Here is a 54,363-nt window from a genome sequence, read left to right as displayed (position 1 = left end):
GCGCATCGCCCAGCATGGCGACGAGGGCGCCAGCCACGCCGTGACCTACTATGCGGTGGTCGAGACCGCCGGCAACAAGCTGACCTGGGTGTCGCTGAAGCCGGTGACAGGCCGCACCCACCAGCTTCGCGCCCACATGGCCCATATCGGCCATCCCATCGTCGGCGATCCCAAATATTTCAACATCGAGAACTGGCAGCTGCCGGGCGGCCTGCAAAACCGCCTGCATCTGCTCGCGCGCCGCATCGTGATCCCGCATCCCCGCGGCGGCGTCATCGACGCCACCGCGCCATTGCCGCCGCACATGCAGCAGTCGTGGAATTTGCTCGGGCTCGATGCCAGCCGGTTCGACCCGATCGAGAACGCACCGGAGGAGTAGGTGTTGGGTGTCGTCCCGGCGAAGGCCGGGACCCATACCGCGGAATCTATCGGTAGCGGGCAGTGCTTGTACCGGCGAGCGGATTGGGACTACCGGTCTTCGCCAAAGCCCTGCTGCGGAGTATGGGTCCCGGCCTTCGCCGGGACGACACCGAGGATTGGGCTGGCGATTGCAGCCCTAGTCAATTCCGAAACTGCTCCAGGAACATCCGCAAGCTGTCATGCGGGCTCTCGACATCCATGATCAGCCAGCCCTCGGGGCCGTTGACGAGGATGAAGTTCAGCGCGACCTTGCGGCCGTGATTGTCGAAATTCGCCGCGACATAGGTCTTGTCGTATTGCTTGCGGGTGATCGCGATCGTCACAGGGCCGAGCTTCCAGTTCGGGCTCTGCACCAGGAAGTCATAGGGCTCGCTGCGCGGCGCGGACCATGCCTTGCGCAATGAGGGGTCGAAGAATTGCCGAGTCGTGGCATTGTCCCGCGGCAGGCCTCTCGACAGCTCCGGCGCGCCGTTGCCGTAATGGGCATAGACGTTGCGGATCAGCGATTCCGGGGTCCGAAAGCCGGCCCCGGCCGCGACCGGCCAAAGCCCGGCGAACAGGGCCACAATGCCCGCAAGTTCCCTCATGCCCGCCGCTCGCTTTATCAGCCACAGGTCTTACTTTAGAAGCCTAAAGCATGATCCGGGAAAGTGCGAAGCGGTTTTCCGAAAAGATCATGCTCAAACAATAACCTAAAGCGCGATGACGTTCATCCTGATCTCATCGCGCTTTAGCACCCAGCGACCGGGACCGAAAACTCACATGCGCGAATTGTTCGAAGAAGCAGCCAGCCAGCCCCCGCCGGACCCACGGGAATCGGCACGCGCCTCCGCGCGGACGCCGCTGCGCAAGCGCTTCTACAAGGAGGTCGGCGTCACCGAGACCGAGGGCGGCTTTGCCATCACGCTCGATGGCAGGCCGATCCGCACGCCGTCCGGCCGCCAGGTGGTGATCCCGGCGCGGGCGCTGGCCGATGCCGTGGCCGCGGAATGGGCCGCCCAGGGTGAGGCGATCGACCCCGTGACCATGCCGCTGACGCGGATCGCCAACAGCGTGGTCGAGGGCGTGATCGACCGCGTCGAGCTCGTCAGGGACGATCTCGCCAAATACTTCGAGACCGACCTGCTGTTCTATCGCGCCGGCCATCCCGAGGGGCTGGTCGCCCGAGAGGCCGCGCATTGGGACGGCGTGCTGTTCTGGGCCGCAGAGGCGCTGGGAGCGCATTTCATCCTCTCCGAGGGCATCATGCATGTGAGGCAGCCCGATGAGGCGCTCCGGGCTGCCCGTGCGGCGCTGCCTGGCGATCCCTGGTCCTTGGCTGCGCTCCACATGGTGACGACCCTGACCGGCTCGGCGCTGCTGGCGCTGGCGCTGGCCCATGGCGTGCGCGACGCCGACCAGGTCTGGGCCGCGGCCCATGTCGATGAGGACTGGAACATCGACCAATGGGGCGTGGATGAGGAGGCGGCCGCCCGCCGGGCCACCCGCCTCAGGGATTTCGAGTCCGCCGTCGCGGTGCTGGCGGCGGTGAACCCGCCTAGGACCTAAGGTCCTTAACGAGAGGTTTACGCCGGGGCCCTAGGGTGGGATTCGCATTCCCCGGGCCTCTGAAATGCCGACGCCGATAAGCTCGATCCTTCCGGTCAGTGCCGCCAGCCCCGTGGCTGATGCGGCAACGCCCGACCTCGTGCTCCAGGCCGGCACCGTCGTCGATGCCAGGGTCGTCAGCTTGCTCGCCGACAATTTGGTGCGGATCGCGATCGCCAACCTCTCGATGGACGTGATGTCCGAGGTGTCGCTGACCCCGGGGCAAAATCTCCAGCTCGCGGTCTCGCAGAACGACGGCACGATCAGGCTCGCCGTGGTCAACGGGGCAGGCGAGGCCAGCGCCGATCAGGTCACGCTGACGCCGACCGCAGCCTCGCTGGTCGAGAGCCCGCCGCTGGCGCCGTCGGTCAATGCGGCCCGCAACACGCTGACACCTTTGGAGCAGGTCGCCGTCACCGCTGCCTCGGCCGAGGCAGTCACAAAACAGGGCAGCCAGGCGCCGCTATTCGCCAATCTCGCATCGGTCGTATCAGGCAGCGATCTGCCGGCCGGACTGAAGCAGGCCGTGCTGGACGTGCTGGCACAGCAGACGCCACTCAACATGGCGTTGGATGGCGGCGATATCGAATCCGCGTTCCAGAAATCCGGCCTGTTTCTCGAGGCTTCGCTGGCCGCGGGCGCAACGCCGCAGCCAGGGGCCGTGCCGGACTTGAAGGCCGCGCTGCTCGTGCTGCGCCAGACACTGGCCGCGACGTCAGTCACGCCAGCGACTGCCGCGCCACAAGTCGCAGCACAGAACACAGCACCTGCGCCTGGCACGCCGGTTGTTCTGCAGACTGCAGTCTCAGCGTTGCCGGTGGCAGGCGCAACAACACAGGCGGTGCTTGCGTCGCCTGCTGCGGCGATTGCTCAATCTGCACAATTGCCGCGCGAGGCTGCGCAGCCCGCTGCCGTTCTGGCCGACATCGCCGGCGAAACGCCGCAGGCGGCTCTGCCTCGCACCACCATGTCGGCGGGTGTCGCCGCGAGCCTGCTGCAAGAGGTCACGCAAAGCCTGCCGCGCCTGACCGGCAACGTGCCGGGTGCGACCAAGGCCGTTCCTGACGGCCATATCTTCGAGGCAGCTACGCGCACGACGACGCCACCGCCGTTCCGCGGCGCGCTACCGGCGCAGCAACCCGTCGCTTCGCCGTCGCTCGCGCCCACCACACCGCTCGCTGCCACCGTGCATCGCCTGCTCGGCGACACCGATGCTGCGATCGCGCGGCAGACGCTGCTTCAGGTCGCTTCGCTGCCTGATCGCGCTGACGCCAGTGGCCATCGCAGCGACCCGACCGCGCCGCAGTGGAATTTCGAGATTCCGTTTGCGACCCCGCAAGGCACCGCGATGGCGCAGTTCGAGATCTCGCGCGACGGCGGCAACGAAACGCCCGATCCCGCCAAGCGCGCCTGGCGCGCGCGCTTCACCATCAATGTCGAGCCATCAGGACCCGTGCACGCGCTGATCACGCTCAACGGCGACAAGACCTTTGTGCGGATGTGGGCCGAACGGCCGGCGACCGCGCAGCAGCTCCGCGCCGGCATCGGCGAGCTCAATCAGGCGCTGACCAAGGCCGAGCTCAAGCCCGGCGACATCATCGTGCGCGACGGCACGCCGCCGCTGGCCGCGCCGGCGCGCGCCGGGCATTTCCTGGATCGCGCCACATGAGCGACGAATCCAAGCTCGCGATTGCGCTGCATTACGAGAAGGGTAGCGGCGCCCCCGTCGTGATTGCCAAGGGCAAGGGCACCATCGGCGCCAAGATCGTCGAGATCGCCAAGGCTCATGACATTCCGATCGAGGAGAACGAGATTTTGGCCGGGGCGCTCTCCAAGGTCGAGCTCGGCGACGAAATCCCGCCCGACCTCTACAAGGCCGTCGCCGAAGTTCTGGTGTTCGTGCTGCGGCTGTCGGGCCGCGCGCGCTAGCGCACAACGCCAGCGCGTCTCTCTCCACACGTCATTGCGAGCCAACGGGTCCGCGCAAAGCGCGGCCCGATGACAGGCTCCGCGAAGCAATCCAGAATCTTTCTGCGGAGGGGCTCTGGATTGCTTCGCTGCGCTCGCAATGACGGAGTGTGGGGTCGCTATCCCAGCTTGAACAGCGCCTGCAAAAACTCCACGACTGCTTTCTTCGACTCCGCGGCCGTTGTCGGATTGCCGCCGACATGCGGGTTGAGCTCGACACAAGCGTCCTTGTAGGTGAAGGGCGCGTTGGTATCGCCGTTCATCAGCACGCCGCCGTCGCCCTCCTTGATATGGCAGTTGCGCACGGTCTGGGCGTTGGCTGAAACCGTCACCGCATTGACGCCGAGCAATCCGCTGTCAAAGCCGTGCGCGCTGTCAGGATATTCGGTCAGCACCACGTTGCGGCCAGCAGCCTTGAGCCGTTCGACGAAGGCCTTGCAGCTCTTCACCGGGTTATAATCATCAGGCGTGCCGTGGAAGATGCGGATCGGGCGGGCCGCGACCTCGGTGTCGGTCTGATAGGTGGTCGAGCAGTCCGGATAGAACGGGATATAGCCCGCGAACTGGAGGCCAGACTTGTTCCAGAGTTTGTTGAAGCGGTCGAGGCTCGCATAGAGCGTCGCCTGCCCTCCGCGCGAAAAACCCATCAGCACGATGCGGTCAGGATCGACGCGCGGGTGCTTGGCCAGGATTTCCAGCGAGTGGTAGATGTCGATGATCAGGTTGAGCCGGCCGAGCAGGGCCTGGTTCGGCCCTGTCACCGTCAGCCCGCGGCCGGTGAAGCCGTCGATCACGAAGGTCGAGATGCCCATGGCGTTGAATTCGTGCACCCAGGCCTCCGTGGTGGCGCTGACACCGCCCGAGCCGTGCATCAGCACCACGACCGGCATCTTGCCGGTGCCCTGCGCCACGCGGAATTCGCCGGCGACGGTCACCGGCTTCCCGGCCGCTTCATCGCCGCTCAGAAATTGCTGGTCGGAGAGGGTGAGTGACGGGATCGGGAAGATCTCGGTGCGGGCGGGGGCTTCCTTGGGAAGCGATTGAGCGCTGGCGAGCCCTGATGAAACGCAGAGTGCGATGAGCGCCACAGCGACGCGGAATGCCGTCGGCATTGATCCTCCCCTAAAGTTTTGGGGAAGTAGATCAATGCCCATGCGCGCTGTCAATTTGCGCGCGGCAGTTTCACACCTTGTCGCCCGGCTTCTTCGCCGTCAGCGCCTGATCGATCGCAAAGCCTCCGATCTCGCTCATCGCCTGCGCGATCACGTCGCCCTTGCGCGCAAAGCCGCTGGAGAGATAGTCGAACTGGGTGCGCGCCAGCCGCAGCACCTCGATCGGCACGGTCACCGCGGTCTCGTTGAAAGCATCGACCGAGGCGCGCAACGTATCGAGCTCGGTGGTGAGCTTGCCGATATGGCTCTCCGCATCCTGCATCAGGCCGAGCAGCTTGCCGCGCTCGGTGTCGAACGCGGCACGCTCGCTGGCCGCGGCGGTCGTCACCTCGGCTAGCTGCGTCCGCAGCGCGGCGATCTGGCTGACCATCGCGTCGGATGCGAGTTCAGTGGCCTCGCGCAGCTCCCCCAGGCGCTTGTTCTCTTCCTGCTGCTCGTGAAACAGCCGTTCGGCCGACATGGCCCGCTGTTTGAGTGATTCAATCAGTGCGGCCGCGCGCAGCAGCATCTCGCCGTTCCGCCCCGACACCATGCTGGCCATGCGCCGCAGGAAGTCGGTGGTCTCGGACGCGCTGTTCGCAGGCAAGGGAACGACGGTGGCGGACATGAGGTGATGCTTGCAGCCGGACGTGATGACCGCCGCCGTACCGACTGAGCTCACGCAACATTCGGCGCCTGATCGCAAGCCTGGAGCAAGCCTGAATCGGCAGGCCCGGTCAACCGGCCAGCCGCGACAAAATCACGGTCATCCCGCCGCTCGCGCGGCAGCTCAGGCGCCGTTCTGCCGGCCGATCCGCCCCAGATGGGTGAAGCCGAACCCGGCGGAATATTTCAGGCCGTAGCCCAGCGCCCGGTCGATGCCGATATGAGCGAGCCAGATCAAGCCGATGGAGAAGGTGAGGGGCGCGGCGAGGCCAAAACCCAGCGTCAGCAGCGCCACCGGCGCCATGTAGCTGTGGGCGGCGTTGTAGACCAGCGCACCGAATTTGGCGTCCACGAGGTACGCCAGGAAACTCAGATCCGGCACCAGGAAGAGCAGGACATAGACCCACCAGGAGCCGCCCCAGGTCGCATAGAGCGCCGTCATGGCCGCGAACAGAGCGAGCCCCTCGAGCCGCAGCAGGGCCCTGACGCCGCCGGTCACGGCGCCCGTCTCGACAACTCCCTCGTCCATCGTGGCCTCCAGGGCAAAACTTTGTAATTCCTGCGCTTTCACGCTACGTCAAAGCAGCCCTGCGGCGCCGAAAGCCGCTTCCCGGCCTGCAAAATGCCGTGTTAGAACGCCCAGCACTTAAGGCTTAAGAACTGGCGGGAGCAAATGAAACATATCCTGGACGCCCTTGAAGATCGTCGCGCCGGCGCCAAGCTCGGCGGCGGGGAGAAGCGCATCGAGGCGCAGCACGCCCGCGGCAAGCTGACCGCGCGCGAGCGCATCGAGCTCCTGCTCGACAAGGGATCGTTCGAGGAGTTCGACATGTTCGTCGAGCACCGCTCCACCGAGTTCGGCATGGAGAAGACCAAGGTCCCGGGCGACGGCGTCGTCACCGGCTGGGGCACCGTCAACGGCCGCAAGACCTTCGTCTTCGCCAAGGATTTCACGGTGTTCGGCGGCTCGTTGTCCGAAACGCACGCGCTGAAAATTACAAAGCTCCAGGACATGGCGATGAAGGCGAGGGCGCCCATCATCGGCCTCTATGATGCGGGCGGCGCCCGCATCCAGGAGGGCGTCGCCGCGCTTGCCGGTTACTCCTACGTGTTCCGCCGCAACGTGCTGGCCTCGGGCGTGATCCCGCAGATCTCGGTCATCATGGGCCCCTGCGCCGGCGGCGACGTCTATTCGCCTGCGATGACCGACTTCATCTTCATGGTGAAGAACACCAGCTACATGTTCGTCACCGGGCCTGATGTCGTGAAGACCGTGACCAACGAGGTCGTCACCGCCGAAGAGCTCGGCGGCGCCTCGGTGCACGCCACGCGCTCGTCGATCGCCGACGGCGCCTTCGAGAACGACGTCGAGACGCTTTTGCAGATGCGTCGCCTGATCGACTTCCTGCCTGCTAACAACAGCGACGGCGTGCCGGAATGGCCGAGCTTCGACGACATCGGCCGCGTCGACATGTCCCTGGACACGCTGATTCCCGACAATCCGAACAAGCCCTACGACATGAAGGAGCTGATCCTGAAGGTCGTGGACGAGGGCGACTTCTTCGAGATCGCGGAAGCCTTCGCCAAGAACATCGTCACCGGCTTCGGCCGCATCGCCGGCCGCACCGTCGGCTTCGTCGCCAACCAGCCGATGGTGCTGGCCGGCGTGCTCGACTCTGACGCCTCACGCAAGGCCGCGCGCTTCGTGCGCTTCTGCGATGCCTTCAACATTCCGATCGTCACCTTCGTCGACGTGCCGGGCTTCCTGCCCGGCACCGCGCAGGAATATGGCGGCCTGATCAAGCACGGCGCCAAGCTCCTGTTCGCGTACTCGCAGTGCACGGTGCCGCTCGTCACCGTCATCACCCGCAAGGCCTATGGCGGCGCCTTTGACGTCATGGCGTCCAAGGAGATCGGCGCCGACATGAACTACGCCTGGCCGACCGCCCAGATCGCCGTGATGGGCGCCAAGGGCGCGGTCGAGATCATCTTCCGCAGTGACATCGGAGACCCCGACAAGATCGCCGCCCGCACCAAGGAATACGAAGACCGCTTCCTGTCGCCTTTCATCGCCGCCGAACGCGGCTACATCGATGACGTCATCATGCCGCATTCGACGCGGAAGCGCATCGCAAGGGCGCTGGCGATGCTGAAGGACAAAAAGACGGAGATGCCGGCGAAGAAGCACGACAATTTGCCGTTGTGAGAAATGAGTAGGGTGGGTTAGGCGAAGCCGTAACCCTCCCTACAGGTTCGATCAAAATCCCATGACCGAAGACGATCCGACCGACGAAATCGCCGACATCGAAGATCGCATCGAGCGGCTCGCCGAGATCGCCGAGCGGTGCCGGAAGTACATCCTGGCGTCCAAGATCGCGATTGGCAGCGGTGCGGTGCTGCTCCTGGCCACCATTCTCGGGCTATTTGGATTTGGTCAGACCGCTGCGCTCGGCTCGATCGCCTTGGTGCTCGGCGGCATCGTCTCGCTCGGCTCGAACATCAGCACGTTGCGGCAGACGGACGACGCGATCGGGGCTGCCGAGGCGCGCCGGTCGGCGCTGATCGGCAGCATCGATCTGCGCGTGGTGGCGGATACGCCGATGAAGCTGGTGTGACGCCCCGGGCAGGCCGTGCGCATCACGCGGCGGTCTTGAGGGTCAGCTCAGACAGTTCGGCGCGGCATTCGGCTGCGAAGGTTTGAAGCTGCTCCGCCGTCCGCCGGTCGAGGATGGCTTTCGCCAGCCGCTCGGCGCGGGCAATCTGTTCTCTGAGATATGCGATGCGGGACATGGGACACCTTTCTTTCTCTGAAATGGCTTCGCGGCAATTCGTTGTGGCTGTGATGACTGTAGAGCTACCGCGACGCCATGTGTGTGCGGTCGATCACATTGCCCGGGGCCTTATCGGCCGCCGCGACATGCGCCATGCGGTCTTCCGTCCGTGAGGTCGGCCATGGGCTGTCTCCGTGCTGTCTCAGCCCCAGGACGGATGGAGACGGCGCGCTCCGACGGGAGATGCGAATTTTTTGGCCGAGCGCAGGACGGATGGAGCTTCTTTCCATCGGGGCTCTCTGCAGTGAACCTGAACGGTCGATTCAGCGGCGGTTCATATCGGCGCCGCGACACTTGTTCTGCATCACTTGATCGATGAAGCAGAGGATTAAGTCATGGAGCGCCGGAACTTTTTGAAACTTGCATTCGGTGTCGCGGCGGGAGCTGCCGCGTTCACCGCCGCCGCGCAGGCCGCGCCGCTCGCGCCGCAAGTGCTGGGGAAAGACAGCCTGCCATCGGCGAATCCGGACGCTCATCCTGCCGTCACCACCAGCGAGGAAGCAGCCCAGCTCCAGCCGGAGCAGGTGCGTTGGGGTCACGGCCACTGGCATCACCGTCACTGGGGTTGGCATCACCGTCACTGGGGCTGGCGTCACCGCCACTGGGGCTGGCGTCACCGTCATTGGGGTTGGCGCCATCGCTGGCATCGTCGCCATTGGCGTCACTGGTAACGCCGCGTCCGGAATGAAAAAGGGGATCGCAATCGCGATCCCCTTTTTGCTGTTTCGCAATTGCGAGAGATCAGAACGGACGGCAGCGGCCGGCGTACCAGCGGAAGCCATAGGGGCACACGCGCGGACGCACCACGACAACAGGCGGAGCAACCACGACCGGCGCGGGAGCCACGACGACCCGCTCCATCGGACGGCAGCCGCCATAGGGGCCGCGGTACCAGCCCGGGCCGCAACCCCCGGCGGCGCTGGCGGACTCGCTGAAGCCGACGGCCGCGCTGGCGAGCATCGCGGCGGCGAAAAGATATTTCATCTGATTTTCCTTCTGGTCTCTGGAAGCAAGTTCTTGGAAGCAAGTTCTTGGAAGCAAGTTCTTGGGACAGGGGCTTAGCGCCTGCGGCGCGCAATGAATCAACAGACACGATTCGACACATTAAAACGAGTACGTGCCGTTACGTTGCGATCCAAACCTGCCAATCATGACCTGAATGCGGCATGAACATTTTTCGCGTGCGGCTTCGCGCGACATCGATGACGCGACAGCATGATCCGGAAAAGTGTGCAGCGGTTTTCCGAAAAGATCATGCTCAAACAAAGAGCTAAAGCGCGATGACGATTCAACCCAATCTCATCGCGCTTTAGCGGCCGAGAAAGCCCAACACGAGCTCTCGGTACTTCTCCGGCGCCTCCAGGAAGACGAGGTGACCGGTGTCCGGAATAATCTCGGCGCGCGCATTCGGCATCTTCGCAGCCAACGCTTTTGCAAGCTCGGCATTCTGCCCCATCTTTGCGCGCAACGCTTCCGGCGCATTCGGCCGGCCCGGGGCGTTGTGGTCGTCGGCGCCCATGATGAACAGTGTCGGCGCGGTGATCTCAGGAATTTCGTGCGCGACCGGCTCGCGATAGATCATCTGGCCGGATGAGACGAAGGCGCGCAGCCAGCGCGGATAGTCGGGGCTGCCCTTGATGTTGAAGCGGGCGTCGATGAACGGCGTGATCGCCTCCGGCGGCAGCTTGATCGCATAATTGGTCTGGAGCTGCTTTCGGTAGCCGTCGGCGGTGAGCTTGTCCTCGGTCTCGATGATTGTCTCGGTCGGAACCGGCGGCACGTAGAGACGATAGTCTTCGAGGCCGATCGGTGCGGTCAGCACCAAATGGGCGACACGGTCCGGATAGGCGCGGGCGATGCGCACCCCTAACATGCCGCCGAGCGAATGCGCGACGATGTCGACCTTGTCGATTTTGAGGTGATCGAGCAGCGCGATGGTGTTGCGCGCCAGATTGTCGAAATGCAACTCGCCCATCGGCTTGGAGGATTTGCCGAAGCCGATCTGGTCCGGCACGACCACACGATAGCCCGCGTCGTTGAGTATCTTGATGACATCAGCCCAGTAGCTCGACGGGAAATTGCGCCCATGCAGCAGCACGACGGCGCGGCCGTTCGGCTGAGCTGGGGCGACGTCCATATAGGCCATGGCGAGCTGCTCGCCGTCATTGACAACAGGCAGCAGATGCACGGGATAGGGATAGGCAAAGCCTTCGAGCGCAATGCCGTAAGGCTCGCGCTGGGGCGCGTCGGCGGCGTGGGCGGTGGCGAAGGGGGAAGCGAGCAGGGCGGCGGCGAGAGCGGCCGGGAGAATGCGGATCATAGTAGCGCGATCAGTCCTTGCTGTTCCCGAACAGCGCCGCGAATTGTTTCTCGCCGGTGCGGGTGAAATTCACCACACGGCTGCCGGGCGTGGCATCGCGCGCGGCCCATTTCAGCTCGGCAAAGCGCTGCATCATGGCAGCCCCGAGCGTGCCGGCGAGATGGTGGCGCCGCTCGCTCCAGTCGAGGCAGGCCTTGCAGACCGGGCGGCGCGGATGGCTGAGCATGTCGGGCGAGATCTGCAAATGCTTGGCGAGGAAGCGCTCGCCTTCCGTCGTCAGCTCGATCTCCTGCTTCTTCTGCTTTACGAGGTTGCGCGACCGAAGCGAGTCCAGCATCTGCACGCCGAGATCGCCGGCGAGGTGGTCGTAGCAGATCCGCGCCCGGCGCAGCGCAGGATCCTTCGGTCCGGTGCGCACGCGCATATGGCCGGTGCGCGCGGCAAGACCGGCGAGTCCTTCGAGCACGCCGGCGACGTCGTCGTCGGTGAGGCGGTAGTAGCGGTGGCGGCCCTGCTTCTCCGGCTCGACCAGCCCGCCGGCCTCGAGCTTGGCCAGATGCGAGCTCGCGGTCTGCGGCGTGATGCCGGCCTCCTGCGCCAGCTCGCTCGCCGTGAGCGCGCGGCCGTTCATCAGCGCCGTGAGCATGTTGGCGCGGGCGGGATCGCCGACCAGCGCGGCGACCATGGCGATGTCGGGTCCTGATTTCATGCTTCGATGGTAGCCGAAGCATTGTGGTCGAGCAAGAGCGTAGCGTCTCACCAAGTCGTCATCGCGGGACCCGTAGGGTGGGCAAAGGAGCGGAGCGACGTGCCCACCAATCGTCGTTGCAAGAGACGAGGTGGGCACGCTTCGCTTTGCCCACCCTACGAGACCTGCGCTCGCAATGACAGCGCGAAAACAGGAGCCCAACATGTCCGTCACCGTCTTCATCCGCTACCAGCTCGATCCCTTCAAGCGCGCGCAGTTCGAGGACTATTCGAAGCGCTGGCTGACCATCATCCCGAAATGTGGCGGCGACCTGATCGGCTATTTCATGCCGCATGAAGGCACCAACAACATCGCCTTTGCACTGATCACTTTCGAGAGCCTCGCCGCCTACGAGGCCTATCGCGCGCGGCTGCGGCAGGATGGCGAAGGCATCGCGAACTTCCATTTCGCCGAGGACAACAAGTTCATCCTGGCGGAAGAGCGCACCTTCCTGCGCAAGGTGGTATTGGACTAGCGCCGTCCTGCGAGCGTCCCTATCTCTGCGCGGCCAACAAGGGAGAGAAACATGCATGTGACAACGGCTGACAAGCGCGCGACGTTCCGGAAGCTGCACGAGAGCGGCTGCTTCATCCTGCCCAATCCGGTCGATGTCGGCGGCGCCAAGGCGTTGCAGCATCTCGGTTTCAAGGCGATCGCCTCGTCGAGCGCGGGCTTTGCCTGGACCATCGGCAAGGCCGACAATCGCGTCACCGTGGAGGACGTCTGTCAGCATCTGGCAGCATTGAGCTCGTCCGTCGACATTCCCGTGAACGCGGATTTCGAGGGCGGTTTTGCCGTCGAGCCGGACCAGGTCGCAGAAAATGTCGAGCGTGGCGTGCGCACCGGCGTCGCCGGCCTGTCGATTGAGGATTCCACCGGCGACAAGGACAAGCCGCTCTATGATCGCGCGCTTGCGGTCGAGCGCATCAAGGCCTCGCGCAAGGCGATTGGCGACAGTGGCACGCTGCTGGTCGGCCGCTGCGAGGCTTATCTCTGGGGTGTCACCGATCTCAAGCTCGTCATCGACCGGCTCACGGCTTACGCCGATGCCGGTGCCGATTGCCTCTACGCGCCGGGCCTGAAGACGCGCGAGGACATCGCCGCCGTGGTGAAGGCCGTCGCACCAAAGCCGTTCAACCTGCTGATCGGCGGCTCCGGCTTGTCGCTGAAGGAGGCCGAAGATCTCGGCGTGCGCCGCATCAGCGTCGGTGGCTCGCTCGCCCGCGCCGCCTGGGGCGGCTTCATGCGCGCGGCGAAGGAAATGGCGGAGAAGGGGACGTTTAGCGAACTGGCCGGCGGCTATCCCGGCGGCGAGCTCAACAAGATGTTCAGCTAGCTCCCAACGAAAGCGGCGGGACCTTTCGATCCCGCCGCTCTCTCATCCTCTCGATGTCATGCCCCGCGCAGGCGGGGCATCCAGTAGTCCGAGGCTTATCGATTCGACTTCAACCGTCTCGGAGTACTGGATCGCCCGGTCGAGCCGGGCGATGACGTTTGTGTGCTACGCGAAGACGGTCGTGCCGTTACTTCGCGCCGTCAGACGGCGTCTGCGTATCCGGCGCCGGCTTGGTCGGCGCAGCACCCGTGGTTACGCCCGGCGCGGTGTTGTTGCGCGGCGTCACGTCACGCATGCCGGGAGGGGCGGCCGGATTGGTCGACGGAGCCTGCTGCGCGGTCTGCGTGGCCGGCGTATTGCTCGCCTGGTTGCCGGTGCCGGTGTTGTTCAAGCCATAGAACACGGCGCCCAACACCAGGGCGATCGCCACCGCGAACAGCGCTATCTTGCCGCTGGAGGCGGGGCCTTCGCCAAGCTCGGGATCTGCCTGAAGGTCGGCATCCCGGCGCGCCGCGCGAAGATACTCATCGTCGGCGAGGTTCGGGCGGTACGGATCGTTGGGAAAACGGTCGTCAGCCATCGATTGGGTCTCCTCGTTGATTGCCCTCAGACAACCCTCGGCTGCGAGATTCTGTTCCGGGTTCCCTAGTGCTTTCGTCGGATGTTGCCCTCGGGCGAGGAATCGGGAACCTGTTCATGCGGGAACTCGGCGCGTAAGTTCCGCCGCAAAAGAAGGGAACACAGCGATGTGGAGCCTGCCACCGACCGATAGCGTGCTCCATTTCATGTCGTTGGTCGCCGTCGCCGCGCAAGGCATGACGGCTGCGCTTGCGGCAGGACGGCGCAGCATGGATTGGCTCGGGGTCTGCTTCCTCGGTTGCATCACCGCGCTCGGCGGCGGCACGCTACGCGATCTCTTCCTCGGCCATTATCCGCTGGCCTGGGTGCAGAACCCGATCTATCTCGCGCTCGCCGGCGGGGCGGCGTTCCTCACGATCCTGTTCGCGCGTCTCGTGCACCGGTTGAAGATCGCCTTCATCGTGCTCGATGCCATCGGTCTTGTCGTCTTCACCATGGCCGGCTGCGACATCGCCTGGCAGATGGATGCCTCGCTGCCGATCGTGATCGTTTCCGGCATGGTGACGGGCTGCGCCGGCGGCGTGCTCCGCGACGTGCTCTGCAACGACGTGCCGCTCCTGTTTCGCTCCGAGCTTTACGCGAGTGTCTCCGTGGTGACGGGGCTGTTCTATGCCACCGCGTTCGGTTTGAATCTCAACGCCGGGCTATGGACCATCCTGACCTTCGCCCTCGGCATCACTTTTCGTCTTCTCGCCGTGCGCTACAAATGGGAGATGCCGAAATTCGTGTTCACGGGGGACGAGGAGTAGCAGCTCTCTCGGCATCGTCATTGCGAGCGCAGCGAAGCAATCCAGAGTCTTTGCGTGGAGGAATTCTGGATTGCTTCGCTGCGTTCGCAATGACAGGGAGACAGCTACGGCGCCTGCCTGCGCGCTTTCGCCACCTGCGCCGGCGTCACCAGCAGGCCGGCATTGCCCCAGGAATTGCGGATGTAGTTGGTGACCGCCGCGATCTCCTCATCCGATAATTGCTTGGCATAGCCGGGCATCTCGCCGGTGTTCGGCGCGCGCGGCGTCGTCACGGTGTGGGCGCCGTCGAGAATGACGCGCAAGGTCGAGGAGGGGTTGATGGATTGCAGCAGCGCATTGCCCGGAAGCGGCGGATAGATGCGGGGCGCGCCGGAGCCGTCGGCTTCATGGCAGGCGATGCAGAATTTTGCGTAGACCGCCTGGCCCGCTTTCATCTCGGCCGCCTCGGGCGGCGCCACGATGGTCTCGCGCCGCGCCGGCGGCAGGCTCTTCAAATAGATCGCGATCGCTCGGATGTCGGCATCGCTCATCTTCGAGGCCGAGTTGACGATCACCTCGGCCATCGGCCCGCCGGCATGGCTCCTGGCGTTGCGGCCGCTCTGCAGATATTCGGTAATGTCCTCAGTGCTCCACGATTGCAGCCCGGTCCGCGCAGCGCCATCGAGGCGCGGTGCGTACCAGCCGTCGATTTCGTTGCCGGTCAGCGCCTGCGCGCTCTTGTCTGCGCCCAAAGCGTTCTTCGGAGTGTGGCAGGCGCCGCAATGACCGAGCCCGGTGACGAGATAGCCGCCCCGATTCCACGCTGCGCTCTTGTTCTGGTCCGGCTCGAACAGCCCGGGCGTGAAGAACAGCAAGTTCCAGCCGCGCATCAGGAAGCGATAGTTGAGGGGCCAGTGCAGCTCCGGCGGCTTGTTGCGGCTGATGACGGGCGCGAGGGTGCCGAGATAGGCGCGGATCGCCAGCGTGTCGTCCTTGGTCATCCGCGTGAAGTAGGGGTACGGGAAGGCTGGATAGTAGAGCGAGCCGTCCGGCGCGGTGCCATAGCGCAAGGCGCGGGTGAAATCGGCGTCGGTCCAGGCGCCAATCCCGGTGTCGCGATCAGGCGTCAGGTTCGGCGCATAGATCGCACCGAAGGGCGTGTCGATGCGTTTTCCCCCGGCGAAGGGTTTGGCGGGATCGGCGGTGTGGCAGCCCGCGCAGTCGCCGGCCTCGACCAGCGTCTTGCCATAGGCGATCAGCTCGGGCGACGGCTCGGCGGCCAGAGCGGCCTCCGCAACCGCACTGCACAACAGCGCAACAGCCAGAATCGTCCGCATCGAAAGCCTGCTCCTGCGACCATCAGTCGAATGCCCAATCATAGCGGCGTCATGTCGTTTCGCGACAGCGGGGGTATGGTGACACAAATTGAAAATCGCCAATGTCTTTCCGGCCACGAAATTGCGTTTTTTTCCCGTCGCCGCGGAAGGGCCAGATTTGTGATGCGCTGCGTTAAATATCCGACATAGAGTGGCAGAGGTGGTCGGCGTGCCCTTGCTGAAAACAACGGGCAGGCAACGGCTTAGGCAGCCAAACGCTCAAAAGGGCGGAAGAGGACAAGAATGGGCATCAACCAGGGTCCGATCAGTCTCGATCAGAAATACACGCAAGGCACCGGCCATATCTTCACGACGGGCATCCAGGCGCTGGTCCGTCTGCCCATGGCGCAGATCAGGCGCGACCGCGCCGCCGGCCTGAACACCGCGGGCTTCATCTCCGGCTACCGCGGCTCGCCGCTCGGCGGCTACGACCAGCAGCTTTTCGCCGCGCGAAAGCACCTCGAGCAGTACAACATCAAATTCCAGCCCGGCGTGAACGAGGACCTGGCGGCGACCGCCATCTGGGGCTCACAGCAGCTCAACCTCTCGCCCGGGGCCAAATATGACGGCGTGGTCGGTATCTGGTACGGCAAGGGCCCCGGCGTCGACCGCTGCGGCGACGTCTTTCGCCACGGCAATGCCGCCGGCTCCGCCAAGAACGGCGGCGTGCTATGCCTTGCCGGCGACGACCACGGCGCCAAATCCTCCACCGTCCCGCATCAGTCCGACCACGCCTTCATCTCGGCGCTGATGCCCTATCTCTATCCTTCGAGCATCCACGAGATGATCGAGATGGGCCTGCTCGGCATCGCGATGTCGCGCTATAGCGGCTGCTGGGTCGGCATGAAGGTGATCACGGAGACGGTGGAGACCACCGCCGAGATCGACCTCACCGACGAGATGAAGCCCTTCATCATCCCCAGCGATTTCGAGCTGCCGCCCGGCGGCCTCAACCTGCGCTGGCCCGACGATCGCTTCGAGCAGGACCGGCGCCTGCAGGACTACAAGGGCTTTGCCGCGATCGCCTTCGCACGCGCCAACAAGGTCAACCGCGTCACCATGGATTCGCCGAACGCCCGTTTCGGCATCATGGCCTCGGGCAAGAGCTATGAGGACGTGCGGCAGGCGCTGCGCGAGCTCGGCATCACCGAAGAGATCGCCGCTAGAATCGGCCTTCGTCTTTACAAGATCGGCATGCCCTGGCCGCTGGAGCCGGAGGGCGTGCGCCAGTTCGCCGTCGGCTTGGAGGAGATCTTCATCGTCGAGGAACGGCGCGAGATCGTCGAGAACCAGGTCAAGCAGGAGCTGTTCAACTGGCGCGACGACGTCCGCCCGCGCATCGTCGGCAAGATGGACGAGCACGACAAGCGCTTCCTGACCTTCGCCGCCGAGCTCAGCGTCGCCTCGCTTGCGACCTCGCTGACCGAACGGCTGCTTCGACTTAATCTCAACCCCGAGATTGCCGAGATGCTTCGCGCCAAGGCCGACTGGTTCAACGGCCGGCAGGCGTCCCAGATGATCCCCACGGCGCCGGTTTCTCGCACCCCTTACTTCTGCTCCGGCTGCCCCCACAACACCTCCACGAAAGTCCCTGAGGGCAGCCGTGCGCTCGCCGGCATCGGCTGCCATTTCATGGCGCTGTGGATGGACCGCTCGACCGAGACCTTCACCCATATGGGCGGTGAGGGCGTGCCATGGGTCGGTATCGCCCCCTTCACCAACGAGAACCACATATTCGCCAACCTCGGCGACGGCACCTATTTCCACTCGGGCATTCTCGCCATTCGCCAGGCGATCGCCTCCAAGGCCAACATCACCTACAAGATCCTCTACAACGACGCCGTCGCCATGACCGGCGGCCAGCGCCATGACGGCGATCTTTCGCCGGAGAAGATCATGGCCCAGCTTCACGCCGAAGGCATCCGCGAGATCTATCTGGTCTCGGAAAACCCGGACGCCTATCCCGCCGACAGCATTGCGCCCGGCGTCAAGAAATATCACCGCGACGACTTGCAGAACGTCATGAAGATGTGCCGCGAGTACAAGGGCACCTCTGCGATCGTGTTCGTGCAGACCTGCGCCGCCGAAAAGCGCCGCCGCCGCAAGCGCGGCCTGATGGAGGATCCGGCGCGCCGCGTCATGATCAACCCGGCCGTCTGCGAAGGCTGCGGCGACTGTTCGGTGCAGTCGAACTGCATCTCGGTCGAGCCGCTGGAGACCGAGTTCGGCCGTAAGCGCGCCATCAACCAGTCCGCCTGCAACAAGGACTATTCCTGCCTCAAGGGATTCTGCCCGTCCTTCGTCACCGTGGATGGCGGCAAGCCGCGCCACCGCGCGCCGGCCGAGCTCGCCGATATCGGTGAGCTGCCCGAGCCGGCTTCGCGGCCGATGCTGGACAAGCCCTACAACATCGCCGTAGGCGGTGTCGGCGGCACCGGCGTGCTCACCATCGGCGCGCTGCTCGGCATGGCCGCCCATATCGAGGGCAAGGCCTCGATGATCCTCGACATGTCCGGCCTTGCGCAGAAGGGCGGCGCGGTGCTCAGCCACGTCCGCCTGTCGGATCATCCGGCCGAGGTGACGTGCTCGCGCATCGTCACCGGCACCGCCGATGTCGTGCTCGCTGCCGACGAGGTGGTCGCGGTCGCCAAGGACACCATCTCGCTGTGCGACACCAGCCGCACCCGCGGCATCATCAACAGTCACGTCATCCCCACCGCCGATTTCGTGCTCAACCGCGACTTCAACTTCCAGACCCGCAAGCTGACCGGCCTGCTGGAGACGGCGCTGCACAAGGATTCCGTGTTCTTCGATTTCACCAGGCCGGCCGAGCAGCTGCTCGGCGATGCCATCGCCACCAACATGATGATGATGGGCTATGCCTATCAGAAGGGGCTGTTCCCGCTGTCGGCGGAAGCGATCGAGCAGGCCATCGAGGTCAACGGCGTCTCGATCAAGATGAACAAGGAAGCCTTCCGCCTCGGCCGCCTTGCCGTCGCGGACCCTGCGCGCCTCGCCGAGATGCTGAGGGGCACGGACGAGGTTGCCGCGCCCAAGACGCTGGACGCCATGCCTCTCGATGAAGTCATCGAGCATCGCGCCAAGCATCTCACCGCCTATCAGAACGGCCGCCTGGCCAAGCGCTATCGCAAGCTGGTCGATCAGGTTCGCGATGCCGCGATCAAGGGCGGATATGGCGAAGTGCTGCCGCGCGCGGTCGCGATCAACTACGCAAAACTGCTCGCCTACAAGGATGAGTACGAGGTCGCGCGCCTGTTCTCTGACGGCGCTTTCGAGCAGCAGCTCCGCGACCAGTTCGAGGGCGACTACACGTTCAGCTTCAACCTCGCCCCGCCGATTTTGGCGTCCGGCGTCGATGCGCTGGGCCGCCCGAAGAAGCGCGCCTTCGGCCCGTGGATGCTGAAGGCGTTCCGCGTGCTCGCCAAGTTCAAATTCCTGCGCGGCACCCCCTTCGACATCTTCGGCCGCAGCGCCGACCGCAAGCTCGAGCGCGACCTGATCGCAGGCTATGAGAAGGACGTCGCCACCGTGCTCGGCCTGTTGTCGCCGGTCACGCACGACACAGCCGTCGAACTCCTCTCACTGCCCGACCGCATCCGCGGCTACGGTCCGGTGAAGGAGAAGGCCGTGGCCGACGCCAAGGCCCGCTACGCCCAGCTCGCCGCCGATCTGGCGAACCCGCCCCCGGCGCCGCGGCAGATCGCGGCGGAGTAGGAAAGTCCCGTAGTCCCGGAGGGTGGGCAAAGGCGCGCTTGCGCCGTGCCCACCATCTCTCTCGACCACGAAAAAGGCGTGGGCACGCTTCGCTTTGCCCACCCTACAATTTCCTCTTTGAAATCAACCACCGTTCTACTGTGCATGGGGTTGTTTTCGACAGGTGGGCTCATTTTCGATAAAACGAAACGTCGCTTGTGCCGTCGGGCAAAACACCTGTAGGATTTGAGCTGTCTCGTCCGTCATTGCGCCCACCCGTTGCCCTCTCGCGAGGCGGAATATTTCGGCGCTTGCCAATCCGCCCATCGCGGTTCAGAAAAAAGAGCCAATAAGAGACGCGAGCGGAGACCTCTGTTTTGACCATCAAGGGCAAGGCCTACATTGCCGGGATCTACGAACACCCGACCCGGCATGCGCCGGACAAATCCACCGCCCAGCTTCATGCCGAGGTCGCCAAAGGCGCGATCGAGGATGCCGGGATCAGCAAGGACGATGTCGACGGCTATTTCTGCGCGGGCGATGCGCCCGGCGGCGCCTGGCCGATGGTCGACTATCTCGGGCTGAACACCAAAAAGCTCCGCCATGTCGATTCCACCGAGACCGGCGGCTGCTCCTACATCATCCATCTCGGCCATGCCGCTGAAGCCATCGCGGCAGGCAAGTGCTCGATCGCGCTCATCACGCTTGCGGGCAAGCCGCGCACCGGCGCGATGCCGCCGCGCGCGGCCGGCGCGGAAGCCGATTTCGAGTCTGCTTACGGTGCGACCACGCACAATGCCTATGGCATGTGTGCCATGCGCCATATGCACGACTATGGCACCACGAGCGAACAGCTCGCCTGGATCAAGGTCGCGGCCTCCCATCATGCGCAATACAATCCGCATGCGATGCTCAAGGACGTCGTCACCGTCGAGGACGTGCTGAATTCGCCGATGATCTCCGATCCGCTGCATCGCATGGATTGCTGCGTCGTCTCCGACGGCGGCGGCGCGTTGATCGTGACCACGCCTGAAATCGCCAGGAGCCTGAAGAAGCCGCTGGTGCGCCTGATCGGCCATGGCGAGGCGATGAAGGGTCCGCGGGGCGGCAAGGATCTCGATCTCACTTACTCCGCCGGTGTCTGGTCCGGCCCGCGCGCGTTCGAGGAGGCCGGCATCACGCCGAAGGACATCAAATACGCCTCGATCTATGACAGCTTCACCATCACGGTTTTGATGCAGCTCGAGGATCTCGGCTTCTGCAGGAAGGGCGAGGGCGGCAAGTTCGTTGCCGACGGCAATCTGATCTCGGGCGTCGGCAAGCTGCCGTTCAACACCGATGGCGGCGGCCTGTGCAGCAACCACCCCGTCAATCGCGGCGGCATGACCAAGATCATCGAGGCCGTTAGGCAGCTGCGCGGCGAGGCGCATCCGAAGGTGCAGGTTCCGAATTGCGATCTCGCCATCGCCCACGGCACCGGCGGCCTCTTGGGTGTTCGCCACGCCGCCTCGACGGCCATTCTGGAGCGCGTGTGATGAGCGAAGCGAAAAAATATCCAGCGCCGGTCACGAACCCCGAGACCGCTGCGTTCTGGGACGCGGCGAAAGCGGGCAGGTTCATGATCAAGCGCTGCACCGCCTGCGGCGAAGCGCACTACTTCCCGCGCTCGATCTGCCCGTTCTGCTACTCCGACAAGACGGTGTGGGAGGAAGCCTCGGGCGAGGGCACGATCTACACCTACAGCCTGATGCGGAAATCACCGACCGGTCCTTACGCCATCGGCTACGTCACGCTGAAGGAGGGACCGTCGGTGCAGACCAATTTCGTCGACTGCGATCTCGAGAAGCTCAAGATCGGCCAGAAGGTGAAGGTGGTGTTCAAGCCGACGGACGGGGCGCCACTGCCGTTTTTTACGCCGGTGTAGGTCCTCATCCTGAGGAGCTTGCGAAGCAAGCGCCTCGAAGGATGGCCACGACAAGAAGCGTTTCGGGCATCCTCATGGTTCGAGACGGCGCAACAGCGCCTCCTCACCATGAGGATGAGAACCACCGGGAGGAAACCAAAAAATGTCCGCCAGATACGAAGAACTCAAAGGCCTGAAAAACCTCGGCCAGAAATATGCCTACACCGACCGCGAGGTGATGCTCTACGCCTACGGCATCGGTCTCGGCGCCGACCCGATGGACGAGAACGAACTCGCCTTCGTCAACGAGGGCACGCTCACGCCGCGGCCGCTGAAGGTCGTGCCGACCTTTGCCTCCGTCGCGGCCTGGGGCTCGGGCCCGGGCGAGATGAATCTCAACCGCGTCATGGTGGTTGACGGCGAGCGCGACATCACCTTCCACCAGCCGCTGCCGGTCGCCGCCAACATCACCGCCGATTCCTCCGTGCTCGAGGTCTACGACAAGGGCAAGGACAAGGGCGTCGTCATCAGCCACCAGACCGTGCTGAAGAACGAGAAGGGCGAGAAGCTCGCGACACTTGTCGCCTCGCGCTTCGCTCGCGGCGACGGCGGCTTCGGCGGGCCGAATCTCACCCAGCCCGATCCGCACAAGATCCCCTCGCGCGCGCCCGACAAGACCATCGACATCGCGACGCGCCCGGACCAGGCGCTGGTCTATCGTCTCTGCGGCGACCGCAATCCGCTGCACTCCGATCCCGAGTTCGCCAGGAAGGCCGGCTTCCCGCGCCCGATCCTGCACGGCATGTGCACCTACGGCATCACCTGCCGCGGCGTGCTGCAGACCTATGCCGACTACGATGCGTCAGCGTTCCGCCAGCACGTCGCGCGGTTCTCCTCGCCCGTCTATCCAGGCGAGACTGTCACCATGGACCTCTGGAAGGACGGCAACACGATCTCGTTCGAAGCCAAGGTGAAGTCGCGCGGGGTCACGGTGATCAAGAACGGCAAGACGGTGTTGGGTTAGCGTGCTTCGTCATTCCGGGGCAGCCCGCAGGGCTGAACCCGGAATCCAGAGGTTGTGGCGCGAGATTCCGGGTTCGCGCTTCGCGGGCCCCGGAATGACAACAAACAAGAACAGGGAGAAGCCACCATGGGACTACTCGACGGCAAGGTTGCGCTGATCACCGGCGCGGGCGGGGGGCTCGGTGAGGCCTACGCAAAGCTGTTCGCGCGGGAAGGGGCCTCGATCGTGGTCAACGATCTCGGCGGGCCCCGCGACGGCTCCGGTGCCGATAAGTCCATGGCGCAGCAGGTGGTGGACGCGATCAAGGCCGAGGGCGGCAAGGCGGTCGCCAACGGCGCCGACATCTCCACCATGGAGGGCGGCCAGTCGGTGTTCGACGACGCCATCAGGCATTTCGGCCGCGCCGATATCCTGGTGAACAACGCGGGTATCCTTCGCGACCAGACCTTTCACAAGGCCAGTGAGGCCGACTGGGACAAGGTCATCAAGGTGCATTTGAAAGGCACCTTCTGTTGCACCATGCCGGTGTTTCGCTGGATGCGGGAAAATGGCGGCGGCGTCATCGTCAACACCTCCTCGACCTCAGGCCTGATCGGCAATTTCGGTCAGACCAATTACGGCGCCGCCAAGGGCGGCATCTGGGGCCTGTCCAACGTGCTGGCGATCGAGGGTCGCAAGTACAACATCCGGATCTGGACGCTGGCGCCGGGCGCCCTGACCCGCATGACCGCAGACCTGCCCCGCTATAAGGAGAACCCAGGTGCAGCGCTGGGGCCGGACGGCATCGCGCCGGCCGTGCTATACATGGTCAGCGATTTGTCGGGCGACCAGACCGGCAAGGTGCTGGGCGTGTCCGGGCCCCGCGGCGTGCGCGAAATGCGGATGATGGAAATGGAAGGCTGGAAGCCGCCGCACTCGGGCTGGAAGGCCCAGGACATCGTCGATCACGCCAACGAGATCTTCTTCTCGGAGGAGCAGATCAAGATGGGGGCGCGGCGGTTTTAGCCACGGAAGAGACAAGGACGACGATGAAACTCACCGCCGACGCCAAGGGCACCTTCGCAATCGCGCCGACGCCGTTCCACGACGACGGCCGGATCGACGAGCGCTCGATCGACCGCCTGACCGATTTCTACGAGGAGGTCGGCTGCGACGGTGTCACGGTGCTTGGCATCCTCGGCGAGGCCCCGAAGCTCGATGCCGCCGAGGCCGAGCAGGTCGCGGTGCGCTACGTCAAGCGCGCCAGGAAGATGCAGGTGATCGTCGGCGTCTCCGCGCCGGGTTTTGCCACCATGCGCTCGCTGGCCAGGGCCTCGATGGACGCAGGCGCGGCCGGCGTCATGATCGCGCCGCCGCCCAGCTTGCGCACCGACGACCAGATCGTTGGCTATTTCAAGCAGGCGGCCGAGGCGATCGGCCCCGATGTGCCCTGGGTGCTCCAGGACTATCCGTTGACGCTCACTGTGGTGTTTACGCCCGCCGTGATCCGCAAGATCGTCATGGACAATCCGAACTGCGTGATGCTCAAGCACGAGGACTGGCCGGGTCTGGAAAAGATCACGACCCTGCGCGGCTTCCAGAAGGACGGCTCGCTCCGTCCGCTCTCGATCCTCTGCGGCAATGGCGGCACGTTCCTCGACTTTGAAATGGAGCGCGGCGCCGACGGCGCCATGACCGGCTATGCGTTCCCCGAGCTTCTGATCGACGTCGTCAACCTCTCCAAGGCCGGCAAGCGCGATGCCGCGCATGACATCTTCGACGCGCATTTGCCGCTGATCCGCTACGAGCAGCAGCCCGGCGTCGGCCTGACCGTGCGCAAATACGTGCTGCAGAAGCGCGGCATCATCGCCTCCAGCGCACAGCGCAAGCCGGGCGCGACGATGACGGCGACCGCGAAAGCGGAAGTCGACTATCTCTTGTCGCGCGTCGCCCGTTTCGACAAGCGCGCCAATCTCGGCCCGCAATCCAGTGCCGCAGGTTAGTTGAATGCCCGAGACATCAACATCGCGCCCGGCTTCGACAATCCTCCTGCTGCGTGATGGCGCCAAGGAGGTCGAAATCTTCATGATGGTCCGCCATCATCAGATCGAGTTCAACTCGGGCGCGCTGGTGTTTCCGGGCGGCAGCATCGATGCGGGCGATCAGGAAATCGTTGCCCGCGCCGATCTTTATTCGGGCGGCGAGGGCTTAAGCGAAGCTGACCGCGGTTTTCGTATCGCCGCGATCCGCGAGACGTTTGAGGAGAGCGGCATCCTGCTGGCACGGTCGAAAGGCTCGAACAGGCCTATTGATGCCAAACGCGCCGGCGAGATCGCCGAGGCGCATCGCGTCGCGCTCAACGAGCACAAGATCAGCTTCCTGAAAATCCTCGACGATAACGGCCTTCAGCTCGCGCTCGACACGCTCGTGCCTTACGCGCACTGGATCACGCCGGAGGGCATGCCCAAGCGTTTCGACACCTGGTTTTTTCTCGCGGCTGCACCGCCCGACCAGCTCGGCGCGCATGACGGGCGGGAGTCGACCGACTCGATCTGGCTGTCAGCACGCGAGGCGGTGGAGGGCGGTGAGAGCGGCCGCTTCAAGCTGCCGTTCCCGACCACGCGAAATCTGATTCGGCTGGCGAAGCAGCCAAGCGTGAGGGCTGCGCTCGATCATGCCAAGGGGATGTCGATCGTCACGGTGATGCCGGTGATGACGAAAACCGAAAGCGGGCGGCAGCTCCGCATCCCCCGCGAGGCCGGCTATGACGGCGAGGTGTTCGAGGTCGGCGCGGTCGGCTAGAACACTTCGATACCGAACGAAGTATTGGCGACCACTGATGAGCTAGGTTCCGTCCATCGCGAATGGATGGGACGGATCAGATGGACGCCAGGCAGGACACCAATATCGCCGTCGAGCTGGCGCTGCTGGTCGCGCTCGCAACCCTCTGGGGTGGCTCCTACACCTTCATCAAGCTCGGCGTCGCCACCATCCCTGCGGTCACGCTGATCGCCGCGCGCACGACGGTTGCGGGCCTGTTGCTGCTCGCGGTCATGTGGGCGAGGGGCATCAGCATGCCGACGGATGCCGCGACCTGGCAGCGCTTCGCGTTCCAGGCCGTGCTCAACAGCGTCATTCCATGGACCCTGATCGCCTGGGGCGAACGCCACGTCGATGCCGCGCTCGCCACCATCCTCAATTCGGCCGGGCCCATCTTCACCTTCCTGCTCACCGCGATCATCACCCGCCATGAGGCAACGACGCCGCGAAAGCTGTTCGGCGTGGTCGCGGGCATGGCCGGCATCCTGCTGATCGTCGGCGTCGATGCGTTCCGCGAGATCGGGCGCGGCCTCGTTGCGGAGGCGGCAATCGTCGCCGCCACCATCTGCTACGCCTGCGCCGCGATCTTCGGCCGCAGCTTCAAGGGCCTCGATCCCATGGCGCCCGCCGCCGGCTCGCTGCTGGCGGGCGCGGCCGTGCTGATCCCGGCTTCGCTCCTGCTCGAGCAGCCCTGGACGCTGTCGCCGTCGCTAAGCTCCGTCCTCGCGCTGCTCGCGCTCGCGGTATTCTCGACCGCAGCCGCCTTCGCGATCTATTTCCGCCTGATCCAGACCCTCGGCTCGGTCGGCACCACCGCTCAGGCTTACCTGCGCGTCCCCATCGGAGTGGCCATCAGCGTCGCCTTCCTCGGCGAGACCCTGAGCCGGACCGCATGGATTGGCCTCGCCTGCGTCGTCCTCGGTGTCGCCGCCATGACGATCCCGGGGCGGCGGGCGGCCGTCGCTAAACCATCATGAAGAACAGCCCCTTCCGGCCCGTGGAGGCATGTTCCCCCGGAGGGGCGATACAGCGTATATTAGGGGCGTATGGAGTCCGGTTCCGCCCCAATGTCCGCCGAAACGCCACCGAATCCGCCGCCGAAGCGATCATTTTCGCTATCGATCGGCCAGATGACGTATGGCAGCTTCATCCTGGTGCTGGCGGTGATCATCGTCACCTCGACTGCGAGCGTGATCGCGATCCGGCACATCGATGCCACCTTCGCCGAACTCCAGCGGCTGCAAAGCGTCGGCGATCTCGCCGAAGACATCGACCGCCGCATGAACGATTTGCGGCTCGCCGCGCGTGACTTCGTCACCGATCCCGGCGCCGGCATCCAGTTCAAGCAGGTCGGCGAGGCCGCCTCGACGCTGAGCGACATCCTCAAGAAGACCCGGATCGAGCTCGCGCCCGAGCAGCAGGACATGATCGACGGCGTCTCCGAGCGGCTCGCGACCTATCGCAGCGGGCTGGATCGGATATCGACCCTGATCGATCGCCGCGCGCAACTGCTTGCCGGGCTGCCCCCGCTGCGCGACCAGTTCGACGCGGCGGTCTCCGAAAGCGGGGACCGTGATCTCGCCGCGCGCCTGTCGGAAGCCCAGAGCCGGATCGCGCTTGGGCTGCTCGCGCGCAATCCCTCGGCGGCCGAACAGGCCGCCCAGGGCATGCGGACGATGAACATTGCCGATGGCAAATTGAAGACGGCGGTGAACAATTACGCCGATGCCATCATCGCTGTCGCCGTGCGCGAACGGCAGATCGCCGATATCGACCGCGAGGTGCTGGGCACCGAGGGCCGGCTGATCGGGCGGGTCACCGAATTGCTGCGCGACGTCAGCGACCGCCGTGGCCATGTGCTGTCGCGCGACTTTGCCCGGACGCTGGCGGAGGCCCGCTGGCAGAGCATCGTGCTAGGCAGTATGGGCGTCTTGATCGGCATCCTCGCCGCCGTCCTCGTGGTGGGGCGCACGGTGCGGCCGCTGGCGCAGATCGCGCGCTCCATCCGCGCGCTTGCGGCTGGCGTGAAGGATACGTCGATCCCGTCGGCCGATCTCAACAACGAGATTGGCGATATCGCACGCGCGGCCGAAGTGTTCCGCCGTGCGCTGGAGGAGGCCGATACGGCCCGCGAAGCGGCGGTGCGCGCGCTCACCGAGCAGCGGCTGGCCGAAGAGAGCTACCGAAAACTGTTCGAGGGCTCGGTCGACGGCATCTACGTGACGACGCCGGCAGGCGATCTTCTCAACGCCAATCCGGCGCTGGCGCGGATGATGGGCTATGACAGTCCGCAGCACCTGATCGACAGCATCAACGACATCGCCCACACCATCTATGTCCATCCCGAGGCGCGCGCGGAATATCAACGGTTGATGCATCGCGACGGCATGGTGCGCGAGTTCGAGTATCAGGTGCGGCAGCGCAGCGGCGACATCCTCTGGCTTTCCGACAGCGCAACCGGCGTGCGGGACGAGCAGGGCACGATCGTCCGCTACGAGGGCACGCTGCGCGACATCACCGACCAGAAGCGGGCGGAAGATGCCATCGCCGAAGGCCGGCGCCTGTTGCAGCAGGTCATCGACACCGTGCCCGCGGTCATCAACGTCAAGGACCGCAATCTCCGCTACGTGCTGATGAACCGCTACATGGCCGGCATCTTCGGCATCGAGCCCGGTGATGCGCTCGGCCGCACCACCGCGGACCTGATGTCGCGCTATGGCGCTGCCAAGACCGACGAGAACGACAAGCGAGTGCTGAGCCAGCGCAAGGGGCTCGGATTCTACGAGGAGGAATACAAGGACGCCTCCGGCAACATGCGGCAATGGCTGGTCAACAAGCTGCCGCTGCTCGATGCCGAGGGCGAGATCGAGCGGATCGTCACCGTGGCGCTCGACATCGGCGAACGCAAGCGCGGCGAGCAGGAGATGCGCAAGGCCAAGGACGCCGCCGAAACCGCCTTGCGCAATCTGCGCGAGACCCAGGCCTCGCTGATCGAGGCGGAGAAGCTCGCCGCCCTCGGACGCCTGGTCGCCGGCGTCGCGCACGAGGTCAACAATCCCGTCGGCATCAGCCTGACGGTCGCCTCTGCGCTCGAGCGCAAGACCGCCATGTTCAGCGCCGAGGTCGAGCGCGGCGAGCTTCGCCGCTCGACGCTCAACGACTATCTCAACACCAGTCGCGATGCGTCCTCGCAGCTCGTCTCCAATCTGAATCGTGCGGCCGAGCTGATCCAGTCATTCAAGCAGGTCGCGGCCGATCGCAATTATTCAGACCAGCGCACCTTCGACCTCGCCGACCTCACCGAGCAGGTGGTGATGAGCCTGCGCCCGGGCCTGCGCAAGCAGAACCTGACGCTCAACGTTGAGTGCCAGCCCAATCTGACCATGAACAGCTATCCCGGCCCGTACGGCCAGGTGCTGACCAATCTGTTCCTGAATTCGGTGGCGCACGCTTTCCCCGACGGACGTCCCGGGATCATCGACATCCAGGTGCGCGAGTCCGGCAAGGACAATGTGGAGGTCATCGTCTCCGACAATGGCTGTGGCATGAGCCTCGACGTGCGGCGCCGCGCCTTTGATCCGTTTTTCACCACGCGGCGCGACCAGGGCGGTACCGGTCTCGGATTGCACATCGTCTACAGCATCGTTACCAACCGGCTCGGCGGCCGGCTCGATCTCGATTCCGAGCCTGGCGGCGGCACGCGCATCCAGATGATCTTGCCGCGCGTCGCACCACTGGAGCAGGCCGCAGAATAGTACGCGCTAGAGCCTTTCCCGTTCCGATGGAATCGGAACGGGGCTCCAGATTCTTGTTTTGACGCGTTTTCTTGACGCGAACCGGTATCCACTTCGCTCGAAAACGCTTTAATCGACGTCGACGAGCTTGTGCAGGGTCGCGCCGAAAATCAGGCTGGCCTTGCCGACCAGCGCCGTTCCCGTCATCTCCGCACGAGTATCGGTGTAGGTCCCGCTGACGCCGATGCCAACAGGGGCAGGGCCACCGAACAGCGGATTGTCATCGCCGCGCGGCGTGGTGTGTCGTTGCACCAGCACCTCGCCCTTGAACGTGTGGTCGTCCTTCACCACGTAGCGGCCGGTGTAATAGAGGTAGGCATCGCCGCCAAGGATCTTGCCGTCGCGAAAAAGAATCACGCCGCTGCCTTTCCCGACTCGACCATCGAGCAGGCTCACGTGAATCGAATAGAGGCCGTTCTTCATAACGTCCCATCGGCCGGCCACCATCGCCCAATGGCGTCACCGGTGAAGCTTTATGCCAAAGCGCAACCCCTCGCGCAACGCGGCAATTTTGCCGGCGGTGTCCTGTGCCGGCATGCGACCCGTAGTCGTCCCGGCTTGTCTGTAATGCAGATATGACGGTCTGATCATGCAGCGAGGCCAGTCGTTGCGAATCAGAGTTGGCCCGCGAAATGCATAACCATTGTTGCACTGGCCGCGGGGTGCTGGAGCAAGACGAACGTGAGCAACTGGATCAATTCCGGCGGCGAAGAGCCGCGTCTGTACGGTGCGACTACCACGATTTGTGAAATACAACGACGGCGGATCGGCCGTTCCACACGATGGCGAAGCGCGGCAAGTGTGGCTTGCGCGCTGGCGCTGATTGCCCCGCTCGGGCACGCGCGCGACCGCGGCCAGTTCGTCAACACCAGTACCGAGCTGAAGGCCTGGTTCGACAGCTTACGCAGCGGCAAGGGACCATGCTGCTCCGATGCAGACGGCTCGGCGATATCGGATTCCGATTGGGAGAGCAAGGACGGGCACTATCGTGTGCGCATCCCGCGCCTCGGCTACGTCATCGAAGGCAAGCAGCAAGAGCTGGTCTGGGTTGATGTGCCCGAGGAGGCCGTGATCTCGGAGCCCAATCGGGTTGGACGAACCATGGTGTGGCCGATCTATGGCTATATGGGCGTCACCATTCGCTGCTTTATGCCCGGTAGCATGACCTAGCTGACCGGGCGGCGCCTCGCCCGCCGCGTCAGGTATATTTCTTGTCGCGCTCGAGCAGCTCGACGGAGATGCCTTCGGGACCACGGATGAAGCAGATGCGTACGCCGGGCCGAATCGTGGTCGGCTCGCGCGTGAACGTCACGCCCTTGGCCTTGATTTCGGCAGCGACGGCGTCGATGTCCTTCACGGTGAGACCGAAATGGTCGAGGCCCTGATGCGGATGTTGAGGCGGCGGGTTGACGGCGCTGTCACCCTCCAGCGGCGCGATGAAGATCCTTGCGCCGCCGAGATTGACGTCGATTCGCCCCGGTGCGCGCACGATCTCGCCGCCGAGGATATCGCGCAGCCAGGCCGCGGTCGCTTCCGGATCGGGACTGCGCAGATGGACGTGATCCCAGGTGACGGCGAAAGGCATTTCAATTCCTCCCGATAAGGCCTTCGATGTTGCAGCGCATGTTAGCGATCCCCATCGACGATCGCCACTATGGCTCCGCCCTGAGATTTGCCACAGCGGCGGGAACCTCAATTCGTCTCGCGGATTAAACGAGGAGCGAGCAACGCATCCATGAAATCAGGGCTTGGCCGGATCGGACTGGGACCTTTCGTCGGGAACGGCGAGGAGCGGCAACGGGTCCAGGCGGCCACCAGCATTTGGTTGAAACGAGGCCTATTGTGGCTGCTGGCCGTGAGCGTGGTCGGCGCTTCCGTCTGGCTGTTGATGCCTCCCTCCGAAGGCAATGTCGTCCAAACCGAACCCGTGAAATTGGCACTGGCAAGTGACGATTCTGCTTCGCCAATTTCAGCCTCAGATACCTCGGCTCTGGAAGCCGCCGGGCTCGACCGGATGAAGATCTCGTCGCAGACCTGGCGTCGCGGCGGGCTCGGCTCGAAGGCGCTGGTGACGTTCACCGTGCGAAATGGCAACGACTATGCCGTAAAGGATCTTGAGATCGTCTGTGCGTTCATGCGGCGCGACGGCAGCCACCTGACCGACCGCAGCCGCGTTCTGGCGGATACGGTCAGCATGAAGAGCCGCAAGACTTTTGCGCGCGTTCCCGTTGGATTCGTCAACGTGAACGCCGATCAGGCGAAGTGTTCGCTGGTGACGGCGCGGCGGGCCTGAGGGGCCATTCCGCTAGCGGAAAAGTTACCGTCCTTGCCCCTTGGCCAAAAATCTTGGCGTTGCCAATTGAACCTAAGGCTGGGAGCAGGAACCAATTAGAGGATCGCCGGTTGAGGCGATGGGCCCACGCGGGGATGCGGGGCGGAGCGCGGTCAATGCCCATCTTTCGGTATTTCATGTTTGTCGGTGGAGCGCTGCTCGCATTGTTGTTTGCGGCAGATTTTGTTTGGCCGATAGCGCCGATTGCCCAAACCGTCGGCGTTGCGAGTTACGACCAGCCGCTGATCCGGATCCGGTCCGATCGCCATTTGCCTGACCGGGTCGTGCTCGACACCAACCAACCTACCGTTGCCGCGCCGATGGTGAGGACGGCTTCCGCCGCGGCGCCACAGCCGACCGCGCAGGCAGACGTGTTGGCTGACATGTCAGCCAAGGCACGGGTGCGCGAGACATTCGCTCAGCTCACGCCAGCCGATGCGGCTGCGGCCAAGAAGGCTGACGCCAATCCGCAAGCTCAGGTTGCCCAGGCCCAGACGCCCCAGGCGCCGGCGCACCCGAGGCGCAAGGTCGTCCGGGCGCGTCCGATGCCGCAGCGTGGCCAGCCGATGATGCTGGTGGCGCAGCAGCCGCATTTCGGTCTGTTCAACACCACTTGGTGAGAGCGCTTTTGACCCGTCTCGAAACGAGGCGGGAGGGCTTTTTATTGTCCGGCCTCTCTGCTAATTCGAACCGAACCGAACGTCGTCGGTGTGCTGGCCTGCCAGCATACGACCGCGGCGCTTCGGCTGGTGGCCCAATACCTGGGGTCAGGCGCTCGTAGCTCAGCTGGATAGAGCATCGGATTTCGATTCCGAGGGTCGGAGGTTCGAATCCTTCCGAGCGCGCCAGGCCGGGCCGTCAGCTGCGGATAATTTCCGGAACAGGGACCGCGTCATCACAGGGAAGCCGCCTGCGTTCATGGATAGGGCGTTGCGTCTGGAAGACCGTGAACAGGGCCTGGTATGCGGCGGCGCGCTTGATGATGACTGCGCCATCCGCTGCGCGTTAAAGGGCCTGGAGCCGGGTTTGCCGGGCCCGCGCCAGTGTGTCCGAGGGCGCTTCGTGGAAGGTCGCGCGATAGGCCGCGGCAAACTCGCCGAGGTGATGGAAGCCCTGGGCGCGCGCGCACGAGGCGATTGAGGTGCCCCCGCTTCTGAGGAGTTGTGTGCGGGTGGCCCAAAGCCGCTTCAGGCGGATGTATTGATGCAGGCTCATGCCGCGCACCTTGGCCACGGCGCCCCCGAGCGTGCGGACCGAGACGCCGAATTCATCGGCGAGATCGGCCGTATAGATCGGAGCGGTCGGATAGGCACTGATGTAGTCGTCGATCTGCTGCACGAGCCTGGCCGACCGTGCGCCCGCTCTTGGGGCGCAGCGATCCGACAGCGGGTTCATTCGAAACAGGTCGTCGAAGGCGAGCAGGAGGCCCTCCTGAAGATGGGCGGCGGCCTCCGTGGTCTCGAACATCTGTGGCTGGACCGACGCGGTCCACAGGATGTCCTGCACAAGCCGCCGCGCGTAGGTTTGTGCGGAGGGGTCGGCAATGCGGACCCACAAGGCATCGGCATGATCGAACCAGCCGCGGTCCTGAAGCGTGGGCGAGAACATGATCAACGCGTGATGATTGATCTGGGGCTCGACGAAATGGCAATGGTGGTTGCCGCGCAGGGCGATGAAGAAGCGCGAATCGATTTCCATTCCGCTCGAACTGGCGCGCAGATCATCGCTCATGGGCAGGATCACCATGCCGCCCGGCGCGCGGTAGGTGGTCTCGAGGATGCGCGCAAACGACCTTGCGACGATGATCCGGCATGCCGGCAGGTTCACGATTGCTCGCGCTGCCGCGAAATTGGCGACGTCGAGGGGAATGCTCCGGGAATCTTCCAAGGCTTCGGCCGGTCGAAACGAGTCCACATCGGTAAACCGGGTTACCTGGAGCGCGGAGGAGGGGGCGAGAGCGTCGAAGAACATGCGTCTGGCCGGATGCTGCAATGTGACAATAAAATGAACGTCGATATGTGGCCATCCATGGCCATCCATGGCGATTCAGTAAACCGGATTTCCGGCCTTAGTATTGCGGACATCATGCCGCCATCGATGTCACCGTCAACGGTCGCGGCTCATCGGCTGACCGGTGGTAAGGTCGATGAAATGGAGCCTTGTACAGGCGGGGCAGTTAAAGGATTCAAAGCTCCGGCCCTCGTGCTCCTGCCGCCTTTCGAGATGGGTTTGCACATTCATGCCCGTCTGCGGGCATCGGAAAACAATCAAATCAGCCATCAGAACAGAATGACAGCAGGGCAAATTTTATCTTTGATCTAGATCAGTTTTGGAATTGCGCCAGGCTGATCGGCCGTGGCAGTCCCGCTATCTCGCAAAAGCGAAGGGGCCCAGAGGGCCCCTGCAAATCTCACCAGCGGCGATAGCCGTAATAGCCATAATAGCGAGGGCCATAATAACGCGGGCCGTAATAGCGCGGCGGCCCATAATATCCATATCCGGGCCCGTAACCGTAATAGACGTTCGGCCGCCACCAGCAGCGTCCCCAGGCGTTGCAGACCATGCGGACCTGCTCGACGTCAGAGACCTGCGCGGTCGCAGGCGCCGGCGCAACCGGCATGGCCGACGCCGTCGACGATGCCGCAAGAGCACCGAACAGGGACGCGGCGACGAGGCCGATCTTGAGATTCATGATGTATTCCTCCGTTTACGCAACGAAGGATATCGAAGTTGTTCTGATGAAATTGTGGCGGAGCCGAAATGTAATGCTGATGAACAAATCTTCCGCTCTTCCGTCGTAGGCCCGACCATCACTTGCCGGGCCCAGCTCCTCGATCATCGCCACCCTCGTTGATCCTGCGCAATTCGTCAGTGCGCCTTCGTGCCTAATCTTGCAATGGTGGCCGTCCTTCGCCGAATTCGAAGAATAGGCGCACAGATGGTTTGGAGCAGTGCAATGAACAAGATGAGGATCGACAAGGGCGACTGGCTCGTCGTGTGCGACGGACGCAAGGCGCTCATCCTGGAAAATCTCGGTGACGAGATGTTTCCGAACCTTCACACCAGGGAGGTTCGCGAGCAGGACAATCCATCCACGGCCGCGCAAGGGACCGACGCGCCTGGCAGGTTCCATGCATCCGTCGGCGGTGCCCGCAGCTCGGCGGAGCAGACCGATTGGCACGACGAAGCCGAACGCACATTCCTGCGCAGTCTGGCTGAGCGGCTCGATACCGCGCTCAGCACCGGAGAGACCTCAGGCCTGACCATGGTGGCCTCACCGCGCGCGCTGGGCATGATCCGGACCGATTATTCGGACGCTGTGCGCAGGGCGCTTCGCGGAGAGGTCGGCAAGGACCTCGTCAAGTTGCCGGTCTATGAGATCGAGAAGCAGTTGCTGCTGTCGGGGGCGGTCGGATAGGGACTGCCCGCCGGGAGAGGACGCTCGCGGCGCCCCTCAGTAGCAGGGGTGCCGGCGGCGGTCCTGACCGACATAGCCAGCCGCGCTCTGGTAGCAGTGGTTGGTCGACGGGCCGTCATAGTAGGCGAAGGTGCCCGGGGTGATACCCGGGCCATAATTGTGCAGATAGCTGATCGGGTAGGGCAGCGGATTGGCGTGATAGCGATGGTACCGGTGGTGCACCCGCGCCTCCGCGTAGCCAGGGGCAAGGACTGCCGCCGACAGGGCAGCAACAGCGGCTACAAGGGCCAACTTGCTCATCTCGATTCTCCGGAACCCGCAAATAAGTCTGTCATCTATAGCCATTTCGGGCCGCCGGGGCACCCGTCTGAAGCCTCGAAATCGGGGCAAATCCGGCAGATTCCTCGACGGGTGTGACAGAATTGCCGGTCCCAGGGGCGAACGCTGCCCATTTTTGGCCTTTTCGGGATGCTTAACGAATTCCCCACACAAGTATGGCCAAAGAGAATCCGGTTAAAGATTTCTCGCGCCGGCTCCTTTGGGGTTTTGTCTGGGGTGCTCTTCGGGGCCGGTTCGTTCCTTGCAAGGTTTTCGTCGTCAAGCTGCCATGCGCATCACGCTCCTCAGCCTGCTGTTGCTCTTCGTCGCTGCCGCTACTCCCGCGCGGGCCCAGCTGCATATCACCCGCGACCACGGCGGCTATGTCGAGGAGTACAAGGCCAAATACAAGCGCGTCCGCGACACCGGCGAGCGCGTGATCATCGATGGCATCTGCAATTCGGCCTGCACGCTGGTTCTCGGCATCGTGCCGCTGAACAAGATCTGCGTGACGCCCAAGGCGAGCCTCGGCTTCCACCAGGCCTACTACGACAAGGCCTTCACCTTCGGCATCAAGGTCACCAGTGCGGAAGGGACGTCCGACCTGATGTCCTATTATCCGGATACGGTGAAAGACTGGATCCGCCGCAATGGCGGGCTCACCACCGACATGAAGAAGATCAAGAACGGGGTCGAACTCTGGAAGATCATCGATCCCTGTCCGGAAGAATGGTGAGCGGCTGATCTGAGCCGCCGCGTCCATCGCAGCGCAGCATCAGAAATTCGCATTGCCGCACGACCGCTCGCTCGGGCAATGAGGGGGCAATGAATCATAACCAAGATCATCTCGCTGCCCGCACAGCGCCGGTGCTGTTCGTCCTGCTCTGGAGCACCGGCTTTATCGCCACCAAATACGTCGTCGACAACGCCGATCCCTTCACCTACCTCGCCATCCGCATGGCGGTGGTGGTCGGCCTGATGGCAATCATCGCAGGCATCGCCCGACCGAAATGGCCTGATCGCGCAGGGATAGCGCACAGCGCCGTCGCCGGCGTCCTCGTCCACGGCTTCTATCTCGGCGGCACCGCGATTGCGATCGCGCATTCGATTCCGGCGGGGCTCTCCGCGCTCATCCCGGGGCTGCAGCCGATCCTGACCTCGACGATCGCCAACCGCTGGCTGGGCGAGAAGGTGACCCCGGTGCAATGGGCGGGCCTCGTGCTCGGCCTCGGCGGCGTCGGGCTGATCCTGCACAACCGCCCGATGTCCGGCGAAGCCGGGCTGGGCTGGCTCGCCTCGGTGGTTTCGCTGATCAGCATCACGCTTGGCACGCTCTACCAGCGCCGCTATTGCAACCACATCGACTGGCGTGCCGGCAATCTCGTGCAGTACGTGGCGGTGACGATCTTCTTCACGCTCGGCGCCTTTCTGTTCGAAGATCGGGTCGTGCACTGGACACGGGAGTTCGTGCTCGCATTGGCCTGGCTTGCGGTCGCGCTCTCGATCGGATCGATCGGCCTGTTGTACTGGCTGATCCGCCACGCTGCGGCGACATCGGTCGCGAGCCTGTTCTACCTGGTGCCAGCCGTGACTTCGCTGATGGCCTATCTGCTATTCGGCGAGAAGCTCGACGCGCTGGCGATCGCCGGCATGGCGATGTGCGCGGCTGCGGTGTTCGTGGTCAACCGCCGCTTCGGCGCGTAGGCGGGCTTGCCGGAATACATCCCTGACGTGCAAGGTCGATCATGTTAGGCTGACCGTATTTCAGCGGCCCGCGCACACGGTGATTTCCATGAAGACGGCAAAACGCGCATTGCTCGGCAGGTCCCTGAAGCCGGTCAGGATTGCCTGCATCAACTATGCCCGGGAGTCGATTGGCGACGGCGATATGAGGCTGCTCACCGCGGCACTGCAAAAGTGTTACGACAAGCATTTCCTGCCGGTGTGGGGCTATCCGGTCGACCTCTATGTCACGCGCAAGCCGAAGGCCACCGATTGGCAATTGGTTTATTTCGACGATGCCCTGCACAAGAATATGCTCGGACGCCACGAGCTCACCTATCGCGGCCAACCGATCTCGAAAATCTTCGTCAAGGCGCTGGATGGCGGGGCGGTCAGCGTGGCGGCCTCGCACGAACTGTTTGAGATGGTGCTCGATCCCATGGCCAATCTCTGGGCCGACCAAAATCGGAACACCCAATACGCCTATGAAGTCTGCGACGCCGTGGAGGAAGACACCTTCAAGGTCGACGGTTTGCCGATGTCGAACTTCGTCTATCCGTCCTGGTTCGAGCCGTTCAGGCATCCCCGCGGCACCAAGTTCGACCACAAGGGAACGCTGAAAGCGCCGTTCTCGATGGCCGAGGGCGGCTACGTTATCAAGAAGGTCAACGGACGGAAGGTGATCAGGGCGTTCGGCTCACCTGCGAAGCGGCGACGCTTCGCGAAAGAGGACCGGCGGGGCCATCGCAGCGAGTTTCGCGATCCGAAGGGCCAGCATCACCCGGGGCGGCGCGCCGCCAAGCGGCGAGGGTAGGAGGGGCCTCCGGACGCGCCCACACCCGGAGACCCACTTTGCGCTGTGATCAGCGCTTGGCCTTCTTGGCCTTCTTTTTCGACTTGGTGGCTTTCTTCCCAGATTTCTTGGCAGCCTTTTTCGCAGACTTCTTGGCTGCTTTCTTCGAAGACTTCTTTGCAGCCTTCTTTGCAGCCTTCTTGGCTTTCTTCTTCGAAGCCTTCTTGGGCGCGGCTTTCTTCGCGACCTTCTTCACCTTCTTGACGGCGCTGACGGCGGCGTCCTTGGTTGCTTCCACGGCGGTGGTCATCGTCTCCATCACCTGCGCGGTGATCGGCTTGTCGTCGTCCATATCGTGTCCCCCACGGTTTGCATGGAACGATGACGATAGCGGGTTTCACGATTGTGTCAAAGCAACGCTCAACCTTTGCGGATCTTTGCGTAGGCGGCGAGCGCTCGCTCGCGTGCCCTAGCATGATCGATGAGCGGTTGTGGATAGGTCTTTCCGAGCGTAACGCCTGCGCTCGCAAGCTCAATTGGTGTGGCCTGCCACGGCTGATGGATCAGCTTTGCCGGCATGTCCTTCAGCTCCGGCAGCCAGCGCCGGACATAGGCTCCCTCAGGATCGAACTTCTCACCTTGGAGCACCGGATTGAACACGCGGAAATAAGGTGCGGCATCGGCGCCGCAGCCGGCGACCCATTGCCAATTGGCCGGATTGCTGCCGGCGTCCGCGTCGACCAGCGTGTCCCAGAACCAGGCTTCGCCATCGCGCCAATCGATCAGCAGGTGCTTGACCAGGAACGATGCGACCACCATCCGGACCCGGTTGTGCATCACGCCGGTGTGCCAGAGCTCGCGCATGCCGGCATCGACGATGGGGTAGCCGGTGCAGCCGCGCTGCCAGGCGGCGAGCGCCTTCTTGTCAGCCTTCCAGGGGAAGTCGTCGAAGTTGGTTTGGAGGTTCTCGGTGGCGAGATTCGGATGGTCGCGGAGCAGGTGGCGGCAGAACTCGCGCCAACCCAGCTCACTCAGGAACTTGTCGATGCCTGAGCCGATCCCCGGATTCGCCGCCGCGGCAAAGCGCGCCGCGTGCCAGATTTGGCGCGGGCTAAGCTCGCCAAACCGCAAATGCGGTGACAGGCCTGAGGTGCTCTGGCGATCGGGGCGGTCGCGGTCGCCGGCATAAGTGTGCACGGTGTGCTTGAGGAAGTCGCGCAGACGCGCCCGGGCTGATGCCTCGCCCGGCGTCCAGCTCTCGCGCAGGCCACCAGCCCAGTCGGGCTTGCTTGGCTCGAGCTGCCAGCTCTCCAGTCTGTCGCTCGCGATCTTCGGAGCCGGACGCAGCTCCTTCGGTGCGGGCAGCGGCTTGGGTGGGGCGCCGAGCGACAGCACCCGCCGCCAGAATGGCGTGAACACGCGCAAGCCCCGGCCTTCCTTGTTGCGGATCGCCGACGGCTGGACCAGCAAGTCGCCGGGAAAACTTTGCGAGTCCACGCCGAGCCTCGCCAGCGCTGTTTCGAGCTGTTTCTCGACGAGCTGATGCGGGGCCTGAGCGATCTCATTCCAATGGACGGCGCCTGCGCCAGTCTCCCGCACCACTTCGGGGATCACCCAGGCCGCCGATCCCTTGCGCAGGACCAGCGATCCGCCGTGCGCTGCAATGTCGGCGCCGAGCGCGCGCAGCGATTGGGCCAGCCACCAGCGCGCCGCGCCGCCAAGGGCCCGTCCGGCCGCTTCGTCGAGCACATAAAGGCAAATCACGGGCGCGCCGGATCTGGCGGCGGCGTGCAGGGCGGGGTGATCGGACAGTCGAAGGTCGTCGCGGAGCCAGACGATGACAGGCGGGGGGCTTGGCGGGGGCAGGTGCGTCCTCGTTTACGCTTTGGAAAGTATGCCGCGGGAGGTGGTGTGAACCAGCGTTAATGGGGCCGTAAGCGGATTGCATGAATATGCAGGAATTCCGGGGGTAGTTCCATTCATGACCAACTCGTTAACGGTGAAGTTCTTGCCTCGGTTCAAGCTGGGGACCAAGGCCGTCCTGTGCGCGGTCCTGCTGATTGCGATGAATACCGCATTGGTGGTCGGCGCCGGCTACTGGTCTCTTACCTCCGCCTTCAACGATCGCGCGTTGCGCGACATCGAGGTCAGCCTGCGCACGCTGGCGCTGGCCTTCGCCGAGGTCGTTCCTGACGCCAGGATCACCATGCGCGATGGTGCGGTGGCGCGCGCCGAGATCGCCAAGATGCCCGAGTTCAAAGATCACGCCATCGTCGATCGTGCGGTGTCCTATGTCGGGGGCAATGCGACCCTGTTCGTGTTCGACGATGCGAGCGGGCAGTTCGTCCGCCGCTCGACCAACGTGAAAAAGGAGAACGGCGACCGTGCCGTTGGCACCCAGCTTGCCGCCGACCATCCGGCACAAGCAGGCCTGCGCCGTGGCGAGGCTTATAAGGGGCCGGCCACGCTGTTCGGCAAGTCCTTCATGACGGCTTATTTCCCGATTTCGGATGCGACTGGCAAAATCGTCGGCATTCTCTATGTCGGCATCCCCATGGCGCAGTACGAGACCATGCTGTCTCAGGCCATCGCGAGCATGGCAATTGCGGCCGGCATCGCCGCGCTGCTGGTCCTGGTGCTGACCATGCTGGTCGTCCGCCGCGTCACCCGGCCACTGAGCTCGGTCACCCGTTCGCTGACGGCTCTCGCCAATGGCAAGAGCGATGTCGCGCTCGATTGCGAGGACCGTGCCGACGAGATCGGCGAGATCGCGCGCACCGTTGCGGTGTTCAAGAGCAATTCGCTGGAGCGGGCGCGGATGCGCAGCGAACAGGCGGAAGCCGCGACGGCGGCAGCCGAGCAGCGCAAGGCCGACCTTCGCAACTTCGTTGCTGAATTCCGCAGCGGCGTCGGTGGCATGCTCGACAAGGTTCTGCGTTCCTCCGGCGAGTTCGAGCGCGTGGCGCGGCAATTGACCGACACCGCGCGCTCCGCCGCTGATCTGTCGGCGAGATCGGCCGGCGCATCCGAGCAGGCCTCCGACCACGTCCGAGCGGCGGCGTCGGCCTCCGACGAGCTGTCGCAGTCGATCTCCGAGATCACCAAAAGGGTACAGGAATCCAACGCGATCTCCGCCGAGGCGGTGCAGCAGGCCGAGGCCACCGATCAGCGCATCGCGCAGCTCTCGGAAGCAGGCGCGCGCATCGGCGACGTCGTCAAGCTCATCACCTCGATCGCCGAGCAGACCAATTTGCTGGCGCTGAACGCCACCATCGAGGCGGCGCGCGCGGGCGATGCGGGCCGCGGCTTTGCGGTGGTGGCCCAGGAGGTCAAGACGCTTGCGGGCCAGACCGCGAAGGCGACCGACGAGATCTCAACCCAGATCGCGAGCATGCAGCTTGCGACCGAGGAGTCGGTGACCGCCATCAAGGCGATCACCGAGACCATCGAGCGCATCAGCGGCATCGCGGGCTCGATCTCGGCTGCGGTCGAGCAGCAGCGCAGCGCCACGCACAATATCGCGGCCAGCGTTCGCGCGGCGGCCTCGGGCACCGCCGACGTGGCCATCAATGTCCGTCAGGCCGCCGAAGGCGCGAGCGAGACGGGCGAAACCTCGAGCCGGATGTTTGCCTCCGCCCAGGCATTGTCGGGCGAGAGCCGGAGCCTGAAGGCCGAGGTCGACAGCTTCCTCGACCGCGTGCAAGCGGCTTGATGAGCGAGGCGGGCCGAAACCATCGGCCCGCTGTGACGTAGCTGACGGCAAGATGTGACTGCCTGCGCCTTGCGGGCAGGGGAGGCCGCCAGTGAACCGCATCGCCGTGCTTTATGTCGCAACCCTTGTCGTGCTGACCGGGCTGGATTTCCTGTTCCTTGGTCTGATCGCCAAGGGCTTTTTCACCGCGGAAGTTGGCGACATGCTGGGTGAGCTGAAGCCTTTGCCGGCGATCCTGTTCTACCTGCTCTATGTCGGCGGCGTTCTGATCTTTGTCAGCGGCTCTGCGGATGCGACCTGGCAATCGACGCTGCTCTATGGCGCGCTGTTCGGCCTGTTTTGTTATGCGACGTTCGATCTCACCGCGCTGGCACTGCTCAAGCATTGGAGCTGGCCGGTCGCGTTCGTCGACATCGGCTGGGGCGCGGTGGTGACCGCGGTCTCGTCGACCGCGGGTCTGTTGCTGACGGATCGTTTTACTTGATGGCGTCATTCCGGGACGGTCCGCAGGACCGAGCTCAGGTGCGCGCTTGCGCACCGGAGAATCTCGAGATCCCGGGTTCGATGCTTCGCATCGCCCCGGGATGACGATTGGTTATTTCGGCTGCGGCACGATGCGGATGTAGGGCTTCGGTTCCTTCCAGCCCTGCGGATAGATCGTCTTGGCCTCGTCGTTGGAGACCGAGCCCGCGATGATGACGTCCTCGCCCTGCGACCAGTCGGCCGGCGTTGCGACGCGATGCTTGGCGGTGAGCTGGAGCGAGTCGATCACGCGCAGGATCTCCTGGAAATTCCGGCCGGTGGTCATCGGATAGACCAGCACCAGCTTGATCTTCTTGTCCGGCCCGATGATGAAGACGTTGCGGACGGTCTGGTTGTCGGCGGGCGTGCGGGTGAGGGGATCGCCCGAGGTCGAGGCCGGCAGCATCTCGTAGAGCTTCGAGACGTTGAAGTCGGTGTCGCCGATCAACGGATAGTTCGGCGCGGCGCCCTGGGTCTCCTTGATGTCTTCGGCCCATTTGGCATGGCGGTCGATCGGGTCGACCGAGAGGCCGATCAGCTTAACGCCGCGCTTGTCGAATTCCGGCTTCAGCTTGGCGAGTGCGCCGAGCTCGGTCGTGCAAACCGGCGTGAAGTCCTTGGGGTGAGAAAACAGCAGGGCCCAGCTATTACCGATCCAATCGTGGAACTTGATCTTCCCTTCAGTGGTCTCGGCTTCGAAGTCGGGGGCGGTGGTGCCGATCGGAAGTGTCATGGTTTGACCTCATCGCATTGAAATTGCTTGGAAATTACCGTCTGACCGTCAGGCCCAGTATAGGGACTTGTCGGCGCCAAGTGAACGCCAACTGAACGGCTTGAAGTAAAATGTGAATTCTTGCTCTGAAGGGCTGATTTCTCAGCACAATTTTGTTACGGCCGCACCTGCGGCGAAACATCTCCACCGGGGCTTCACGGTCTCGCTTGCCCCGATAATGCCTTTTATAACCCGCATCACGCCCGCCCGACGCTCTTACGGAACCGGAACGGTCCTCGCAGCGACTAATCGGCAACCATTGAGAAAAGTCGCGACCCCCGTATCCAATCATTAACCACCCCTTTACGCCCGCATGAAAATGCTGGTCGATCAGAAGAAATCTGGAAGTGAACTATGTCTGCCGCACTACCCAAGTCCCTTGAAGAGTCCGTTGAGTCGCCGTCGCTCGAACCGTCCTGCCGCGATACTGCGGCCCATGCCCTCACCATTGTGCGCGACGGCGTGATCACGGGGGAAGGTCCGACCACCAAGGGCCGGGTGCACTTTTCCCGCTCCATCGATGCCGATGACACCGCCTGGTGCGCGCGCATCCTGACCGCCGCCGCGGTCAACGACCAGCCGGTCAGCCGCGCCGAAGCCGAGGCGCTGTTCGAGATCAACGAGGCCGCGACCGAACGTGCCGACGGGGGCCGCTTCGACGATTTGCTGGCCAAGGCCGTCGCCCAGTATGCCGCGAGCGCTTCGGGCTTGAAAGTGCCGCCGCGCAGCGTCGCGCTGGCTCAGGACACCGACATCGAGAGCTGGGCACCGTCCTATGCCTCCAAGGTCAAGAGCGAGATGTTGGAGTGGATCGCCGGTCAGATGCGCGGCAAGCGCCAGAACAACCGTCGCCTGATGGCGATGGTGGCGACGTTCCTGGGTGCCACCGCGCTGCCTCTGGCGGGCCAACTGCCAAGCGTCTTCGACATTGGAATGTAAAAGAATCTGGGCCTGTAAGAACCGAGATAGTCCCGCGCCCCTTGCGAGGCGCGAGAGCAAGCGGCGGGGTTATTTCCCCGCCGTTTTTTGTTTGCCGCTCGCCGGCTCGAGGCCCAGCGTGCGGCCGGGGAATCCGGCGGCGTCGAAATAACGCTGGCTGCCGACGCGCTGGACGTTGAGCACGGTCTCCAGACCGTTCTCGGACTTCTTCTTCGACCGCTCGATTGACTTGAACGCCTTCGGCACGACGCCGTTGGGCAGCGCCTCCGACATCACCCGGCCGACCAGGCCGCCATTCTGCGAACCGCGCAGGCCGAGCAGCTGCGCCGCCGTCATGCCGACGTCGGCATTGCTGACCGGCAGCTCGTCGACATAGCCGGCTTTGAAGTCCGGACCGATCGCAGCCATGAAGTTGTAGGTGTCGCCGCGGCTGAAGCTGCCGTGCATGCCCTGGCCCTGGCGCAGCACGGTGTCGGCCACCTGCACCGAGCAATTGGTCGGCGCCTCGCCGCATTCGCTGGCATAGGAGCGGAAGTTGACCACGATCGCCGGCGTCGGCGTCGCCGCCTTGCCGCGCAGATTGATGCTCGACAGCGGCAGGGTGCCGGGGAAGCGGCCGAGGGCGTCGTCGACGAACAGGCCGGAGACGTAGTCCTGCTCCAGCAGGGCGTTGATGGTCCTGGCCGCCAGCTTCTTGTCCTTGTTCGGCAGATAGATCAGGTCCGAGCCGCCATTGGTGGCGACGACGAGGTCGGGCTTGGTCGGGTCCTTGCCGAGCACGCCGTTGCCGGCCTTCGGATGAGCGTTGCCGGTGACGGCGGCGTTCTTGTCGTTGGGGTCGAATAGCGGCAGGTCGAGCGCCTTGGCCAGGTCGAGGGCGACGAAGCCCATCGGCAGGAAGTCCTTCGGTGTGTCGTCATAGCCGACCTTGGCCGAGGGGCTGGTCTTGCTCTCCTTGGAGATGGTCGAGAAGCCGTGGTCAGCCTGGATCATGATGTTGGTGCTCGCGGCAAGGCCGAGCTCGTCCAGCGCCTTGCGGATCTGGGCGAGGTTGTTGTCGACGTTCTTGATGCTCGCCATCGTGCTCGGTCCGTTGATGCCGGGCAGGATCTGGTTGAGGCTGTCGCCCTGATTGTGCTGGGTGCCGTCAGGGTCGCGCGACCAGAACACCAGCACGAACGGCTTGTTGCGTGCCTTGAACATCGGCAGCACCACCTTGGTGGCGACGTCGGCGAAATAGGCCTGCTGCGCGACGTTGGCGACCGTGGTGCCAGGCGTCTTGGCGTCGCCCGCCTTTGCGTTGTCGCCGCGCGACGGCGCAGCGAGGGGAAGGCCGGCCTTGGTCAGCGCCTCCTTGACCTCGTCCGACAGCGCCACGCCGTTCTTGCCGCCGGTGGCGTCATCGAACACGACCGAATGCAGGCCGGGCTTTTCGGGCTTGTCGGTGTGGTCGAACTGGTAGGTCGGACCATGCTTGCCCAGCGCGGCGGTGCTGTAGCCCTTGTCGCGGGCGATCTTCAGAATCGTCTCTTCGTTGAGATAGTCGCCCTTGAAATGCTCGTCGATGTCGCCGAGCACGGCGTCGTTCTCGATGAAGGGCACGACCGTGTCGCCGGCTGGCACCGAGGTGTAGTTGGTCCAGATCGTGTTGGAGAACACGCCGGTGTCGCCGAGATAGTGGCCGGTCGACATCGCCGAGCCGTTGGCCATGGTGAAGGTCGGGAACAGCGAATGCGAGTTCTTGAAGTTGACGCCCTTGTCGCGGACCTCGGCCATGGCCGGCGCGGTCTCGGGGGTGATCTTCAGGGCGCGCAGCCCGTCAGGAATGAACAGGATCAGGTTGCGGGGCGTGTTGTTCTCAGCGGAGGCAAAACCGCTGGACAGCAGTGTCAGCCCGGCCGACAGCAGCAGCAGTGAACGTCGCATCAAAATCTCCTAGCGGTGAGGCGGCTCGGCCGCCGATCCGCGGCCCCCGGCAATCGTTTAGTTTTGCTGTATGACGATTATGTTACAAGAGCGAGCGGGCATGCAGAAGTGATGGGGAGGGGGCAGGCATGCTGTGGCGTGGGCCCCGGCTCTGCAGCGCACCGCACCGGACGATGCTCCGCATCGCCGGGTACGCTGCGCTGCGTCCGGGGCACGAGTTTGCGTTTTGGGCGCACCTGCATCAACACCGTCATTGCGAGCGCAGCGAAGCAATTCAGAGTCTTTCCGCGGATACATCTCTGGATTGCTTCGCTGCGCTGGCAATGACGGAGTGTGTGGTGGCGGCGTCGCTCTTCAATCCGCATCTTCATCGCAGACACACTTTCGCATCCTCGCGGCTCATCTTGCCCGAGCTTTGTTTCATCGCCTTAACCCTCAATGAAAGAGGGTGCAGGGAAGGCCGGGTGCCCGACTGGCACCCGCGGTCCACTGTGCGATAGGTTGCGCTACAAGAGGCTGCACAGCGGCATACAGGTGAAGCCGAAACATCCGGCCTTCCCTGCGCAGGGGAAAATATACGTCAGCATGGAGTTCGGTGGAGAAGCCAAGTCATTGATCATCCGAGTGAACCCGCCACATAATGCGATGGCAGCCTATGCTGCTCTACACCCACAATCGGGATACGATCGGGGACACGGATGGCACGGAAGGTTCGTCACAGCGCGCTTGAAAGTCGTAGCGCTCGCTTGAAATTGCAGGTTCGTCGGAAGCCTTATCCCGGTCCTTCGTTGGCTCGCGGCGTGTCGCTGCTCTATCGACGCAATCGCACGCATGGCACGTGGGTGGTGAAAGCGAGCAACGGTCACGGCACTTACTGGACCAAGGCCGTTGGGTTCGCGGACGATTACGATGACAGCAACGGCAATGACGTGCTCGACTTCTTCCAAGCGCAGGACGCCGCAAAGCGACTGGCGCGAGGCGGCAGCGGCACCAGCGATAGCGCGCCGGCCACTGTTGACGCCGCACTTACCGCGTACGAAGCCGATCTAAAGGCACGTGCCTCCAATCCCTACAACGCACAATGGCCCCGCAACCATCTCACCAAGGTGCTGCTTGCCAAGCCCGTCGCCCTGCTCACCTCGACGGAACTGCAGAAGTGGCGCGATGGTCTCCTGACCAAGATGGCGCCGTCCACCATCAACAGGCTCGCGGGTTGCCTCTGTGCCGCGCTGGAGTTGGCCGCACGGCATGATCAGCGGGTTAAGAACAAGCGATCATGGGACGTTGGGCTCGCGGGCCTGCCCGATGCACAGGAAGCTCGCAACGTGGTCCTCTCTGATCAGAAGGTACGGGAATTCGTCGCGCACGCGTACGCGCTCAATGACAAACTTGGCCTCCTGGTCGATACGTTGGCGATCACTGGCGCGCGGCCGAGCCAAGCCGTTCGCTTGCGTGTCGCCGACTTGGATGCTCATCCGGTCCGGCCGAAACTGTCGATGCCGAAGTCTGCAAAGGGTGGCGGCCGCAATCGCGCCAAGAAGCGAAACGAGCGCTATTCCGTGCCGATGACGGCGCAGCTCGCGGCAAAGCTGAGAGAGGCAGCGAAGGGCCGTGCCGACGATGCTCCGCTGCTGTTGCAGAGCGACGGCTCACCTTGGGGCGACAATCCCGGCCAGACCTATCATCGTCAGATCGACAAGGTCGTGACTGCGATCGGTCTCGATCCCGACGCCGTGACGATCTATGCACTCCGGCATTCAAGCATCGTTCGCTCGCTGCTGATGAACATCCCCATCAGAGTGGTTGCGTCACTGCATAACACATCCGTCGGGATGATCGAACGGACCTACTCGAAGTACATCACGGAGTACTCCGACGACATCTCTCGCAAGGCGCTGCTGCAGGATGAGCCAGCAACTGCAGACAACGTTGTCGCTCTGGCACGTTAGGGCGCCTGAGGGCACGCGGAACAGATTGAGAACAATGTTCGCTATGTGTTCGCTCGCAGTCGGCCGATTCAGACCCAAGCTGAACAAGATCAACAACTTAGACCGCCACTGAAAATGAGTTAGTGGGGATCAAGCCCACTATCCTTCACTGCCATCGACCCAACCACAGAGGAAGAAATGGCAGTGAAGAAGCACGATAACTCACGCAAGAAAGCCGCCGCAAAAGCGACCCGCACCAACGCTCCTGATGCTGAAGTGCGTCGCGCCGCCTTAACGATCCGTGAGTTTTGCAAGGCGTATCCGCTTTCGGAAGCAATGTATTTCAAGCTCCGCGCCGCCGGCGGTGGCCCGCGCGAAATGCGCGTCGGCCGCAAGGTGATGATCAGCATCGAAGCGGCCGACGATTGGCGCCGAGCGCGTGAAAACGCGTCCCAGGCCATCGCCTAGCCACAGAGGAAGCGGCCGCCCCAGGCCCGCCTCTCCCATCATCTCATCAAAGGAATGCTGGAGGTCGCATAATGCACCCGCCCAATCCCGAAATGCGAAGCCCCGCCGCGGCAAACGGCAGGGCCAATCGCAAGTCCGACGATAGTTACAGCAGCAGCGATTCTACCGAAACCACCCCGACCATTCAAGCGCGCCGGCTCGTTTCACGGTTTGGCCTGGCATACGAAACCGCCGTCGTCATCGCGGCCCTGGCATGGGAGGGCGCGCGATGAGTGCCGTTCAGTCTCCGCCGGCCGAGGCCGAAACGTCCAATGAGAAGGGGGCAGAGGGGCCGACCGAAATTGGCGGCTTCACCATCTGCGCGAATGGTCTGAACGGCGGCCATCGTCGCGTGGGTTCACGTATCAGGCGGGTGCCGGAGGCCGAGCGCCAGCCGGTGAGCCGTCTTCAGGTCGAGATCGTCAAGGAACTGCTTGCCGGATGCCGCCCCACCCGTTGGGCGCGCAATTTGCGGTCGCCCGTGTCGTGCGACCTCAAGCATTGGGCAGAGAATTGGGGCGGCCGCGAGCTTGTGGCTCGCGGCCAGGGCACTGCATATGTCAGCACGGGCGCTGCGATCATTGCGGCGCTTGAGCTGGGCTTCGTCTGCGTCCCCACTGGCGAGGGGTCGCACAATGTCTTCATCGGCGTTCACTTCGATGACGTTGCTGCCCGCATGGCGGAGCGTGGCTGGTTCATCGCCCGCGATCATGTGACGGCGACGCGCATCCAGGCGCCCGAGCCGGAGCCCGAGATTGATCGTGAGTGGCTGCTACAGCAGGCGGCAGAACACGGCATCCCGCTTGGTCCTCACATCAATGGCGATGATGTGAGCATCGCCAACGCCATCGACGAGGATGATCCGTTTGCAGTCGAGCCTTTGCCCGAACCGCATCCCTTCTGGGCGGAATGGGCCAAGGAACATGGCATCGATGGTGATACCGAACAGAACGAGGAGCACTGACTAATGCACGGCGGTTTTAAGAAGCCCGATCCCGACGAGTTGCTGGAGTTGATCAAGCGCGCGATGCGCCTCCACCAGACCGACGACGAAATCAGAGAGCGGATCGCGAAGGCGGGTCTCGCACGTGACCACTTCATGCAGCGGATGATCGACGGCCTGATCGCGAAGGCCCGAAACGAAACCCGGATCCCCGACCCAAGCAATGCGGCAGCGGTCGCCGCGTCGCAGCCGATCAAGTTCATGGACATGCGTGATTGGGACGACGAGCCGCCGCCGCGCCGCGAATGGGCGGTGCTCAACCGCATTCCGCAGCGACAAGTGACGCTGTTCTCGGGTGATGGCGGCACAGGCAAGACGATCCTGCTGTTGCAATTGCTGTGCTCGACCGTCCTCGCGCGCGACTGGATCGGCAGCGTGCCGGAGCCGGGACCTGTCATCTACCTCGGCGCGGAGGACGAGGAAGATGAGCTGCATCGCCGGCTTGACGCGATTGCAGAGTACTATGACGAACCGTTCTCAGAACTGATCAACAACGGGTTCTATGCCTCGTCCTATGCGGGCGAGGACATGACGCTGGCGCGGTTCGATCGCAACGGCAACATCGAGCCGACACTGCGCTATGACCGCTTGCTCGAACAGGCGTGTGACATTCGGCCGGCCATCGTCGCGGTCGACACCTTGTCCGACGTGTTCGGCGGTAACGAGAACGACCGCGTGCAGGTGTCTGCATTCACCGGTCTGATGCGCAAGCTGGCGATGCAGGCCAACTGCGCCGTGATCATCAACAGCCATCCGTCGCAGGCCGGCAGCAACAGCGGCACCGGCCTGAGCGGATCGACAGCGTGGCACGGCAAGGTCCGTGGCCGCATGTACCTGCGTGCCGCCACCCAGGACGAGGGTGGTGCGATCGATCGGGACCTGCGCGTGCTGGAATTCAAGAAGAACCAGTACGGTCCGCTCGGCGACAGCATGCTGTTGCGTTACAAGAATGGCGTCTTCATTCCCGAGCCGCGCGGCGGCTCGCTCGACCCACAGATCGCCGAGCAGCGCGCCGAGCTGGTGTTTCTGACGTTGCTCAGCCGCTTCACGCGGGAAGGTCGCAACGTCAGCGACAAGAAAGGCACCACCTATGCGCCAGCATCCTTCGCCGGCGAGCAGGAAGCAAAGGCGTTCAAGCTCAGCAAGGACATGCTTGCGGATGCCATGAAGCGACTGTTCGCCAGCGGCAAAATCCAGGTCGTCACCGAAGGCCCGCCGTCGAAGCTGCGCTCGCGATTGGTGGCGGTGTGAATTCGCAACTATGTCATCTGGCACAGGTGCGGAGCGATCCGCACCTCGCCAATGACGAGGTTGACGAGGCCACTTCCACCAACCCTTCCACCAGACTTCCACCACCTTCCACCGCTCGGCTTCCAGCAACCCCTTCCACCGGGCTTCCATCATCTTTCACCGGCTTCCACCAACCCTTCCACCCCTCCCCCCTATAACCCCCCGGCTGGTGGAAGCCACCAGCGGGAGCTGGAAGCTCCGCGCTGGCTCCCACCGCCCAGGGCTCGGGGGCGTCGGACATCAACAACAACATCACAGGGCGCGGGGTCGAACGCGCCGTTAGCTAACCAATCGGGGCGGGCCATGCCACGGCTGACTTGAAGGGAATACAGACCACGCAGACCTACACGATGGCTCCCGCCGATCTCGAAAAGTACTTCGACGGCTTCGCACAGCGGCTCGCCCATAGGCCCGGCGCAGCGCACTTGTCTCACCCAGCCAAAACAGCAAAGGCCATTCCTGAGTCAATTCTGGCCCATCTGACGGCCAAGCTGTCGAGGCGCGACCCGCGCGCCGTCGGCTCGACGCCGACATGACAGGGCCAACAGCCAAGGTGATGGCCCGGCGCGAGATCAACGAACCCGTGGAGGAAGTCACATCATGATGATCGACGCCGTTGGATCGGCTCGCACTCCGGCCGAACGCCAGCGCGCCCAGCGCGAGCGCAAGAAGCAGGGCTTTATCCAGTAACCCGGTCCGGGGGGCTTGTCGGAATCCAAGGCGACGGGACCGTTGACCGCGCGGGCTGGTTCATGTGCGATGGGATCAAATTCCTAGAGGGGGGTTGCCCGTCTTGACGGCATTTAGCTCAGGAGGTCCGCCGTGAAAAACAAGGCGAAGGCGCACCTTGCACCGACGGCCGCCGCCCAGCGCATGCGGGAATACCGCGCGCGCCAGGCGATCGGTGCTGTGCGAGTTGCCATTGATCTGGACGGCGACGACGTGGATTGGCTTCGCGACCAGGGCACATTGGCGGAATGGGATGAACAGGATGCACGCGCGCTCGCGCAAGCTTTGAAACGGACACTGCAGAAACTGCGTCGTAAGTTACGGCGTAACGAAGCTTGAGATCGCGATCTGCTATTGACGAGATCAACAAACTAGGTTGAGGGGCACGTGGTCGTCAGGTTGTCAGCGAGCGATCTGGAATATGGGCGGCGGATCGCCGCAATAAAGGCAGGGTCACGGGTGGTTCGGCTCTCGCCCGAAATCGACGATCTGATTCCGATTGCTCGGCTGGAAAAGCGCATCAACCAACTGATGTGGAATCGCGACAGGCCCGATAACGTTTTGGCTGCGCGCATACTGGTTCGAGAACAGGCGCGGTTGCAGCTTGCCTACGAAAGGCGGCATGGCAAGCCGGCAGACACGAAGGGCATGCCATGAACCTCCCAAGTCCCGAAGAGCGCCGTGCGATCGAAGCGAAGGTTTCGCCCCAGCGGCGAGCCGAGATCGAAGGCTTCGTCAAATCGCTGGCACCGGTGATCGGTGATTTCGTGCTGGCAGCAATCACGCCGCTGAAAGAGCGGATCAAGGAACTCGAGTCGCGCCCGACACTCCGCTACCTGGGCATCTGGGATGCCGCGCGGACTTATCCGGCGGGGACCTTCGTCACGCATGGGGGTTCGATTTGGCATACCGGCACGGAAACCACCGGCGTTCGGCCGGGTGAAGGCGGATTTTGGAAACTGGCAGTGAAGCGCGGAGGTTCGAAATGACGTTCGAAGAGGCACGGCAATTGTTTATCGATCGTCGGAACGAGGCATTGGTCAAGCATGGAAATTACCTGCTGCTCGACAAAGGCATGAGCGTCGATGATGCGGCATTTCGCGAATCGATGCTGCGCTATGCCGGTGATCTCGAAGAGTGGCGCATGTGGGCAACGCAGGAAGTCGCCATCCGCGCGTTCGGTGCGACGAGGGCGCAATCGACGGAACGACACTAGATGCATCCCTCGCACGCCGTCAGGAACGGCAGCAAAAGCACCGAATGCCAAAAGGATGATCGAATTCACATGCGCGGCGTATTCACATGCGCGGCGTTACTGATGCCGTGGCTCTTGCCGAGGAATGTGAGGCACCTTCCTTGATCTATCTCAAGCAGCGCACAGCTCCATGCCGGACCATCGGGCCATGCCCGAACCTGACAAGCAGACCGAGGGTAAGGAAGCCAAGCCATCACGGCTGAACGAGGCGCGGCGCATCATCGAGGAGTATGCCGCCGAGCTGCGGGAGATCATCCAGAAGCTCCGGCGTAAGTTGAACTAAGGCCGGGTCGGTAGTCCGCTCGTCGAGCCAGAGCGGACCAGATTTGCTCAATCTGAGTTCTTCGCGTTTTGACCCAACAGAGACCTTTCGGCCTTTTTGGTGTGCTATGATAGGGCACCAACGGCAGTGCAGCATCCGCATTTCAGGGGATTCCCATTTGGCACCCAAAGACGAGCCGCGACTTCAACGCAGGCCTCTCGTCAGCGAGCCGGCTCTGGAACGTGCCGAGCGCCTGGCCAATTTGCTGGCCTCCATAGTTGAGTCCAGCGACGACGCGATCGTTAGCAAGAATCTAGACGGCATTATCACAAGCTGGAACAAGGCGGCCGAGCGCATCTTCGGCTACTCGGCCCCCGAGGCGATCGGTCACCCCATTACACTTGTGATCCCGGAGGACCGACTAAGCGAAGAACGTGAGATTTTAACGCGCATCCGACGTGGTGAACGGATCGACCATTTTGAGACTGTTCGGCGACGTAGGGATGGTAGCTCAATCGTCGTTTCGCTGACCGTTTCTCCCGTCAAAGATGCCCACGGCAACATCGTTGGCGCATCGAAGATTGCCAGGGATATTACCCCGCAGAAGCGGGCTCAGGAGCAGATTGGCATTCTGGCTCGCGAGGCGGAGCACCGAAGCAAGAACATCCTCTCGAACGTACAGGCAATCATCAATCTTTCTCAGTCCGACACTTCCGAGAGCCTCAAGGAAGTGATCAGCGGGCGCATCCAAGCGATGGCAAATGTTCACTCGCTGTTTGTTGAAACGCGGTGGATCGGCGCTGAAGTCTCGGCGATCGCCAAGCAGGAACTCGCCCCTTATCTCGATGAACACGGCACGCGGGTTCGGATGGACGGTCTGCAAACCGTGTTAGAACCTACCGCTGCGCAAGCGATTGCTGTGGTTTTGCATGAGTTGGCAACCAATGCTTCCAAGTATGGAGCGCTATCTAACGCGAAAGGCCATGTTAGGTTGACGTGGTCACGCAGCGAAGATCGACAACTGACGCTCCGTTGGGCCGAATTGGGCGGTCCGAGGGTAACTACGCCACAACGCAAGGGCTTTGGTAGTCGCCTCATCGAAGGAACGATCAATCCACTTGGCGGCAAAGTGCTTTTTGACTGGCGCGCGGAAGGGCTTGATTGCGAAATCACCGTTCCGACGTGAAATCCCAATCGAACTGGCTTCGTTGCTCTGTCAGGGTGGCTACTTCTGCACATGGCCCCTAAGGCGAAGTGGTCCAATCGGCCGTTAAGGTCCGCTGTTAGCTGCAGATCGGACCTGCCGCTCTGCTCACAGCTCGCGCTCCATCGCCGGATGCTGCCGGTTCTTCACCTTGATCCAGTGCTTGGTCCTGCCGCCCTCATAAGGACGGTCCCGCCGCTTCGATACCAACCCTTCAAGTCCTAGCTTGCAGGCAGCGCGAAACAGATCAGGCCCAAGCTCGCCACGCTCGAAGGGATTGACGAAAACGCCTTCAGGACGCCGCGCGAGCAAGCGCTCCAAGTTCGCCTTGCGCATCGACAAGGGGAGCATGCGGAGGTCGTCGCTGCCTTCGGCGAGAATATCAAAGGCGCAGAACTGCACTTCGTGATCGTGCTTGCGGGAGTGCAGCGCGTCGAAATCGGAGATGCCATCGACGCCGAGCACGACCGCTTCGCCGTCGAGAATGAACTGCTTTTGACGGACCCTGCGGGCCGCCTCGACGATCCAGGGATAGCGGCTGGCCCAATTGTAGCCGCCACGCGTGATCAGGCGCACGCGGTCGCCATCGCGCTCCAAGCGGAGGCGATACCCATCATACTTTACTTCATGAAGCCAATCCGAGCCGTCCGGGACCGTAAGGCCTCTCGTCGGCAGACAAAACTCAAATGAACGCATTCGGGAAAAATAGGCATGCGCGGACCCGATT

61 protein-coding genes and 1 tRNA gene (1 of these 62 running past the window's edge) are annotated in these 54,363 nt (G+C 63.5%); 42 read left to right on the top strand and 20 right to left on the bottom strand.

What is annotated here, in order from left to right:
• A protein-coding gene (locus XH80_RS12970) for an RluA family pseudouridine synthase (protein ID WP_271598923.1) crosses the window boundary here: on the top strand, positions 1 to 379 show its 3' portion. The gene continues 848 nt to the left of window position 1, outside the view; 379 of the gene's 1,227 nt are visible here — the last part of the coding sequence; its start codon lies beyond the left edge, outside the window; the stop codon is at positions 377 to 379.
• Between the two features lie 181 nt (positions 380 to 560).
• Here the strand turns inward: XH80_RS12970 and XH80_RS12965 are convergent, their stop codons facing one another.
• Positions 561 to 1,007, bottom strand: a complete 447-nt coding sequence (locus tag XH80_RS12965) for a hypothetical protein (RefSeq protein WP_271598922.1) — start codon at positions 1,005 to 1,007, stop codon at positions 561 to 563.
• 175 nt (positions 1,008 to 1,182) lie between these two features.
• On the opposite strand from XH80_RS12965, the gene XH80_RS12960 reads away from it, so the two are divergent.
• The 3 genes from XH80_RS12960 to XH80_RS43735 all read left to right on the top strand — a co-directional run bounded on the left by XH80_RS12960 (position 1,183) and on the right by XH80_RS43735 (position 3,936).
• Positions 1,183 to 1,968, top strand: coding sequence for an ATP12 family chaperone protein (locus tag XH80_RS12960; RefSeq protein ID WP_271598921.1), 786 nt, complete (start codon positions 1,183 to 1,185; stop codon positions 1,966 to 1,968).
• A gap of 64 nt (positions 1,969 to 2,032) precedes the next feature.
• Entirely contained in the window at positions 2,033 to 3,676 is a 1,644-nt protein-coding gene (locus tag XH80_RS43740; protein ID WP_333968736.1) for a flagellar hook-length control protein FliK, read from the top strand.
• Positions 3,673 to 3,936, top strand: a complete 264-nt coding sequence (locus XH80_RS43735; protein ID WP_333968735.1) for an EscU/YscU/HrcU family type III secretion system export apparatus switch protein — start codon at positions 3,673 to 3,675, stop codon at positions 3,934 to 3,936. Before XH80_RS43740 ends, XH80_RS43735 begins: the two co-directional genes overlap by 4 nt.
• Positions 3,937 to 4,094: 158 nt before the next feature.
• Here XH80_RS43735 and XH80_RS12945 read toward each other — a convergent pair whose 3' ends face one another.
• From XH80_RS12945 to XH80_RS12935, 3 genes are all read right to left on the bottom strand, one after another.
• A complete protein-coding gene (locus XH80_RS12945; RefSeq protein WP_271598919.1) occupies positions 4,095 to 5,087 on the bottom strand; it encodes a dienelactone hydrolase family protein in 993 nt (330 codons plus the stop codon).
• A gap of 70 nt (positions 5,088 to 5,157) precedes the next feature.
• Positions 5,158 to 5,754 carry a hypothetical protein gene (locus tag XH80_RS12940; protein ID WP_271598945.1) on the bottom strand — a complete coding sequence of 199 codons (597 nt, stop codon included), beginning with the start codon at positions 5,752 to 5,754 and terminating at the stop codon, positions 5,158 to 5,160.
• A 162-nt stretch (positions 5,755 to 5,916) separates the two neighbouring features.
• Entirely contained in the window at positions 5,917 to 6,321 is a 405-nt protein-coding gene (locus tag XH80_RS12935; RefSeq protein ID WP_271598918.1) for a DUF4260 domain-containing protein, read from the bottom strand.
• A gap of 144 nt (positions 6,322 to 6,465) precedes the next feature.
• Here XH80_RS12935 and XH80_RS12930 point away from each other — a divergent pair, with 144 nt between their 5' ends.
• Together XH80_RS12930 and XH80_RS12925 are read left to right on the top strand one after the other, a co-directional pair.
• Positions 6,466 to 7,998 carry an acyl-CoA carboxylase subunit beta gene (locus XH80_RS12930; RefSeq protein ID WP_271598917.1) on the top strand — a complete coding sequence of 511 codons (1,533 nt, stop codon included), beginning with the start codon at positions 6,466 to 6,468 and terminating at the stop codon, positions 7,996 to 7,998.
• Positions 7,999 to 8,059: 61 nt separating this feature from the next.
• Positions 8,060 to 8,407, top strand: coding sequence for a hypothetical protein (locus XH80_RS12925; protein ID WP_271598916.1), 348 nt, complete (start codon positions 8,060 to 8,062; stop codon positions 8,405 to 8,407).
• Between the two features lie 22 nt (positions 8,408 to 8,429).
• Here the strand turns inward: XH80_RS12925 and XH80_RS12920 are convergent, their stop codons facing one another.
• Positions 8,430 to 8,582, bottom strand: a complete 153-nt coding sequence (locus XH80_RS12920; protein WP_167353995.1) for a hypothetical protein — start codon at positions 8,580 to 8,582, stop codon at positions 8,430 to 8,432.
• 376 nt (positions 8,583 to 8,958) lie between these two features.
• Between XH80_RS12920 and XH80_RS12915 the strand changes: the two genes are divergently transcribed.
• Positions 8,959 to 9,294 (top strand): twin-arginine translocation signal domain-containing protein, encoded by a 336-nt coding sequence (locus tag XH80_RS12915; protein WP_271598915.1) that lies wholly within the window; start codon positions 8,959 to 8,961, stop codon positions 9,292 to 9,294.
• A 70-nt stretch (positions 9,295 to 9,364) separates the two neighbouring features.
• Here XH80_RS12915 and XH80_RS12910 read toward each other — a convergent pair whose 3' ends face one another.
• The 3 genes from XH80_RS12910 to XH80_RS12900 form a co-directional block, all read right to left on the bottom strand.
• Positions 9,365 to 9,607 carry a GCG_CRPN prefix-to-repeats domain-containing protein gene (locus XH80_RS12910; RefSeq protein WP_271598914.1) on the bottom strand — a complete coding sequence of 81 codons (243 nt, stop codon included), beginning with the start codon at positions 9,605 to 9,607 and terminating at the stop codon, positions 9,365 to 9,367.
• Positions 9,608 to 9,932: 325 nt separating this feature from the next.
• The gene (locus tag XH80_RS12905) at positions 9,933 to 10,943 is read right to left on the bottom strand and encodes an alpha/beta fold hydrolase (RefSeq protein WP_271598913.1); all 1,011 of its coding nucleotides are present in this window, start codon (positions 10,941 to 10,943) and stop codon (positions 9,933 to 9,935) included.
• 10 nt (positions 10,944 to 10,953) lie between these two features.
• Positions 10,954 to 11,652, bottom strand: a complete 699-nt coding sequence (locus XH80_RS12900) for a metalloregulator ArsR/SmtB family transcription factor (protein WP_057751729.1) — start codon at positions 11,650 to 11,652, stop codon at positions 10,954 to 10,956.
• A gap of 202 nt (positions 11,653 to 11,854) precedes the next feature.
• Between XH80_RS12900 and XH80_RS12895 the strand changes: the two genes are divergently transcribed.
• Positions 11,855 to 12,166: an NIPSNAP family protein gene (locus tag XH80_RS12895; RefSeq protein WP_271598912.1), complete on the top strand. Its 312-nt coding sequence runs from the start codon at positions 11,855 to 11,857 to the stop codon at positions 12,164 to 12,166.
• A 51-nt stretch (positions 12,167 to 12,217) separates the two neighbouring features.
• Positions 12,218 to 13,027, top strand: a complete 810-nt coding sequence (locus XH80_RS12890; RefSeq protein WP_271598911.1) for an isocitrate lyase/PEP mutase family protein — start codon at positions 12,218 to 12,220, stop codon at positions 13,025 to 13,027.
• 187 nt (positions 13,028 to 13,214) lie between these two features.
• On the opposite strand, the gene XH80_RS12885 is transcribed toward XH80_RS12890, so the two are convergent.
• A complete protein-coding gene (locus XH80_RS12885; protein WP_271598910.1) occupies positions 13,215 to 13,607 on the bottom strand; it encodes a hypothetical protein in 393 nt (130 codons plus the stop codon).
• 166 nt (positions 13,608 to 13,773) lie between these two features.
• Between XH80_RS12885 and XH80_RS12880 the strand changes: the two genes are divergently transcribed.
• Positions 13,774 to 14,415, top strand: a complete 642-nt coding sequence (locus XH80_RS12880; protein ID WP_271598909.1) for a trimeric intracellular cation channel family protein — start codon at positions 13,774 to 13,776, stop codon at positions 14,413 to 14,415.
• Positions 14,416 to 14,519: 104 nt separating this feature from the next.
• Here XH80_RS12880 and XH80_RS12875 read toward each other — a convergent pair whose 3' ends face one another.
• Positions 14,520 to 15,731, bottom strand: coding sequence for a c-type cytochrome (locus XH80_RS12875; protein WP_271598908.1), 1,212 nt, complete (start codon positions 15,729 to 15,731; stop codon positions 14,520 to 14,522).
• A gap of 282 nt (positions 15,732 to 16,013) precedes the next feature.
• On the opposite strand from XH80_RS12875, the gene XH80_RS12870 reads away from it, so the two are divergent.
• From XH80_RS12870 to XH80_RS12830, 9 genes are all read left to right on the top strand, one after another.
• The gene (locus tag XH80_RS12870; RefSeq protein ID WP_271598907.1) at positions 16,014 to 19,505 is read left to right on the top strand and encodes an indolepyruvate ferredoxin oxidoreductase family protein; all 3,492 of its coding nucleotides are present in this window, start codon (positions 16,014 to 16,016) and stop codon (positions 19,503 to 19,505) included.
• 356 nt (positions 19,506 to 19,861) lie between these two features.
• A complete protein-coding gene (locus XH80_RS12865) occupies positions 19,862 to 21,019 on the top strand; it encodes a thiolase domain-containing protein (RefSeq protein ID WP_271598906.1) in 1,158 nt (385 codons plus the stop codon).
• Positions 21,019 to 21,408: a Zn-ribbon domain-containing OB-fold protein gene (locus XH80_RS12860; protein ID WP_220006721.1), complete on the top strand. Its 390-nt coding sequence runs from the start codon at positions 21,019 to 21,021 to the stop codon at positions 21,406 to 21,408. Before XH80_RS12865 ends, XH80_RS12860 begins: the two co-directional genes overlap by 1 nt.
• A gap of 142 nt (positions 21,409 to 21,550) precedes the next feature.
• Entirely contained in the window at positions 21,551 to 22,411 is an 861-nt protein-coding gene (locus XH80_RS12855) for a MaoC family dehydratase (RefSeq protein ID WP_057751689.1), read from the top strand.
• Between the two features lie 126 nt (positions 22,412 to 22,537).
• Positions 22,538 to 23,416, top strand: a complete 879-nt coding sequence (locus tag XH80_RS12850; RefSeq protein ID WP_271598905.1) for an SDR family oxidoreductase — start codon at positions 22,538 to 22,540, stop codon at positions 23,414 to 23,416.
• Positions 23,417 to 23,439: 23 nt separating this feature from the next.
• Positions 23,440 to 24,393, top strand: a complete 954-nt coding sequence (locus tag XH80_RS12845) for a dihydrodipicolinate synthase family protein (protein WP_057751685.1) — start codon at positions 23,440 to 23,442, stop codon at positions 24,391 to 24,393.
• A 4-nt stretch (positions 24,394 to 24,397) separates the two neighbouring features.
• Positions 24,398 to 25,192 (top strand): NUDIX hydrolase, encoded by a 795-nt coding sequence (locus tag XH80_RS12840; RefSeq protein ID WP_271598904.1) that lies wholly within the window; start codon positions 24,398 to 24,400, stop codon positions 25,190 to 25,192.
• An 80-nt stretch (positions 25,193 to 25,272) separates the two neighbouring features.
• Positions 25,273 to 26,187 (top strand): DMT family transporter, encoded by a 915-nt coding sequence (locus XH80_RS12835; RefSeq protein ID WP_057751834.1) that lies wholly within the window; start codon positions 25,273 to 25,275, stop codon positions 26,185 to 26,187.
• 90 nt (positions 26,188 to 26,277) lie between these two features.
• Positions 26,278 to 28,965, top strand: a complete 2,688-nt coding sequence (locus XH80_RS12830; RefSeq protein WP_271598903.1) for a PAS domain S-box protein — start codon at positions 26,278 to 26,280, stop codon at positions 28,963 to 28,965.
• Between the two features lie 108 nt (positions 28,966 to 29,073).
• On the opposite strand, the gene XH80_RS12825 is transcribed toward XH80_RS12830, so the two are convergent.
• A complete protein-coding gene (locus tag XH80_RS12825) occupies positions 29,074 to 29,427 on the bottom strand; it encodes a GrlR family regulatory protein (protein WP_057751670.1) in 354 nt (117 codons plus the stop codon).
• A 258-nt stretch (positions 29,428 to 29,685) separates the two neighbouring features.
• On the opposite strand from XH80_RS12825, the gene XH80_RS12820 reads away from it, so the two are divergent.
• Positions 29,686 to 30,174, top strand: a complete 489-nt coding sequence (locus XH80_RS12820) for a hypothetical protein (protein ID WP_271598902.1) — start codon at positions 29,686 to 29,688, stop codon at positions 30,172 to 30,174.
• Positions 30,175 to 30,202: 28 nt separating this feature from the next.
• On the opposite strand, the gene XH80_RS12815 is transcribed toward XH80_RS12820, so the two are convergent.
• Positions 30,203 to 30,589 (bottom strand): VOC family protein, encoded by a 387-nt coding sequence (locus XH80_RS12815; RefSeq protein WP_057751664.1) that lies wholly within the window; start codon positions 30,587 to 30,589, stop codon positions 30,203 to 30,205.
• A 150-nt stretch (positions 30,590 to 30,739) separates the two neighbouring features.
• On the opposite strand from XH80_RS12815, the gene XH80_RS12810 reads away from it, so the two are divergent.
• From XH80_RS12810 to XH80_RS12800, 3 genes are all read left to right on the top strand, one after another.
• Positions 30,740 to 31,297 carry a hypothetical protein gene (locus XH80_RS12810; protein WP_057751661.1) on the top strand — a complete coding sequence of 186 codons (558 nt, stop codon included), beginning with the start codon at positions 30,740 to 30,742 and terminating at the stop codon, positions 31,295 to 31,297.
• Between the two features lie 155 nt (positions 31,298 to 31,452).
• Positions 31,453 to 31,956 carry a hypothetical protein gene (locus XH80_RS12805; protein WP_271598901.1) on the top strand — a complete coding sequence of 168 codons (504 nt, stop codon included), beginning with the start codon at positions 31,453 to 31,455 and terminating at the stop codon, positions 31,954 to 31,956.
• A 151-nt stretch (positions 31,957 to 32,107) separates the two neighbouring features.
• A tRNA-Arg gene (locus XH80_RS12800) sits at positions 32,108 to 32,184 on the top strand.
• A gap of 157 nt (positions 32,185 to 32,341) precedes the next feature.
• Here the strand turns inward: XH80_RS12800 and XH80_RS12795 are convergent.
• Entirely contained in the window at positions 32,342 to 33,307 is a 966-nt protein-coding gene (locus XH80_RS12795; RefSeq protein WP_271598944.1) for an AraC family transcriptional regulator, read from the bottom strand.
• A gap of 33 nt (positions 33,308 to 33,340) precedes the next feature.
• On the opposite strand from XH80_RS12795, the gene XH80_RS12790 reads away from it, so the two are divergent.
• On the top strand, positions 33,341 to 33,658 hold the full coding sequence (locus tag XH80_RS12790) for a hypothetical protein (protein WP_271598946.1): 318 nt from the start codon (positions 33,341 to 33,343) through the stop codon (positions 33,656 to 33,658).
• Between the two features lie 88 nt (positions 33,659 to 33,746).
• On the opposite strand, the gene XH80_RS12785 is transcribed toward XH80_RS12790, so the two are convergent.
• Complete coding sequence (locus XH80_RS12785) at positions 33,747 to 34,028, bottom strand: hypothetical protein (protein ID WP_271598900.1); 282 nt, start codon at positions 34,026 to 34,028, stop codon at positions 33,747 to 33,749.
• 264 nt (positions 34,029 to 34,292) lie between these two features.
• Here XH80_RS12785 and XH80_RS12780 point away from each other — a divergent pair, with 264 nt between their 5' ends.
• Entirely contained in the window at positions 34,293 to 34,754 is a 462-nt protein-coding gene (locus tag XH80_RS12780; protein ID WP_057751655.1) for a baeRF12 domain-containing protein, read from the top strand.
• 36 nt (positions 34,755 to 34,790) lie between these two features.
• On the opposite strand, the gene XH80_RS12775 is transcribed toward XH80_RS12780, so the two are convergent.
• Entirely contained in the window at positions 34,791 to 35,054 is a 264-nt protein-coding gene (locus XH80_RS12775; protein ID WP_271598899.1) for a hypothetical protein, read from the bottom strand.
• Between the two features lie 307 nt (positions 35,055 to 35,361).
• On the opposite strand from XH80_RS12775, the gene XH80_RS12770 reads away from it, so the two are divergent.
• The 3 genes from XH80_RS12770 to XH80_RS12760 all read left to right on the top strand — a co-directional run bounded on the left by XH80_RS12770 (position 35,362) and on the right by XH80_RS12760 (position 37,608).
• Positions 35,362 to 35,808, top strand: coding sequence for a hypothetical protein (locus XH80_RS12770; protein ID WP_057751653.1), 447 nt, complete (start codon positions 35,362 to 35,364; stop codon positions 35,806 to 35,808).
• 89 nt (positions 35,809 to 35,897) lie between these two features.
• On the top strand, positions 35,898 to 36,776 hold the full coding sequence (locus XH80_RS12765) for a DMT family transporter (RefSeq protein WP_271598898.1): 879 nt from the start codon (positions 35,898 to 35,900) through the stop codon (positions 36,774 to 36,776).
• A gap of 88 nt (positions 36,777 to 36,864) precedes the next feature.
• Positions 36,865 to 37,608, top strand: coding sequence for a hypothetical protein (locus XH80_RS12760; RefSeq protein ID WP_271598897.1), 744 nt, complete (start codon positions 36,865 to 36,867; stop codon positions 37,606 to 37,608).
• A 49-nt stretch (positions 37,609 to 37,657) separates the two neighbouring features.
• On the opposite strand, the gene XH80_RS12755 is transcribed toward XH80_RS12760, so the two are convergent.
• Positions 37,658 to 37,939, bottom strand: coding sequence for a histone (locus XH80_RS12755; protein WP_271598896.1), 282 nt, complete (start codon positions 37,937 to 37,939; stop codon positions 37,658 to 37,660).
• A gap of 68 nt (positions 37,940 to 38,007) precedes the next feature.
• Complete coding sequence (locus tag XH80_RS12750; protein ID WP_271598943.1) at positions 38,008 to 39,399, bottom strand: cryptochrome/photolyase family protein; 1,392 nt, start codon at positions 39,397 to 39,399, stop codon at positions 38,008 to 38,010.
• 169 nt (positions 39,400 to 39,568) lie between these two features.
• On the opposite strand from XH80_RS12750, the gene XH80_RS12745 reads away from it, so the two are divergent.
• Complete coding sequence (locus XH80_RS12745) at positions 39,569 to 41,299, top strand: methyl-accepting chemotaxis protein (protein ID WP_271598895.1); 1,731 nt, start codon at positions 39,569 to 39,571, stop codon at positions 41,297 to 41,299.
• A gap of 91 nt (positions 41,300 to 41,390) precedes the next feature.
• Entirely contained in the window at positions 41,391 to 41,783 is a 393-nt protein-coding gene (locus tag XH80_RS12740) for a DUF2177 family protein (protein WP_057751635.1), read from the top strand.
• A 111-nt stretch (positions 41,784 to 41,894) separates the two neighbouring features.
• On the opposite strand, the gene XH80_RS12735 is transcribed toward XH80_RS12740, so the two are convergent.
• Positions 41,895 to 42,554 carry a peroxiredoxin gene (locus XH80_RS12735; RefSeq protein WP_057751633.1) on the bottom strand — a complete coding sequence of 220 codons (660 nt, stop codon included), beginning with the start codon at positions 42,552 to 42,554 and terminating at the stop codon, positions 41,895 to 41,897.
• Between the two features lie 393 nt (positions 42,555 to 42,947).
• On the opposite strand from XH80_RS12735, the gene XH80_RS12730 reads away from it, so the two are divergent.
• A complete protein-coding gene (locus XH80_RS12730; RefSeq protein WP_271598894.1) occupies positions 42,948 to 43,532 on the top strand; it encodes a hypothetical protein in 585 nt (194 codons plus the stop codon).
• A 69-nt stretch (positions 43,533 to 43,601) separates the two neighbouring features.
• Here the strand turns inward: XH80_RS12730 and XH80_RS12725 are convergent, their stop codons facing one another.
• Positions 43,602 to 45,458: an alkaline phosphatase family protein gene (locus XH80_RS12725; protein WP_271598893.1), complete on the bottom strand. Its 1,857-nt coding sequence runs from the start codon at positions 45,456 to 45,458 to the stop codon at positions 43,602 to 43,604.
• A gap of 800 nt (positions 45,459 to 46,258) precedes the next feature.
• Between XH80_RS12725 and XH80_RS12720 the strand changes: the two genes are divergently transcribed.
• From XH80_RS12720 to XH80_RS12670, 11 genes are all read left to right on the top strand, one after another.
• Positions 46,259 to 47,407: a tyrosine-type recombinase/integrase gene (locus XH80_RS12720; protein WP_271598892.1), complete on the top strand. Its 1,149-nt coding sequence runs from the start codon at positions 46,259 to 46,261 to the stop codon at positions 47,405 to 47,407.
• 177 nt (positions 47,408 to 47,584) lie between these two features.
• Entirely contained in the window at positions 47,585 to 47,854 is a 270-nt protein-coding gene (locus XH80_RS12715) for a hypothetical protein (RefSeq protein WP_271598891.1), read from the top strand.
• Positions 47,855 to 48,122: 268 nt separating this feature from the next.
• Complete coding sequence (locus tag XH80_RS12710) at positions 48,123 to 48,857, top strand: hypothetical protein (RefSeq protein WP_271598890.1); 735 nt, start codon at positions 48,123 to 48,125, stop codon at positions 48,855 to 48,857.
• 3 nt (positions 48,858 to 48,860) lie between these two features.
• The gene (locus tag XH80_RS12705; RefSeq protein ID WP_271598889.1) at positions 48,861 to 50,147 is read left to right on the top strand and encodes an AAA family ATPase; all 1,287 of its coding nucleotides are present in this window, start codon (positions 48,861 to 48,863) and stop codon (positions 50,145 to 50,147) included.
• 389 nt (positions 50,148 to 50,536) lie between these two features.
• Positions 50,537 to 50,722: a hypothetical protein gene (locus tag XH80_RS12700; RefSeq protein ID WP_271598888.1), complete on the top strand. Its 186-nt coding sequence runs from the start codon at positions 50,537 to 50,539 to the stop codon at positions 50,720 to 50,722.
• Positions 50,723 to 51,008: 286 nt separating this feature from the next.
• Positions 51,009 to 51,254 (top strand): hypothetical protein, encoded by a 246-nt coding sequence (locus tag XH80_RS12695; protein WP_271598887.1) that lies wholly within the window; start codon positions 51,009 to 51,011, stop codon positions 51,252 to 51,254.
• Between the two features lie 48 nt (positions 51,255 to 51,302).
• Positions 51,303 to 51,572: a hypothetical protein gene (locus tag XH80_RS12690; protein ID WP_271598886.1), complete on the top strand. Its 270-nt coding sequence runs from the start codon at positions 51,303 to 51,305 to the stop codon at positions 51,570 to 51,572.
• A complete protein-coding gene (locus tag XH80_RS12685; RefSeq protein ID WP_271598885.1) occupies positions 51,569 to 51,904 on the top strand; it encodes a hypothetical protein in 336 nt (111 codons plus the stop codon). The genes XH80_RS12690 and XH80_RS12685 overlap by 4 nt, the downstream gene beginning before the upstream one ends.
• The gene (locus XH80_RS12680) at positions 51,901 to 52,131 is read left to right on the top strand and encodes a hypothetical protein (RefSeq protein WP_271598884.1); all 231 of its coding nucleotides are present in this window, start codon (positions 51,901 to 51,903) and stop codon (positions 52,129 to 52,131) included. Before XH80_RS12685 ends, XH80_RS12680 begins: the two co-directional genes overlap by 4 nt.
• A 187-nt stretch (positions 52,132 to 52,318) precedes the next feature.
• Positions 52,319 to 52,453 (top strand): hypothetical protein, encoded by a 135-nt coding sequence (locus XH80_RS12675; RefSeq protein WP_271598883.1) that lies wholly within the window; start codon positions 52,319 to 52,321, stop codon positions 52,451 to 52,453.
• Between the two features lie 157 nt (positions 52,454 to 52,610).
• Positions 52,611 to 53,618 (top strand): PAS domain S-box protein, encoded by a 1,008-nt coding sequence (locus XH80_RS12670; RefSeq protein ID WP_271598882.1) that lies wholly within the window; start codon positions 52,611 to 52,613, stop codon positions 53,616 to 53,618.
• Positions 53,619 to 53,744: 126 nt separating this feature from the next.
• Here the strand turns inward: XH80_RS12670 and XH80_RS12665 are convergent, their stop codons facing one another.
• Positions 53,745 to 54,332, bottom strand: coding sequence for an ATP-dependent DNA ligase (locus XH80_RS12665; RefSeq protein ID WP_271598881.1), 588 nt, complete (start codon positions 54,330 to 54,332; stop codon positions 53,745 to 53,747).
• Positions 54,333 to 54,363: the final 31 nt, after the last annotated feature.

The sequence above is a fragment of the Bradyrhizobium sp. CCBAU 45384 genome (assembly GCF_028128665.1).
Lineage (GTDB): Bacteria > Pseudomonadota > Alphaproteobacteria > Rhizobiales > Xanthobacteraceae > Bradyrhizobium > Bradyrhizobium manausense.
This window is presented reverse-complemented; position numbering and strand designations above follow the sequence as displayed.

Excerpts from the sequence above, each read along its gene's own strand:
- XH80_RS12830 (WP_271598903.1), top strand. The coding sequence starts at position 26,278 with ATGTCCGCCGAAACGCCACCGAATCCGCCGCCGAAGCGATCATTTTCG.
- XH80_RS12840 (WP_271598904.1), top strand. The coding sequence starts at position 24,398 with ATGCCCGAGACATCAACATCGCGCCCGGCTTCGACAATCCTCCTGCTG.
- XH80_RS12880 (WP_271598909.1), top strand. The coding sequence starts at position 13,774 with ATGTGGAGCCTGCCACCGACCGATAGCGTGCTCCATTTCATGTCGTTG.
- XH80_RS12835 (WP_057751834.1), top strand. The coding sequence starts at position 25,273 with ATGGACGCCAGGCAGGACACCAATATCGCCGTCGAGCTGGCGCTGCTG.
- XH80_RS12855 (WP_057751689.1), top strand. The coding sequence starts at position 21,551 with ATGTCCGCCAGATACGAAGAACTCAAAGGCCTGAAAAACCTCGGCCAG.
- XH80_RS43740 (WP_333968736.1), top strand. The coding sequence starts at position 2,033 with ATGCCGACGCCGATAAGCTCGATCCTTCCGGTCAGTGCCGCCAGCCCC.
- XH80_RS12765 (WP_271598898.1), top strand. The coding sequence starts at position 35,898 with ATGAATCATAACCAAGATCATCTCGCTGCCCGCACAGCGCCGGTGCTG.
- XH80_RS12945 (WP_271598919.1), bottom strand. The coding sequence starts at position 5,087 with ATGCCGACGGCATTCCGCGTCGCTGTGGCGCTCATCGCACTCTGCGTT.
- XH80_RS12760 (WP_271598897.1), top strand. The coding sequence starts at position 36,865 with ATGAAGACGGCAAAACGCGCATTGCTCGGCAGGTCCCTGAAGCCGGTC.
- XH80_RS12905 (WP_271598913.1), bottom strand. The coding sequence starts at position 10,943 with ATGATCCGCATTCTCCCGGCCGCTCTCGCCGCCGCCCTGCTCGCTTCC.
- XH80_RS43735 (WP_333968735.1), top strand. The coding sequence starts at position 3,673 with ATGAGCGACGAATCCAAGCTCGCGATTGCGCTGCATTACGAGAAGGGT.
- XH80_RS12815 (WP_057751664.1), bottom strand. The coding sequence starts at position 30,589 with ATGCCTTTCGCCGTCACCTGGGATCACGTCCATCTGCGCAGTCCCGAT.
- XH80_RS12860 (WP_220006721.1), top strand. The coding sequence starts at position 21,019 with ATGAGCGAAGCGAAAAAATATCCAGCGCCGGTCACGAACCCCGAGACC.
- XH80_RS12965 (WP_271598922.1), bottom strand. The coding sequence starts at position 1,007 with ATGAGGGAACTTGCGGGCATTGTGGCCCTGTTCGCCGGGCTTTGGCCG.
- XH80_RS12810 (WP_057751661.1), top strand. The coding sequence starts at position 30,740 with ATGAAATCAGGGCTTGGCCGGATCGGACTGGGACCTTTCGTCGGGAAC.
- XH80_RS12850 (WP_271598905.1), top strand. The coding sequence starts at position 22,538 with ATGGGACTACTCGACGGCAAGGTTGCGCTGATCACCGGCGCGGGCGGG.
- XH80_RS12925 (WP_271598916.1), top strand. The coding sequence starts at position 8,060 with ATGACCGAAGACGATCCGACCGACGAAATCGCCGACATCGAAGATCGC.
- XH80_RS12870 (WP_271598907.1), top strand. The coding sequence starts at position 16,014 with ATGGGCATCAACCAGGGTCCGATCAGTCTCGATCAGAAATACACGCAA.
- XH80_RS12885 (WP_271598910.1), bottom strand. The coding sequence starts at position 13,607 with ATGGCTGACGACCGTTTTCCCAACGATCCGTACCGCCCGAACCTCGCC.
- XH80_RS12790 (WP_271598946.1), top strand. The coding sequence starts at position 33,341 with ATGAACGTCGATATGTGGCCATCCATGGCCATCCATGGCGATTCAGTA.
- XH80_RS12785 (WP_271598900.1), bottom strand. The coding sequence starts at position 34,028 with ATGAATCTCAAGATCGGCCTCGTCGCCGCGTCCCTGTTCGGTGCTCTT.
- XH80_RS12920 (WP_167353995.1), bottom strand. The coding sequence starts at position 8,582 with ATGTCCCGCATCGCATATCTCAGAGAACAGATTGCCCGCGCCGAGCGG.
- XH80_RS12780 (WP_057751655.1), top strand. The coding sequence starts at position 34,293 with ATGAACAAGATGAGGATCGACAAGGGCGACTGGCTCGTCGTGTGCGAC.
- XH80_RS12940 (WP_271598945.1), bottom strand. The coding sequence starts at position 5,754 with ATGTCCGCCACCGTCGTTCCCTTGCCTGCGAACAGCGCGTCCGAGACC.
- XH80_RS12705 (WP_271598889.1), top strand. The coding sequence starts at position 48,861 with ATGCACGGCGGTTTTAAGAAGCCCGATCCCGACGAGTTGCTGGAGTTG.
- XH80_RS12775 (WP_271598899.1), bottom strand. The coding sequence starts at position 35,054 with ATGAGCAAGTTGGCCCTTGTAGCCGCTGTTGCTGCCCTGTCGGCGGCA.
- XH80_RS12685 (WP_271598885.1), top strand. The coding sequence starts at position 51,569 with ATGAACCTCCCAAGTCCCGAAGAGCGCCGTGCGATCGAAGCGAAGGTT.
- XH80_RS12935 (WP_271598918.1), bottom strand. The coding sequence starts at position 6,321 with ATGGACGAGGGAGTTGTCGAGACGGGCGCCGTGACCGGCGGCGTCAGG.
- XH80_RS12795 (WP_271598944.1), bottom strand. The coding sequence starts at position 33,307 with ATGTTCTTCGACGCTCTCGCCCCCTCCTCCGCGCTCCAGGTAACCCGG.
- XH80_RS12960 (WP_271598921.1), top strand. The coding sequence starts at position 1,183 with ATGCGCGAATTGTTCGAAGAAGCAGCCAGCCAGCCCCCGCCGGACCCA.
- XH80_RS12825 (WP_057751670.1), bottom strand. The coding sequence starts at position 29,427 with ATGAAGAACGGCCTCTATTCGATTCACGTGAGCCTGCTCGATGGTCGA.
- XH80_RS12675 (WP_271598883.1), top strand. The coding sequence starts at position 52,319 with ATGCCCGAACCTGACAAGCAGACCGAGGGTAAGGAAGCCAAGCCATCA.
- XH80_RS12725 (WP_271598893.1), bottom strand. The coding sequence starts at position 45,458 with ATGCGACGTTCACTGCTGCTGCTGTCGGCCGGGCTGACACTGCTGTCC.
- XH80_RS12900 (WP_057751729.1), bottom strand. The coding sequence starts at position 11,652 with ATGAAATCAGGACCCGACATCGCCATGGTCGCCGCGCTGGTCGGCGAT.
- XH80_RS12890 (WP_271598911.1), top strand. The coding sequence starts at position 12,218 with ATGCATGTGACAACGGCTGACAAGCGCGCGACGTTCCGGAAGCTGCAC.
- XH80_RS12930 (WP_271598917.1), top strand. The coding sequence starts at position 6,466 with ATGAAACATATCCTGGACGCCCTTGAAGATCGTCGCGCCGGCGCCAAG.
- XH80_RS12805 (WP_271598901.1), top strand. The coding sequence starts at position 31,453 with ATGCCCATCTTTCGGTATTTCATGTTTGTCGGTGGAGCGCTGCTCGCA.
- XH80_RS12770 (WP_057751653.1), top strand. The coding sequence starts at position 35,362 with ATGCGCATCACGCTCCTCAGCCTGCTGTTGCTCTTCGTCGCTGCCGCT.
- XH80_RS12735 (WP_057751633.1), bottom strand. The coding sequence starts at position 42,554 with ATGACACTTCCGATCGGCACCACCGCCCCCGACTTCGAAGCCGAGACC.
- XH80_RS12700 (WP_271598888.1), top strand. The coding sequence starts at position 50,537 with ATGGCTCCCGCCGATCTCGAAAAGTACTTCGACGGCTTCGCACAGCGG.
- XH80_RS12910 (WP_271598914.1), bottom strand. The coding sequence starts at position 9,607 with ATGAAATATCTTTTCGCCGCCGCGATGCTCGCCAGCGCGGCCGTCGGC.
- XH80_RS12715 (WP_271598891.1), top strand. The coding sequence starts at position 47,585 with ATGGCAGTGAAGAAGCACGATAACTCACGCAAGAAAGCCGCCGCAAAA.
- XH80_RS12845 (WP_057751685.1), top strand. The coding sequence starts at position 23,440 with ATGAAACTCACCGCCGACGCCAAGGGCACCTTCGCAATCGCGCCGACG.
- XH80_RS12745 (WP_271598895.1), top strand. The coding sequence starts at position 39,569 with ATGACCAACTCGTTAACGGTGAAGTTCTTGCCTCGGTTCAAGCTGGGG.
- XH80_RS12680 (WP_271598884.1), top strand. The coding sequence starts at position 51,901 with ATGACGTTCGAAGAGGCACGGCAATTGTTTATCGATCGTCGGAACGAG.
- XH80_RS12915 (WP_271598915.1), top strand. The coding sequence starts at position 8,959 with ATGGAGCGCCGGAACTTTTTGAAACTTGCATTCGGTGTCGCGGCGGGA.
- XH80_RS12755 (WP_271598896.1), bottom strand. The coding sequence starts at position 37,939 with ATGGACGACGACAAGCCGATCACCGCGCAGGTGATGGAGACGATGACC.
- XH80_RS12895 (WP_271598912.1), top strand. The coding sequence starts at position 11,855 with ATGTCCGTCACCGTCTTCATCCGCTACCAGCTCGATCCCTTCAAGCGC.
- XH80_RS12710 (WP_271598890.1), top strand. The coding sequence starts at position 48,123 with ATGAGTGCCGTTCAGTCTCCGCCGGCCGAGGCCGAAACGTCCAATGAG.
- XH80_RS12730 (WP_271598894.1), top strand. The coding sequence starts at position 42,948 with ATGTCTGCCGCACTACCCAAGTCCCTTGAAGAGTCCGTTGAGTCGCCG.
- XH80_RS12665 (WP_271598881.1), bottom strand. The coding sequence starts at position 54,332 with ATGCGTTCATTTGAGTTTTGTCTGCCGACGAGAGGCCTTACGGTCCCG.
- XH80_RS12875 (WP_271598908.1), bottom strand. The coding sequence starts at position 15,731 with ATGCGGACGATTCTGGCTGTTGCGCTGTTGTGCAGTGCGGTTGCGGAG.